At 30.5% G+C, this 57,671-nt stretch carries 56 protein-coding genes (2 of these 56 cut by a window edge); 55 read left to right on the top strand and 1 reads right to left on the bottom strand.

Annotated features, from left to right (window positions below):
• From Q9Q97_RS14185 to ctlX, 7 genes are all read left to right on the top strand, one after another.
• Nucleotides 1-490 carry the 3' end of a DNA-directed RNA polymerase subunit alpha gene (locus Q9Q97_RS14185; RefSeq protein WP_008464329.1) on the top strand. It extends 503 nt beyond the left edge of the window, so only the last 490 of its 993 coding nucleotides appear in the window; its start codon lies off the left edge, out of view; the stop codon is at nucleotides 488-490.
• A gap of 63 nt (nucleotides 491-553) precedes the next feature.
• Nucleotides 554-1,045, top strand: a complete 492-nt coding sequence (rplQ, locus tag Q9Q97_RS14180; RefSeq protein ID WP_306158148.1) for a 50S ribosomal protein L17 — start codon at nucleotides 554-556, stop codon at nucleotides 1,043-1,045.
• Between the two features lie 248 nt (nucleotides 1,046-1,293).
• Complete coding sequence (gene carA, locus Q9Q97_RS14175; protein WP_306158146.1) at nucleotides 1,294-2,403, top strand: glutamine-hydrolyzing carbamoyl-phosphate synthase small subunit; 1,110 nt, start codon at nucleotides 1,294-1,296, stop codon at nucleotides 2,401-2,403.
• Between the two features lie 111 nt (nucleotides 2,404-2,514).
• Nucleotides 2,515-3,807 carry a phosphopyruvate hydratase gene (eno, locus tag Q9Q97_RS14170; RefSeq protein WP_306158144.1) on the top strand — a complete coding sequence of 431 codons (1,293 nt, stop codon included), beginning with the start codon at nucleotides 2,515-2,517 and terminating at the stop codon, nucleotides 3,805-3,807.
• 153 nt (nucleotides 3,808-3,960) lie between these two features.
• Nucleotides 3,961-5,238: a citrate synthase gene (locus Q9Q97_RS14165; protein ID WP_306158142.1), complete on the top strand. Its 1,278-nt coding sequence runs from the start codon at nucleotides 3,961-3,963 to the stop codon at nucleotides 5,236-5,238.
• Between the two features lie 62 nt (nucleotides 5,239-5,300).
• Nucleotides 5,301-6,215 (top strand): dimethylarginine dimethylaminohydrolase family protein, encoded by a 915-nt coding sequence (locus Q9Q97_RS14160; protein WP_306158138.1) that lies wholly within the window; start codon nucleotides 5,301-5,303, stop codon nucleotides 6,213-6,215.
• A gap of 81 nt (nucleotides 6,216-6,296) precedes the next feature.
• A complete protein-coding gene (gene ctlX, locus Q9Q97_RS14155; RefSeq protein WP_306158136.1) occupies nucleotides 6,297-7,232 on the top strand; it encodes a citrulline utilization hydrolase CtlX in 936 nt (311 codons plus the stop codon).
• An 80-nt stretch (nucleotides 7,233-7,312) separates the two neighbouring features.
• Here ctlX and Q9Q97_RS14150 read toward each other — a convergent pair whose 3' ends face one another.
• Nucleotides 7,313-7,939, bottom strand: a complete 627-nt coding sequence (locus Q9Q97_RS14150; protein ID WP_095931487.1) for a MarC family NAAT transporter — start codon at nucleotides 7,937-7,939, stop codon at nucleotides 7,313-7,315.
• Nucleotides 7,940-8,091: 152 nt separating this feature from the next.
• Between Q9Q97_RS14150 and Q9Q97_RS14145 the strand changes: the two genes are divergently transcribed.
• The 48 genes from Q9Q97_RS14145 to Q9Q97_RS13910 form a co-directional block, all read left to right on the top strand.
• Entirely contained in the window at nucleotides 8,092-8,457 is a 366-nt protein-coding gene (locus tag Q9Q97_RS14145; RefSeq protein ID WP_306158133.1) for a CoA-binding protein, read from the top strand.
• Nucleotides 8,458-8,621: 164 nt separating this feature from the next.
• The gene (recR, locus tag Q9Q97_RS14140; RefSeq protein ID WP_306158131.1) at nucleotides 8,622-9,242 is read left to right on the top strand and encodes a recombination mediator RecR; all 621 of its coding nucleotides are present in this window, start codon (nucleotides 8,622-8,624) and stop codon (nucleotides 9,240-9,242) included.
• Between the two features lie 70 nt (nucleotides 9,243-9,312).
• Nucleotides 9,313-10,104, top strand: a complete 792-nt coding sequence (locus tag Q9Q97_RS14135) for a polysaccharide biosynthesis/export family protein (RefSeq protein ID WP_306158129.1) — start codon at nucleotides 9,313-9,315, stop codon at nucleotides 10,102-10,104.
• 15 nt (nucleotides 10,105-10,119) lie between these two features.
• Nucleotides 10,120-12,567 (top strand): polysaccharide biosynthesis tyrosine autokinase, encoded by a 2,448-nt coding sequence (locus tag Q9Q97_RS14130; RefSeq protein WP_306158127.1) that lies wholly within the window; start codon nucleotides 10,120-10,122, stop codon nucleotides 12,565-12,567.
• A gap of 10 nt (nucleotides 12,568-12,577) precedes the next feature.
• Entirely contained in the window at nucleotides 12,578-13,561 is a 984-nt protein-coding gene (locus tag Q9Q97_RS14125) for an SDR family oxidoreductase (protein ID WP_306158125.1), read from the top strand.
• A 27-nt stretch (nucleotides 13,562-13,588) separates the two neighbouring features.
• Nucleotides 13,589-14,980, top strand: coding sequence for a UDP-glucose 6-dehydrogenase (locus Q9Q97_RS14120; RefSeq protein WP_306158123.1), 1,392 nt, complete (start codon nucleotides 13,589-13,591; stop codon nucleotides 14,978-14,980).
• A 35-nt stretch (nucleotides 14,981-15,015) separates the two neighbouring features.
• The gene (locus Q9Q97_RS14115; protein WP_306158121.1) at nucleotides 15,016-15,480 is read left to right on the top strand and encodes a UpxY family transcription antiterminator; all 465 of its coding nucleotides are present in this window, start codon (nucleotides 15,016-15,018) and stop codon (nucleotides 15,478-15,480) included.
• A gap of 285 nt (nucleotides 15,481-15,765) precedes the next feature.
• The gene (locus tag Q9Q97_RS14110) at nucleotides 15,766-17,055 is read left to right on the top strand and encodes a nucleotide sugar dehydrogenase (RefSeq protein WP_306158119.1); all 1,290 of its coding nucleotides are present in this window, start codon (nucleotides 15,766-15,768) and stop codon (nucleotides 17,053-17,055) included.
• A 31-nt stretch (nucleotides 17,056-17,086) separates the two neighbouring features.
• Nucleotides 17,087-18,094, top strand: coding sequence for a mannose-1-phosphate guanylyltransferase (locus Q9Q97_RS14105; protein WP_306158118.1), 1,008 nt, complete (start codon nucleotides 17,087-17,089; stop codon nucleotides 18,092-18,094).
• A 13-nt stretch (nucleotides 18,095-18,107) separates the two neighbouring features.
• Nucleotides 18,108-19,154, top strand: a complete 1,047-nt coding sequence (gene rfbB / locus Q9Q97_RS14100) for a dTDP-glucose 4,6-dehydratase (RefSeq protein ID WP_306158117.1) — start codon at nucleotides 18,108-18,110, stop codon at nucleotides 19,152-19,154.
• Between the two features lie 4 nt (nucleotides 19,155-19,158).
• The gene (locus tag Q9Q97_RS14095; protein WP_306158115.1) at nucleotides 19,159-21,630 is read left to right on the top strand and encodes an SLBB domain-containing protein; all 2,472 of its coding nucleotides are present in this window, start codon (nucleotides 19,159-19,161) and stop codon (nucleotides 21,628-21,630) included.
• A gap of 12 nt (nucleotides 21,631-21,642) precedes the next feature.
• Entirely contained in the window at nucleotides 21,643-22,713 is a 1,071-nt protein-coding gene (locus Q9Q97_RS14090) for a Wzz/FepE/Etk N-terminal domain-containing protein (protein ID WP_306158113.1), read from the top strand.
• Nucleotides 22,714-22,849: 136 nt separating this feature from the next.
• On the top strand, nucleotides 22,850-23,989 hold the full coding sequence (gmd, locus tag Q9Q97_RS14085; protein WP_306158111.1) for a GDP-mannose 4,6-dehydratase: 1,140 nt from the start codon (nucleotides 22,850-22,852) through the stop codon (nucleotides 23,987-23,989).
• Between the two features lie 76 nt (nucleotides 23,990-24,065).
• A complete protein-coding gene (locus Q9Q97_RS14080; protein ID WP_306158109.1) occupies nucleotides 24,066-25,253 on the top strand; it encodes a UDP-N-acetylglucosamine 4,6-dehydratase in 1,188 nt (395 codons plus the stop codon).
• Nucleotides 25,254-25,255: 2 nt separating this feature from the next.
• Nucleotides 25,256-26,401: a LegC family aminotransferase gene (locus Q9Q97_RS14075; protein WP_306158107.1), complete on the top strand. Its 1,146-nt coding sequence runs from the start codon at nucleotides 25,256-25,258 to the stop codon at nucleotides 26,399-26,401.
• The gene (locus tag Q9Q97_RS14070; protein ID WP_306158105.1) at nucleotides 26,391-27,014 is read left to right on the top strand and encodes an acetyltransferase; all 624 of its coding nucleotides are present in this window, start codon (nucleotides 26,391-26,393) and stop codon (nucleotides 27,012-27,014) included. The genes Q9Q97_RS14075 and Q9Q97_RS14070 overlap by 11 nt, the downstream gene beginning before the upstream one ends.
• A gap of 7 nt (nucleotides 27,015-27,021) precedes the next feature.
• Complete coding sequence (gene neuB / locus Q9Q97_RS14065; RefSeq protein ID WP_306158103.1) at nucleotides 27,022-28,044, top strand: N-acetylneuraminate synthase; 1,023 nt, start codon at nucleotides 27,022-27,024, stop codon at nucleotides 28,042-28,044.
• Complete coding sequence (gene neuC, locus Q9Q97_RS14060) at nucleotides 28,041-29,195, top strand: UDP-N-acetylglucosamine 2-epimerase (protein ID WP_306158101.1); 1,155 nt, start codon at nucleotides 28,041-28,043, stop codon at nucleotides 29,193-29,195. Before neuB ends, neuC begins: the two co-directional genes overlap by 4 nt.
• Nucleotide 29,196: 1 nt before the next feature.
• A complete protein-coding gene (locus Q9Q97_RS14055) occupies nucleotides 29,197-30,087 on the top strand; it encodes a formyltransferase family protein (RefSeq protein WP_306158099.1) in 891 nt (296 codons plus the stop codon).
• Nucleotides 30,088-30,095: 8 nt separating this feature from the next.
• Nucleotides 30,096-30,767 carry a PIG-L deacetylase family protein gene (locus tag Q9Q97_RS14050; protein ID WP_306158097.1) on the top strand — a complete coding sequence of 224 codons (672 nt, stop codon included), beginning with the start codon at nucleotides 30,096-30,098 and terminating at the stop codon, nucleotides 30,765-30,767.
• A gap of 85 nt (nucleotides 30,768-30,852) precedes the next feature.
• A complete protein-coding gene (locus tag Q9Q97_RS14045) occupies nucleotides 30,853-31,842 on the top strand; it encodes a nucleotidyltransferase family protein (protein ID WP_371878219.1) in 990 nt (329 codons plus the stop codon).
• Nucleotides 31,843-32,532 carry a cytidylyltransferase domain-containing protein gene (locus Q9Q97_RS14040; RefSeq protein ID WP_306158093.1) on the top strand — a complete coding sequence of 230 codons (690 nt, stop codon included), beginning with the start codon at nucleotides 31,843-31,845 and terminating at the stop codon, nucleotides 32,530-32,532.
• 38 nt (nucleotides 32,533-32,570) lie between these two features.
• Nucleotides 32,571-33,983, top strand: a complete 1,413-nt coding sequence (locus Q9Q97_RS14035; RefSeq protein ID WP_306158091.1) for a lipopolysaccharide biosynthesis protein — start codon at nucleotides 32,571-32,573, stop codon at nucleotides 33,981-33,983.
• Entirely contained in the window at nucleotides 33,970-35,469 is a 1,500-nt protein-coding gene (locus tag Q9Q97_RS14030) for a hypothetical protein (protein WP_306158089.1), read from the top strand. The genes Q9Q97_RS14035 and Q9Q97_RS14030 overlap by 14 nt, the downstream gene beginning before the upstream one ends.
• Complete coding sequence (locus tag Q9Q97_RS14025; RefSeq protein WP_306158086.1) at nucleotides 35,456-36,145, top strand: DapH/DapD/GlmU-related protein; 690 nt, start codon at nucleotides 35,456-35,458, stop codon at nucleotides 36,143-36,145. The genes Q9Q97_RS14030 and Q9Q97_RS14025 overlap by 14 nt, the downstream gene beginning before the upstream one ends.
• Before the next feature lie 57 nt (nucleotides 36,146-36,202).
• A complete protein-coding gene (locus tag Q9Q97_RS14020) occupies nucleotides 36,203-37,117 on the top strand; it encodes an NAD(P)-dependent oxidoreductase (protein WP_306158084.1) in 915 nt (304 codons plus the stop codon).
• Nucleotides 37,110-38,288, top strand: coding sequence for a glycosyltransferase (locus Q9Q97_RS14015; RefSeq protein WP_306158082.1), 1,179 nt, complete (start codon nucleotides 37,110-37,112; stop codon nucleotides 38,286-38,288). Before Q9Q97_RS14020 ends, Q9Q97_RS14015 begins: the two co-directional genes overlap by 8 nt.
• Nucleotides 38,289-38,339: 51 nt before the next feature.
• Nucleotides 38,340-39,515 carry a hypothetical protein gene (locus Q9Q97_RS14010; RefSeq protein ID WP_306158080.1) on the top strand — a complete coding sequence of 392 codons (1,176 nt, stop codon included), beginning with the start codon at nucleotides 38,340-38,342 and terminating at the stop codon, nucleotides 39,513-39,515.
• A 10-nt stretch (nucleotides 39,516-39,525) separates the two neighbouring features.
• Complete coding sequence (locus tag Q9Q97_RS14005; RefSeq protein ID WP_306158078.1) at nucleotides 39,526-40,395, top strand: glycosyltransferase family 2 protein; 870 nt, start codon at nucleotides 39,526-39,528, stop codon at nucleotides 40,393-40,395.
• Between the two features lie 3 nt (nucleotides 40,396-40,398).
• Complete coding sequence (locus tag Q9Q97_RS14000; protein ID WP_306158076.1) at nucleotides 40,399-41,124, top strand: glycosyltransferase; 726 nt, start codon at nucleotides 40,399-40,401, stop codon at nucleotides 41,122-41,124.
• 5 nt (nucleotides 41,125-41,129) lie between these two features.
• Nucleotides 41,130-42,272, top strand: a complete 1,143-nt coding sequence (locus tag Q9Q97_RS13995) for an N-acetyl sugar amidotransferase (protein WP_306158075.1) — start codon at nucleotides 41,130-41,132, stop codon at nucleotides 42,270-42,272.
• A complete protein-coding gene (hisH, locus tag Q9Q97_RS13990) occupies nucleotides 42,272-42,886 on the top strand; it encodes an imidazole glycerol phosphate synthase subunit HisH (RefSeq protein WP_306158073.1) in 615 nt (204 codons plus the stop codon). Before Q9Q97_RS13995 ends, hisH begins: the two co-directional genes overlap by 1 nt.
• A gap of 2 nt (nucleotides 42,887-42,888) precedes the next feature.
• Nucleotides 42,889-43,659 carry an AglZ/HisF2 family acetamidino modification protein gene (locus Q9Q97_RS13985; protein ID WP_306158071.1) on the top strand — a complete coding sequence of 257 codons (771 nt, stop codon included), beginning with the start codon at nucleotides 42,889-42,891 and terminating at the stop codon, nucleotides 43,657-43,659.
• On the top strand, nucleotides 43,659-44,693 hold the full coding sequence (locus Q9Q97_RS13980; RefSeq protein ID WP_306158069.1) for a polysaccharide biosynthesis protein: 1,035 nt from the start codon (nucleotides 43,659-43,661) through the stop codon (nucleotides 44,691-44,693). The genes Q9Q97_RS13985 and Q9Q97_RS13980 overlap by 1 nt, the downstream gene beginning before the upstream one ends.
• A 7-nt stretch (nucleotides 44,694-44,700) precedes the next feature.
• Nucleotides 44,701-45,117 carry a WxcM-like domain-containing protein gene (locus Q9Q97_RS13975; protein ID WP_306158067.1) on the top strand — a complete coding sequence of 139 codons (417 nt, stop codon included), beginning with the start codon at nucleotides 44,701-44,703 and terminating at the stop codon, nucleotides 45,115-45,117.
• A 9-nt stretch (nucleotides 45,118-45,126) separates the two neighbouring features.
• Nucleotides 45,127-46,245, top strand: coding sequence for an NAD-dependent epimerase/dehydratase family protein (locus Q9Q97_RS13970; RefSeq protein WP_306158065.1), 1,119 nt, complete (start codon nucleotides 45,127-45,129; stop codon nucleotides 46,243-46,245).
• 45 nt (nucleotides 46,246-46,290) lie between these two features.
• Nucleotides 46,291-48,108, top strand: a complete 1,818-nt coding sequence (locus tag Q9Q97_RS13965; RefSeq protein WP_306158063.1) for an acyltransferase — start codon at nucleotides 46,291-46,293, stop codon at nucleotides 48,106-48,108.
• Nucleotides 48,109-48,150: 42 nt separating this feature from the next.
• Complete coding sequence (gene wecB, locus Q9Q97_RS13960) at nucleotides 48,151-49,287, top strand: non-hydrolyzing UDP-N-acetylglucosamine 2-epimerase (RefSeq protein WP_306158061.1); 1,137 nt, start codon at nucleotides 48,151-48,153, stop codon at nucleotides 49,285-49,287.
• Between the two features lies 1 nt (nucleotide 49,288).
• Nucleotides 49,289-50,494, top strand: a complete 1,206-nt coding sequence (locus tag Q9Q97_RS13955) for a glycosyltransferase family 4 protein (protein ID WP_306158059.1) — start codon at nucleotides 49,289-49,291, stop codon at nucleotides 50,492-50,494.
• A complete protein-coding gene (locus Q9Q97_RS13950) occupies nucleotides 50,487-51,107 on the top strand; it encodes a sugar transferase (protein ID WP_306158057.1) in 621 nt (206 codons plus the stop codon). The genes Q9Q97_RS13955 and Q9Q97_RS13950 overlap by 8 nt, the downstream gene beginning before the upstream one ends.
• A gap of 14 nt (nucleotides 51,108-51,121) precedes the next feature.
• Nucleotides 51,122-52,165, top strand: a complete 1,044-nt coding sequence (locus tag Q9Q97_RS13945) for an ATP-grasp domain-containing protein (RefSeq protein WP_306158056.1) — start codon at nucleotides 51,122-51,124, stop codon at nucleotides 52,163-52,165.
• 6 nt (nucleotides 52,166-52,171) lie between these two features.
• Nucleotides 52,172-53,056 (top strand): NAD(P)-dependent oxidoreductase, encoded by an 885-nt coding sequence (locus tag Q9Q97_RS13940; RefSeq protein ID WP_306158054.1) that lies wholly within the window; start codon nucleotides 52,172-52,174, stop codon nucleotides 53,054-53,056.
• Entirely contained in the window at nucleotides 53,053-53,709 is a 657-nt protein-coding gene (locus Q9Q97_RS13935; protein ID WP_306158053.1) for a metallophosphoesterase, read from the top strand. The genes Q9Q97_RS13940 and Q9Q97_RS13935 overlap by 4 nt, the downstream gene beginning before the upstream one ends.
• Nucleotides 53,710-53,729: 20 nt before the next feature.
• Nucleotides 53,730-54,869 carry a DegT/DnrJ/EryC1/StrS aminotransferase family protein gene (locus Q9Q97_RS13930; protein ID WP_306158051.1) on the top strand — a complete coding sequence of 380 codons (1,140 nt, stop codon included), beginning with the start codon at nucleotides 53,730-53,732 and terminating at the stop codon, nucleotides 54,867-54,869.
• 15 nt (nucleotides 54,870-54,884) lie between these two features.
• On the top strand, nucleotides 54,885-55,433 hold the full coding sequence (rfbC, locus tag Q9Q97_RS13925) for a dTDP-4-dehydrorhamnose 3,5-epimerase (protein WP_306158049.1): 549 nt from the start codon (nucleotides 54,885-54,887) through the stop codon (nucleotides 55,431-55,433).
• Entirely contained in the window at nucleotides 55,433-56,278 is an 846-nt protein-coding gene (gene rfbD, locus Q9Q97_RS13920) for a dTDP-4-dehydrorhamnose reductase (RefSeq protein ID WP_306158047.1), read from the top strand. The genes rfbC and rfbD overlap by 1 nt, the downstream gene beginning before the upstream one ends.
• Nucleotides 56,279-56,324: 46 nt before the next feature.
• Nucleotides 56,325-57,209 carry a glucose-1-phosphate thymidylyltransferase RfbA gene (rfbA, locus tag Q9Q97_RS13915; RefSeq protein ID WP_306158045.1) on the top strand — a complete coding sequence of 295 codons (885 nt, stop codon included), beginning with the start codon at nucleotides 56,325-56,327 and terminating at the stop codon, nucleotides 57,207-57,209.
• An 84-nt stretch (nucleotides 57,210-57,293) separates the two neighbouring features.
• A protein-coding gene (locus Q9Q97_RS13910; protein ID WP_306158043.1) for a nucleoside-diphosphate sugar epimerase/dehydratase crosses the window boundary here: on the top strand, nucleotides 57,294-57,671 show its beginning. The gene runs 1,590 nt beyond the window's last position; the window shows 378 of its 1,968 coding nt (coding positions 1-378); the start codon lies at nucleotides 57,294-57,296; its stop codon lies off the right edge, out of view.

Raw genomic sequence — 57,671 nt, 5'->3', positions numbered from 1 at the left:
TTTTACAGATTCTATTTTTACTCCGGTAAAAAATGTAAAATATGCAATCGAAAATTTCCGTGTAGAGCAAAAAACAGATTACGAAAAATTAGTTTTTGAAATCAAAACTGATGGATCTATTAATCCAAAAGATGCTCTTACTGAAGCTGCTAAAGTTTTAATTCACCATTTCATGTTGTTTTCTGATGAAAGAATTACACTTGAGGCTGACGAAATTGCACAAACAGAATCGTATGATGAAGAGTCATTGCATATGAGACAATTGCTTAAAACTAAGCTTGTTGATATGGATTTATCTGTGAGAGCATTAAATTGCTTGAAAGCGGCTGAAGTTGATACACTTGGTGATTTAGTATCGTTCAATAAAAATGACCTAATGAAATTCCGTAATTTCGGTAAAAAATCTTTAACTGAACTTGATGAACTTGTTGCAGTTAAGAATTTAACTTTCGGAATGGATTTAGCTAAATACAAATTAGATAAAGAATAAACCACTTCGTATTTTGCTCTCCAAAGAGGATAGTAGCAAGATGAAGGTTTTAAAAAACACGTCATGAGACACGGAAAAAAAATCAATCACTTAAGCAGACAGACTGGACATAGAAAAGCTATGTTGGCTAATATGGCTTGTTCTCTTATCGAGCACAAACGTATTAACACTACTGTTGCTAAAGCTAAAGCGCTTAAACAATTTGTTGAGCCTTTAATCACAAAGTCAAAAGAAGATACGACTCACAATCGTCGTATTGTTTTTGCTTACTTACGTAGCAAATATGCAGTAACTGATTTGTTCAGAGATGTAGCTGCTAAAGTTGGTGACCGTCCAGGAGGATACACTCGTATCATTAAAGTTGGAAATCGTTTGGGAGATAACGCTGATATGGCGATGATCGAACTTGTTGACTTCAATGAACTTTACAACGGAGGTAAAAAAGAAGTTAAAAAAGCTAAAAGCCGTCGTGGTGGTAAAGCTAAAAAAGCTGAAACTGCTGCTCCAGAAGCTCCTGCTGCTGAAACAGAAACGACTACTGAAGCTTCTGAATAATTATGAGAGTAATCATTCTATAATATTAAAGGATAAACTAATTTTTAGTTTATCCTTTTTTTTTGATTTTTTTAAAGCTGAAAAAATGTAACTTATTTAAAATGATCGGTTTTATTTTTACGATTGAAAGTTTTAAAAAATCTTGGAAGGGCTCTCTTAAAGAAGTAAATTTGCAAAATATCTAATTATACTTAAAACCGTTTATTTTGGTTTTATAACTTGATAAAAAAAACAATACAAATTAAATAATGAAATACACAACACGACAAAGCGCCATTTTATTACTTAGTGACGGAACAATCTTTCACGGAAAATCTATCGGAATTAGCGGTAAAACTTTTGGTGAAGTTTGTTTTAATACTGGAATGACTGGATATCAAGAGATTTTTACTGATCCTTCTTATTTTGGTCAAATTATGGTTACTACTAATCCGCATATTGGGAATTATGGTATAAATGATTTAGAAGTTGAATCAGACAGCGTGAAAATTGCTGGTTTAGTTTGTAAAAATTTTAGTTTTAATTATTCAAGAGTAGGGGCTTCTGGGAGTTTGGAGGATTATTTTGCAAAACAGAATTTGATTTGCATTTCTGATGTTGATACAAGAGCATTGGTAAGCTATATTCGTGATAATGGTGCAATGAATGCTGTAATTTGTACAGATGGTACTTCAATTGAAGATTTGAAAAAAGAATTAGCGAATGTTCCAAACATGGAAGGTTTAGAATTAGCTTCAAAAGTTTCTACAACTGAACCTTATTTTGTTGGAGATGAGAATGCGACTTATAAAATTTCTGCGCTTGATCTTGGGATTAAGAAAAATATACTAAGAAACTTTGCGAAGAGAGATTGTTACATCAAAGTTTTTCCATACAATACATCTTACGAGGAGCTGACTGCATTTAATCCTGATGGGTATTTCTTGTCAAATGGTCCTGGAGATCCAGATCCGTTGCATGGAGTAATTGATGTGGCTAAAAAAATTATAGCAGAAGATAAACCTTTATTTGGAATTTGCTTAGGGCATCAAATTATAGCTTTGGCTAATGGGGTTCAAACTTATAAAATGTTTGGAGGACACAGAGGAATCAATCATCCTGTAAAAAATCTTCTTACAGGTAAAGGTGAAATCACTTCTCAAAATCACGGGTTCGCTGTTAAAAGAGAAGCTTTAGAAGGTCATCCAGAATTAGAGCTTACACATATACATTTGAATGATGATACTGTTGCAGGTATGAGAATGAAAAATAAGAATTGTTTTTCAGTACAATACCATCCAGAGGCTAGTCCTGGACCACACGATTCTTCTTATTTGTTTGATCAATTTGTGGAGAATATTAAAACTAGTAAAGTCTAAAACGATGTAGTTAATAAATAAAGGTGCTTAATGACTAAAATGAGTTTTTAGTATTAAATATTTTTATACTTTCGAAAAAAAAATATAATTTATTAATAAAAAACAAAAATAATGAGTATTATAATTAAAGTTCACGCAAGACAAATTCTTGATTCTAGAGGTAATCCTACTATTGAAGTAGATGTAGTAACTGAAAATGGAGTTTTAGGTAGAGCTGCTGTTCCATCTGGAGCATCAACTGGAGAACACGAAGCTGTTGAATTACGTGATGGAGGTAAAGCTTATCTAGGTAAAGGTGTTTTGAACGCAGTGAATAATGTAAATACTGTTATTGCTGAAGAATTGGTTGGAACTTCTGTTTTCGAACAAAATACAATTGATCAATTAATGATTGATTTAGATGGAACTCCAAATAAATCTAAATTAGGAGCTAATGCTATTTTAGGTGTTTCTTTAGCTGCTGCAAAAGCTGCTGCTAACGAACTTGGTTTGCCATTATACAGATACGTAGGTGGTGTTTCTGCTAATACATTACCAGTTCCGATGATGAACATCATCAACGGTGGTTCTCACTCTGATGCGCCTATCGCATTCCAAGAATTCATGATTTTCCCTGTAAAAGCGACTTCTTTTACACATTCTATGCAAATGGGAACTGAAATCTTCCACAGTTTGAAAAAAGTATTACATGATAGAGGTTTAAGTACTGCTGTAGGTGACGAAGGAGGTTTTGCTCCAAACTTGGCTGGTGGAACTGAAGACGCTTTAGATACGATCAAATTAGCAGTTGAAAAAGCGGGTTATTCTTTCGGTGACGAAATTATGATTGCTCTTGACTGTGCAGCTTCTGAGTTTTATGTAAACGGTAAATACGATTATACTAAATTTGAAGGTGAAACTGGAAAAATCAGAACTTCTGAAGAGCAAGCGGATTATTTAGCTGAATTGGCTGCTAAATATCCAATTATTTCTATCGAAGATGGTATGTATGAAGATGACTGGAACGGATGGAAAGCTTTAACTGAGAAAATCGGAGATAAAGTACAATTAGTTGGTGACGATTTGTTTGTAACGAACGTTGAGCGTTTGTCTACTGGAATTCAAAAAGGAATTGCTAATTCAATTTTAGTAAAAGTAAACCAAATTGGTACTTTAACTGAAACTATTGCAGCTGTAAACATGGCTAAAAATGCTGGTTACACATCTGTAATGTCTCACCGTTCTGGAGAAACTGAAGATAATACAATTGCAGATTTAGCTGTAGCTTTAAACTGTGGTCAAATTAAAACTGGTTCTGCTTCTCGTTCAGATCGTATGGCTAAATACAACCAATTATTGAGAATTGAAGAAGAATTAGGAAGCACTGCTTATTTTCCTGGTTTAAATGCTTTTAAAATCAAATAATTGAACAAATTATATATTGGAAAAAACCATCCGCCGCGGCGGATGGTTTTTTTTTGGACTTTTAACAAATTCATAGCAGTATTCTTTTTTTAATTAGTCTTAAATTCATTAGATTTGATAAATTATTATTTAAAGAATTATTTCCAGTATATTATGTCAAAAATAGCTACATTAGAAATAGATGGTAAGAAGATTGAACTTCCAGTAATCACGGGGAGCGAAAACGAATCAGCTATCGATATCAACAAATTACGTGATTTAACAGGTTATATTACACTTGATCCAGGGTATAAAAATTCAGGATCTTGTACAAGTGAAATCACTTTCCTAGACGGAGAAGAAGGAATCTTACGTTACAGAGGATATTCAATCGAAGATCTTGCCGAAAAAGCTAGTTTCTTAGAAGTATCTTATCTTTTGATTTTTGGAGAACTTCCTTCGGCTAAACAATTAGAAGACTTTGAAAATGGTATTAAAAAACATTCTTTGGTAAACGAAGAAATGAAAAATATCATTGACGGTTTCCCAAAAACAGCTCACCCAATGGGAGTGCTATCTGCTTTAACAAGTGCTTTAACAGCATTTAATCCAAAAGCGGTAAATGTTGATAACGAAAAAGAAATGTATGAGGCTATTTGTAAAACAATGGCAAAATTTCTTGTAATTGCGACATGGACTTATAGAAAATCTATGGGGTATCCTTTAAATTATTATGATAATACAAAAGGTTATGTAGAAAGCTTTATGCAATTAATGTTTAAATTGCCTACAGGGCCTTATGCTGCAAATCCAGTAATTGTAAATGCTTTAGATAAATTATTTATCCTTCATGCAGATCACGAGCAAAACTGTTCTACTTCTACAGTTAGAATGGTAGGTTCTTCTCATGCTGGTTTATTTGCTTCAGTTTCTGCAGGTGTTTCTGCTCTTTGGGGACCGCTTCATGGTGGAGCGAACCAAGCTGTACTAGAAATGCTTGAAGAAATTAATAAAGATGGTGGAGATACTGATAAATTCTTAGCGAAAGCAAAAGATAAAAATGATCCATTCCGTTTAATGGGATTCGGGCATAGAGTTTATAAAAACTTCGATCCAAGAGCTAAAATCATCAAAAAAGCAGCAACAGAAGTATTAGAAACTTTAGGTGTTGAAGATCCAATTTTAGATATTGCAAGAAAATTAGAAAAAGCAGCTCTTGAAGATGAGTACTTCAAAGCAAGAAACTTATATCCAAATGTTGATTTCTACTCTGGAATTATCTACAGAGCATTAGGAATTCCAACAGATATGTTTACTGTTATGTTTGCAATTGGAAGATTGCCAGGCTGGATCGCACAATGGAAAGAAATGCGTGAAAATAAAGAACCAATTGGTAGACCAAGACAAATTTATACAGGACATCCTTTACGAGAGTTTAAGTCTAATAAATAAAAAACGAAAGCTTCACTTAACTGTGAAGCTTTTTTTATATTTGCTCAAAATATAATAAAGTTATGTTGCAATTAAATGTAAAGAACGAAACGTCTCGACTTCGTGCTGTAGTTCTGGGTTCTGCTGTTCATAATGGGCCAACTCCAACTATAGAAGAGGCTTATGACCCTAAATCATTGGAACATATTAAGGCAGGAACTTACCCTGTAGAAAAAGATATGGTTGCTGAAATGGATGCTTTTAACGCTGTTTTTAAAAAGTATGAAGTAACTGTTTATCGTCCGGAAATGATTGAAAACTATAATCAGATTTTTGCTCGCGATATTGGGTTTGTAATTGATGATATTTTTGTAAAATCGAATATTCTGCCAGATAGAGAGCGTGAGTTAGATGCTATACAATATGTAATTGATCAGATCGATCCCTTAAAAGTGGTTCGACCTCCAGAAGAAGTTCATATAGAAGGTGGTGATGTTATGCTTTGGAATGATCATATTTTTATTGGAACTTACAAAGGAAGCGACTATAAAGATTACATTACTGCGAGAACTAACATGCATGGTGTAAATTACATTAAATCTTTATTTCCAAATAAGATTGTAAAAGAATTCGATTTGGTGAAATCTAAATTGGAGGCACGTGATAATGCATTGCACTTAGATTGCTGTTTTCAGCCTGTTGGAAAAGATAAAGGAATTATTTACAAAAGAGGCTTCCGTGAAGAAGCAGATTATTTGTATTTAGTAAATCTTTTTGGGAAAGAAAATCTTTTTCATATTGAAAGAAATGAAATGTATAATATGTTTTCGAATGTATTTTCAATTGATGAAAATGTAGTCGTTTCTGAAAAGAATTTTACTCGTTTGAATAATTGGCTTCGTGAAAACGGTTTTACTGTTGAAGAAATTCCATATGCTGAAATCGCAAAACAAGAAGGTTTGTTGAGATGTTCAACTCTGCCATTAATTAGAGATTAAAAAAAAAATAATTGTTTCAAGTTTCAGGTTTCATGTTTTTCTAACGTGAAACCTGAAACTTGAAACCTGAAACAAAATAACATGAAGCAGACAACAAATTCAATCGTAATGATTCGCCCGGTTGCTTTCAGGATGAATGAGCAGACAGCAGTAAATAATTACTATCAAAAAGTATTAGACGGACTTTTGCCAAGTACGGTTAACGTCAAAGCACAACAAGAATTTGATGCTTTTGTTGAAAAACTAAGAGCCGTTGGTGTAGATGTCACTGTTGTAGATGATAATCTAGAAACCGATACTCCGGATAGTATTTTTCCAAACAATTGGATTTCATTTCATGAAAATGGAGATGTAGCGCTTTATCCTATGTTTGCTGAAAATCGTCGCCAAGAACGTCGTGAAGATATTTTGGATACGTTGGAAGAAAAAGGATTTGAAATTTCTAATATCATGGATTATACTTCTGCAGAAGAAGATGGGATTTTCTTAGAGGGCACAGGAAGCTTGTTGTTAGATAGAGCCAACGGAAAAGCATACTGTGCATTATCGCCAAGAGCTGACGAGGAATTGTTTATCGAATTCTGTGAAGATTTTGATTATGCTCCTGTAATTTTTGAAGCTTTTCAAACGGTTGATGGAGAACGCAAGTTAATTTATCATACCAATGTGATGATGTGCTTAGGCGAAACTTTTGCAGTTATTTGTGCCGATTGCATTGATGATAAGAAAGAACGCAAAATGGTTTTAGACAATCTAAAAGCAGATAATAAAGAAATTATTTTAATAACAGAAGCGCAGGTAAATAACTTTGCAGGAAATATGTTGGAAGTTCTTGGGAAAGATGATAAGAGATACGTTGTGATGAGCGCATCTGCACATCAGAGTTTGACTCCAAAACAAATTGCCCAATTAGAAAATCATGCAGAAATCTTAAGTTCAAGTTTAGATACAATCGAAGCTTGCGGAGGAGGAAGTGCGAGATGTATGATGGCAGAAGTTTTCTTGCCAAGAAGCTAAAAATAAATACATAAAAAGAAAGGGCTGATATTTTATTGAAAATAGCAGCCCTTTCTTTTTGGAGAATACTTTTATTTATATTAAAAATTTCCTTTGATAATATTTACAATGGCACTTACTATATACTGGATACCAATTGAGATAACAATAAATCCGACAATCCTAGAAATAGCAACAATTCCAGAAGCTCCTAGAATTCTAGCTAAATAATGAGCGCTTTTTAAAATGGCAAAAATAGCTACAGCTATAGCAAGAATAGCTAGCGACGAAATTATGATTTCGTTTATTTCATGATGTTCTTGATAAAAAGCAATTAAAAGAGACATAGATCCAGGGCCGGCAAGCATTGGTATTGCTAATGGAGTGAGTGCAATATCATTTCTGTGTTGCGCTTCATTTTCAATTTTTTTATTGATTCCTCGTTTTTTGTTGAATTTTCCAGAAAGTAAAGAAAAACCAGAATTTACGATTACAATTCCACCCGCAATTCTTAAGGCATCTATACTGATTCCGAAAAAAGTTAAAACATATTGGCCTATGAAGTAAGAAACCAGTAATATGATAAAAACATTGATTGCTGTCCAAAGTGAGATTCGAGATCTTTCCTTTTGAGAGTCATGTTGAGTTAATCCGACAAAGATTGGTACGGTTCCAATCGGGTTTAGTACCGAAAATAAAGCGGCAAATAAGTAAATAAATAATTCCATATTATATTGGTTAGTGAAGTAAATGTAGTTATTTTTTGATGCTTTTACATGAATTTATGTTATGATAATATTTTTATTTGTTATTGATTCTAAATCAAAGGCATAAAATTAAATCGTTCTTTTTGATTACTTTTGCAGTCTAAATAAAAACTATGAAAAGTAAAAAAACATTGGTTATAGGAGCATCTACAAATCCAGAACGTTATTCATATAGAGCCGTTAATATGTTGGTTGGAAAAGGACATTCTGTTTTGGCAATTGGTCAAAAAGCAGGAGAAGTTGCTGGAGTAAAAATTCAGACTAAAGCAATACCAGTAAAAAATATTGATACTATTACTTTGTATTTAAATCCAGCTCGTCAAAGAGATTATTATAATTATATAATTGAAGCGCAACCTAAAAGGGTAATTTTTAATCCAGGAACTGAAAACCCAGAATTATATCAATTGTTGGATTTAAACAATATTGAAAAAGAAGTGGCTTGTACATTGGTTTTATTAGCTACAAATCAATATTAAAGAATATTGCAAAGGTCTTAAAGAAAATACAATAAAGCGATAGGGATAAATTGTTTAAAGTGTTGAAAAAGGTTTTATTTCATAATAATCTTTCAATATTGTTAAGCCTTGAATTTAATGGCTTTAATGTAGGCTGAACCATTAAAAGTATTACTTTTGTCGTCATGGAATTTTCATCAAAATTAATTGAAAAAGCAGTAAACGAAATGTCACAATTACCTGGTATAGGTAAGCGTACGGCTCTTCGACTAGTTCTTCATCTGTTAAAACAGCCGAAAGAGCAAACTGGTTTTTTGTCTCAAGCATTGTTAAATATGCGTGAGGATATTAAGTTTTGTCAAAGTTGCCATAATATTTCTGATACTGAAATTTGTGAAATCTGTGCTAATCCAGTTAGGAATCATGAAACAATATGTATTGTAGAGGATATTCGTGATGTAATGGCTATAGAAAATACTGGGCAGTTTAAAGGGATATATCATGTGCTTGGAGGTAAAATTTCACCCATTGAAGGAGTTGGGCCAAATCAGCTAAATATTTCTAGTTTGGTTGCAAAAGTAAAATCGGGAGATGTGTCTGAGATTATTTTTGCATTGAGCTCAACAATGGAGGGAGATACAACAAATTTTTATATCTATAAGCAAATTGCAGATTCGGAGATTATGATTTCTACAATTGCGAGAGGCATATCTGTTGGAGATGAATTGGAATATGCAGACGAAATAACACTTGGCCGAAGTATTTTGCATAGAGTGCCTTTTGAAAAAACATTTAAAAATAATTAGATAACCCCCAAATAATATATAGTTTTTATCTGCACTAAAGGAAAACTATATTTGCGATAAAATTGAACGAATGACAAAAAAGAGCTTTTTTCTATTCTTATTAATTTCAGTGTTATTTACCTCATGTATACCAATTAAAGATTTGGTTTATCTACAGGATAAAAACGATTCGGGTGAGCAAACATCCATTGCAGCTGTGGAATCAAAGCCATATAGATTACAGGTAAATGATATTATAAGTGTTAATATAAAAGCAATTGATCCAAAATTGGTTTCTATTTTTAATACAACAGAGGGTGAGGGAGGTCAAACTTCAAAATCAGAAGCAGGGCTCTATTTTGACGGATTTACAGTTGATGATCATGGAAATATTAGAATGCCAATTTTAGGAGAAATCAATGTTATTGGGTACACTCTTGAAGAGGTTCGAGTAAAAATTGAAAAAAAATTACTTGAGGAATATTTTAAAAGTGAAGCAAATATTTTTGTTACAGTTAAGTTAGCTGGTTTTAGGTATACTATAAATGGGGAAGTTGGAAGTACTGGGACAAAAACATTATTTAAAGATAATGTAACCATTTTAGAAGCTGTTGCAAATGCGGGAGATATTACTACAGTTGGTAATAGAAAAGAAGTAACCGTAATTCGTCAATCGCCTACTGGGGTTCAAATGCATAATATTGATCTGACAGATGTAAACGTAATGAAATCACCATATTATTATTTACAGCCAAATGATTATATCTATGTAAAGCCATTGAAACAAAAAACTTGGGGAACAGGACAGACAGGGATACAATCTGTAGGGACAATAATTACATTGTTGTCTTTAGCAACAACAGTTTACCTAATTATAAAATAAAAATAGATTTTTAAAATGTTAGACATTAAAGATTTTTCCATTTTTGAAAATCATTCTCACTTTGATTTTAAAGGGTTTCTGTTAAAAATTGCGAGTTACTGGAAATGGTTTCTTGTCAGTTTGATTATTACTTTCACAATTGCTTATCAAATAAACATTCGTAAGGAAAAAATTTACGGAATGCAGACCATGATTTCTATAAAAGAAGAAAGCAATCCTTTTTTTACTTCAAATACAAGTTTGGTTTTTAATTGGGGAGGAATTTCAGATCAGGTAAATGGTATTTCTACAATTCTTCAGTCAAGATCTCATAATGAATTGGTGGTCGATAAGCTTCAGTTTTATATAGATTATTTAGAGCAAGGAAAATACAATTTGATTGATTCTTACGGAGCTGTTCCTTTTTATATCGATATTGATAAAACAAAAGGACAGCTTGCAAATACACTAATTAGCATAAAGTTTTTAAGTGAAAACAAATATCAAATTCAAATTCCATTTGAAAATAATTCGGTTTCGCTCATAACTTATAGTAACAATTCTTATAGTAATACATCAGTACAGCCTGTAACTTTTATTAAAAAATATAAAGTAGGAGAGCGTGTTAATTTACCATTTTTGAATTGGAAACTTCAAATAACAGATAATCCGGGTTTCTATAAAGGAAAAGAATATTTTGTTCGATTCAATGATTTTGATGGAACCGTATCTGGGTATAGAGGAATAAATGTAGATGCAGGAAAAAGCGGTGGATCGCTACTAACTTTGTCAATGCAGGGAACAAATAAAACCAGAATGGTTGATTATTTGAATTCTACTGTAAAAATGCTTATTAAAATACAGCTTGATGGCAAAAACCAATTTGCTACAAATACTATTAGATTTATTGATAGTACTCTTGTTGCAATGGAATCACAGCTCAAGCAAACGGGTAATGAATTAAAATCTTTTCAAAAGGATAAAAATATCTATGAAATTGAAGATGGAGGCTCTAAAGTTTCAGAAAAAATAATGGATTTTGATGTTCAAAAAGATCAATTAACTAGAAAAATAGCATATTATAATTCATTAAAATCATATTTAAATAGTAGCGTCGATTATTCAAGATTGCCAGCACCTTCTGTTGCAGGGATCGAGGATCCAAATATTGTTGCAAATGTTTCTAAGTTGATAGCACTTTCTACTCAGAGATCAGAAATGGCTTATGCCGTTAAGAGTGAAAAAATATTTAAAGATTTTGATAATCAAATGGCTGCGGTAAAAAATGTTCTTCAAGAGAATATAGTTACAGCAAAAGCATCTTTAATATATGATTTATCTCTGGTAAACGCAAAAATTGGCCAGGCTGAAAGCACTGTTAAAAGACTTCCTGCTGAACAGCAAGAATTATTGAAAATCAAAAGAAAATATGATTTAAATGATAATATTTATACAGAATTTCTTCAGAAAAGAAATGAAGCTGAAATAGTAAGAGCGTCTAACTTATCAGATATTCACTTTATTGATCCTGCAAAAGATATTGGCGGAGGATTAATAGGACCTAAGACTTCTGTAAATTATATAATGGCTCTATTCTTAGGGATTCTGGTTCCATTGCTTTTTGTTTTAGTGATTTTCTTCGTTAATAATTCAATTCAGAATAGTGAAGATATTAGTAAACTGACTCAAATTCCATTGCTTGGTGTAGTTGGTCTTAATAAAGATTCAGGTAGCATGGCGGTTTTTGAAAAACCAAAATCTGCTCTTTCTGAATCATTTAGAGGGATACGTTCTTCTCTTCAGTTTTTGTATAAAAAACAGCAAGTAAACGGATCCAAAACGTTAATGATAACTTCGTCAATTAGTGGAGAAGGTAAAACATTCTGTTCTATAAACATAGCTACAGTTTTTGCCTTAAGCGAAAAGAAAACAGTAATCGTTGGTTTGGATTTAAGAAAACCAAGACTAGCAGATGAATTTCAAATACAATCATCTTTGGGAGTTGTCAATTATTTAATAAGGCAAAATACCTTAGAAGAGATTACTAATTCGACACCAGTTCCAAATTTAGATGTAATACTTTCTGGACCAATTCCTCCAAATCCTTCAGAGCTAATTTTAAGCGATGCAATGAAAGAATTGATTGACGAATTGAAACAGAAATATGATTATATAGTTTTGGATACTCCACCAGTTGGTTTGGTAGCAGATTCTTTAGAGTTAGTTCAGTTTGCAGATGTAACTTTGTATATTGTGAGACAGAATTATACTAAGAAGGATATGATAACGTTGTTAAATACCAGACTTAAGCGCGGGGAATTGAATAATGTGAGTATTGTCTTGAATGGTTATGAAAATAAAGCCAAATATGGTAGTGGTTATGGCTACGGCTACGGTTACGGAGCTTATTCGAATGGTTATCATGAAGAAGAAGTTAAAAATGGATTTTGGAAAGCATTTTTAAATCGAATTAAAAAAAGCTAAATTTTGATAAATGGAAAGTAAAATAAAAAATACAATTTTAATTACAGGAGGAGCTGGATTTATAGGTTCAAATTTGACTGAGTATTTTTTAGGTTTAGGTTATAAAGTAGTTTGTCTGGATAATTTTTCTACAGGTCACCGTTATAATTTAAAAGATTTTTTAGACAATCCTGATTTTAAACTAATAGAAGGAGATATTCGAAATTTGGCCGATTGTAATTTAGCGGTTGAAGGTGTAGATTATGTTTTGCATCAAGCAGCTTTAGGTTCTGTTCCAAGATCCATAAAAGATCCGATTACTACAAATGACGTAAATGTTTCTGGTTTTTTAAATATGCTTACTGCAGCACGAGATGCTAAAGTAAAACGATTTGTATATGCAGCAAGCTCTTCAACTTACGGAGATTCTCAAGGATTGCCAAAAGTAGAAGAGGTTATTGGAAAACCATTGTCTCCGTATGCAATTACTAAATATGTGAATGAGCTCTATGCAGAAATTTTCAGCAAAACTTATGGATTAGAAACAATTGGACTTCGATATTTTAATGTTTTTGGAAGAAAGCAAGATCCAAATGGAGCTTACGCGGCTGTGATTCCAAAGTTTGTAAAGCAATTTATGAATCATGAAAGTCCAGTGATAAATGGCGATGGAAATTACTCTCGTGATTTTACATACATAGATAATGTAATTCAAATGAATGAGCTGGCAATGACTTGTCAAAATCCAGAAGCTGTTAATTCAGTTTATAATACTGCATTCGGAGATAGAAATACATTAAATGATTTAGTTAAGTATTTAAAAGAATATCTATCCGAGTTTGATCCAAAAATAAAAGATGTTCCAGTTATATACGGAGAGAATAGAGCGGGAGATATACCGCATTCATTAGCAAGTATCGAAAAAGCAAAAAAGAATCTGGGTTACAATCCAAAATATTCTTTGCAAGACGGATTAAGAGAAGCTGTTGAATGGTATTGGAAAAATTTAAAATAAAATTAAGATCAAGATAAAATAGATCAAATGAAAATTACAAAAATTTGCTGCATTGGTGCAGGATATGTCGGTGGGCCTACAATGGCGGTTATTGCTCAAAAATGCCCGCATATTCAAGTTACAGTTGTTGATTTAAATGAGCAAAGAATAGCAGATTGGAATGATCCAAATCCTGAAAATATTCCGATATATGAACCAGGTCTTTCTGAGATTGTGGCAGAAGCAAGAGGGCGAAATTTATTTTTTTCTACTAATGTAGACAAAGCAATAGACGAAGCTCAAATGATATTTATTTCCGTAAATACGCCAACGAAGACTTATGGAAAAGGTAAAGGAATGGCAGCTGATTTGAAATATATCGAATTATGCGCAAGACAAATTGCGCGAGTTGCGAAGCAAAACAAAATAGTTGTCGAAAAATCCACTTTGCCAGTTAGAACCGCAGAAGCTATTAAAAGTATATTAGACAATACAGGAAATGGTGTTCAGTTTCAAATCTTATCTAATCCAGAATTTTTGGCAGAAGGAACAGCAGTAACAGATTTGTTAAATCCAGATCGAATTTTAATTGGTGGCGACACAACTCCAGAAGGAGAAGAAGCTATTAATTCTTTGGTAGAAGTTTATTCGAATTGGGTAAATAAAGATCAAATTTTGACAACAAATGTTTGGTCATCAGAATTGTCTAAACTTACAGCAAATGCATTCTTGGCACAGCGTATTTCTTCAATTAATGCAATGTCTGAGCTTTGCGAAAAAACAGGAGCAGATGTAAATGAAGTAGCTAGAGCGATTGGTATGGATAGCAGAATTGGGCCAAAATTCTTAAAGGCTTCAGTAGGATTTGGTGGTTCTTGTTTTCAAAAAGATATTCTGAATCTAGTCTATATTGCTAAGTCATACGGATTGAACGAAGTCGCAGATTATTGGGAGCAGGTAATTATCATGAATGATCATCAAAAAAGAAGATTTTCTAATAAAATTGTTCAGACATTATACAATACAGTAGCCGATAAAAAAATTACTTTTTTAGGTTGGGCTTTCAAAAAAGATACAAACGATACTAGGGAATCTGCTGCAATTTATGTTGCTGATGACTTGATAAACGAACAGGCAAAAATCTCGGTTTTTGATCCGAAAGTTTCTAAAAATAAAATGCTAAACGATTTAGATTATTTAGAAACAAGAGCAAAAGAAGACAATATTAAAGCTATAAATGTTTTTGAAGATGCTTATGAAGCATGTAAAGATGCTCATGCAATTGCCATTTTAACAGAGTGGGATGAATTTACAACTTACGACTGGAAAAAGATCTACGATTCTATGCATAAACCAGCTTTTGTGTTTGATGGAAGAAATATTTTAGATGCTAAACAATTAGAGTCAATCGGATTCGTTTATAATGGTATCGGATCATAAATTGTTTTGTATTTTATAATGATAAATGAAAGAGAATGAATTGGTACGTAGTTTATACAAAACCGAAGTGGGAAAAAAAAGTTGCAGATAAGCTTAATCAGTTGGGAATAGAATGTTATTGCCCGATGATTACTCAGGTAAAACAGTGGTCAGACCGAAAAAAGAAAGTTGAGACTCCTCTTTTTAATTCCTATGTTTTTGTTCAATTACCCGATTCAGAACGTAATTTGGTTTTTCAAGTTGCTGGAGTTGTGAGATATTTATTCTGGTTAGGAAAACCAGCAGTCGTAAAAGATCAAGAGATCGAAGTTATTAAAACAAGTTTAAAAGCTCCGAATTTAAGTGAAGTTTCCGTATCTGGCATTCAGGTTGGAGATAAAATTAAATTAGAATCAGGGGCTTTTAGTAATCAAAATGCAATTGTACAGGAAGTATCTAATAATTACTATATTTTAGTATTGGAGGCTTTGGGGTGCGTATTGAAAATAAAGTATAAATAGTTGTGAAATTTCATGCAATATAACAGGAGGAAAAATCTTTATAGAATTTTTTTCTTCTGTTTTTTTTATAAAGTATTTATTTACGGTCTGATTAGTAGATGATTGTAAATGTTAATTTTTAGTGCAAATAAAGGTTTTCCGTGTAATACGGGAAACCGTATTGAATTACTAGACTTAATATACTATATTTGCGCGAAAATCATTAATTTAGGTATCTGAGTCAGAGTTATGTGACTGAGAACGGCGAAGCCGTGAGTTTTAGTGACCAGATTAAATTAAAAAAATATGAAGTTGGAAAATAATGTAAAAATTGCAGTTATTGGTCTAGGTTATGTGGGCCTTCCCTTAGCGCGATTATTTGCTACAAAATACCCAGTTATTGGTTTTGATATAAACGAATCTAGAGTTAATTCCTTAAAATCGGGAACAGATACAACTTTAGAAGTTGAAGATGATGTTTTGCAAAAAGTTTTGGTAGATAAGCCAAATGAAAACAAAGGACTTTATTGCACAACATCGTTAAATGATATTTCCGAATGTAATTATTACATAGTAACAGTTCCTACACCAGTTGATAAAAATAATAGACCAGATTTAACGCCTCTTTACAAGTCAAGTGAAACTGTCGGTAAAGTTTTAAAAAAAGGAGATATTGTTGTTTATGAATCAACAGTTTATCCTGGAGTGACAGAAGAGCAATGTGTACCAGTTCTCGAACAGGTTTCAAACTTGAAATTTAACGAAGACTTTTTTGCTGGATATTCTCCAGAAAGAATAAATCCAGGTGACAAGGAACATACGGTTGAAAAGATTTTAAAAGTAACTTCAGGATCAACTCCAGAAATTGGATTAAAAGTAGATGCTTTGTATAAATCTGTAATCACAGCAGGAACACATTTAGCACCAACAATAAAAGTTGCTGAAGCAGCAAAAGTTATTGAAAATTCACAGCGAGATATTAATATTGCTTTTGTTAATGAGTTGGCTAAGATTTTCAATTTAATGAATATTGATACACAAGAAGTCTTAACAGCCGCGGCAACAAAATGGAATTTTTTACCTTTTAAACCTGGTCTTGTTGGTGGACATTGCATAGGTGTAGATCCTTATTATTTAGCACAAAGAGCACAGGAGTTTGGCTATCATCCTGAAATAATTTTAGCAGGAAGACGTTTAAATGACAGCATGGGAGAATATGTAGCTTCACAAATAGTGAAGCTAATGATAAAAAAAGGTATTTCTGTTAATGGCGCTGAATTACTAATGCTTGGAATTACTTTCAAGGAAAATTGCCCAGATGTTAGAAATACCAAAATTGTTGATGTTGTAAGAGCTTTAAAGGAATATGGTATTGTGGTAACAATTTTTGATCCTCTTGCAAATGCACACGATGTAAGAAAAGAATATAATTTAGTAACATTAGACTCTATTCCAGATAATAAATTTGATGCAATAGTTCTAGGAGTCTCTCATGCAGAATTTTTAGAATTAGATTTTTCAGGCTTACAAAAAGAAAACAGTTTAATTTATGATGTAAAAGGAGTTTTAGGATCTTTAGCTGACAATAGACTTTAGATTTAGACTTCTTTTTTTATTAAAAAAATATATGAGTTCAGATAAAACTATAACACATGTAATTCTTACGGGAGGAGTTGGTAGTAGATTATGGCCACTTTCTCGTAAAAGTAGACCAAAACAATATCTTGAAATTTTTGAGGGAAAATCTTTATTTGAGATGACTGTTGAAAGAAACAGTCATTTAGCAAATAAAGTTATGGTTGTTGGAAATGTCGATAATCATCAGCTGAGCGGGAAGGTAATGGAAAAAACAAGTACTTCTTACATAAATATTATTGAAGCTACACCAAGAAATACTGCTGCTGCAATTGCTTTTGCAGCGTTTGCCTCTGAACCAGATGATATTTTAATTATTACTCCCTCTGATCATATTATTGATAAGATGGAGGATTATAACAATGCAATTCAAGAAGCAATTTCTAAAGCAAAAGATGGCTTTATAGTTACTTTCGGAATTATTCCAACAAAACCTGAAACAGGTTATGGTTATATTGAATCTAAAGGGGATAAAGTATTGTCATTTCGAGAGAAACCAAATGAAACAACAGCTAAAGAATTCATTGCAAGAGGAAATTTCTTATGGAATAGTGGGATGTTTTGTTTTAAAGCAAGTGTTCTTTTAGAAGAATTGAAACAATTTCAACCAGATGTTTTCGAAAAATCACAAATAGCATGGGAGGCAAGTAGAGATGGATTTTTAGATTTAGAATTGTCAATGGAAATCCCATCAATAAGTATTGATTATGCTGTGATGGAAAGAAGTAAAAAAATTAAAGTTGTTCCTGCATCATTTTCATGGTCCGATTTAGGATCTTTTGAATCAGTATATGACTATTTAAAATCTAAAGGTCATTCAACAGATGCAGATGGTAATATGGTAATCGGCTGTGATAAGCACACAACGTTTTTGGGTTTAAAAAATACTATTTTTGTTTATACTGAAACTGCTAATTTGATTTTACAAAAAGAGAATTCTCAAGATGTAAAAGATATTTATAGCCAATTAGAAAAACAAAATTCAGATTTATTAAATTAATCGAAATTTAGAAATGAAAAAAATACTTATAACTGGGGGAGCTGGTTTTATTGGGTCACATGTAGTTCGAAGATTTGTTAATAAATATCCAGAGTATCAAATCTTTAATTTAGATGCCTTAACTTATGCAGGAAATCTAGAAAATATAAAGGACATAGAAAATCAGTCCAATTATACCTTTGTAAAAGGTGATATCGTAGACGAGTTATTTATAAATGAACTTTTTTCAATCCATAATTTTGATGGGGTTTTGCATTTAGCAGCAGAATCACATGTAGATCGTTCAATCGAAGATCCGTTGGCATTTGTGAAAACAAATGTTATTGGAACAATGAATTTATTGAACGCAGCTAAAAATCAATGGAAAAACAATTTTAATGGAAAAAGATTCTATCATATTAGTACTGACGAAGTTTACGGTTCTTTAGGTAACGAGGGTCTGTTTACAGAAACTACTCCTTATGATCCAAATTCACCTTATTCTGCTTCAAAAGCAAGTTCGGATCATTTTGTAAGAGCTTATGGAGAAACTTATGGGTTGCCTTATGTCTTAACAAATTGCTCTAACAATTATGGTTCATTTCATTTTCCTGAAAAATTAATCCCGTTATTTATAAACAACATCATTAATAATAAACCCCTTCCGGTGTATGGAGATGGAAATTATACTCGCGATTGGCTTTTTGTAGAAGATCATGCTATTGCAATCGATTTAGTGTTTCATGAAGGGAAAAACCATGAGACCTATAATATTGGAGGCTTTAATGAGTGGAAGAACATCGACTTAGTAAAATTACTTTGCAAGATTATGGATGAAAAACTTGGGCGTGAGAATGGAGATTCTGAAAAGTTGATTACTTATGTAAAAGACAGACCGGGACATGATTTAAGATACGCTATTGATGCCTCTAAAATTAATAAAGAATTAGGATGGCAACCTTCTGTTACTTTTGAAGAAGGACTTGAGAAAACAATTAATTGGTATTTGAACAATACAGAATGGTTACAGAATGTAACTTCAGGCGTCTATAAAGAATACTACCAAAAACAATATTCATAAATATATGAAAAAAATAACATATGTTCTTCTTTTGCTTTTTTCACTTACTATGTCTTTAGGTGTTAATGCACAAGATATAATGAAGTCTAAAGACTTAAGTACCGTTAATGTAGATTATTTATCTGATGATGATTTAGCAAAAATCAGTGCACAGCTAAAAAGTAACAATGCAACAATTGATCAGGTTGAGCCAATGGCATTGTCAAAAGGAATGACTCAGGCTAATTTCAACAAATTGAAGTCTAAGTTGAATGAATACACAAAGAAAAATGCCAATCCAGCTGAGAATGTTGAAAGAGTAGAAAAAAAATATGATTCGGGCAGAAAACAAGATGCAATCAAAAATGTCAAAGTAAAAGATTCAACAAATGCTATTATTTTTGGATCTGAGCTATTTGATAATCCAACCCTTAATTTTGAACCGGATTTAAAAATGGCAACTCCTATGAATTATATTTTAGGGCCTGGAGATGAACTTCAAGTTACAGTGTATGGAGTACAAGAATATAACGGAACGCTACCTGTTAGTGTGGAAGGAAAAATCTCTATTGAATATGTGGGACAGATTACTGTTTCTGGAATGACAATAGAAGCTGCTACGCAAAAAATAAAAGCGTCAATAGCAAGAGTTTACAGCACAGTTAGATCGGGTCAGTCGCAGGTAAGTGTAAGCTTAGGTAAAATTAGAACAATAAAAATTACAGTAGTTGGAGGAAAACAGCCTGGCAATTACTCAATATCTTCTTTGGCTACGGTTTACAATGCATTGCATTTAGCAGGTGGTCCTGGCAAAAACGGCAGTTATAGAAACATAGAATTAATTCGAAACAACAAAGTTTACAAGAACATTGATGTCTATAGGTTTTTAGTTAAAGGAGATCAATCTGATAATATTGCTTTAAAGGAAAATGATGTGATCAGAATTCCAGCGTACAGTCAAAGAGTTACGGTAGAAGGAGAAGTAAAACGTCCTGGTGTCTTTGAAATGAAAAAAGGAGAATCATTTTCTGATTTGCTAAATTTTGCTTCAGGATTTAACGAGTTTGCTTATACAGCTTCGGTAAATGTGATTCAAAAAACAGGAAAAGAATTTAAAGTTCACGATATTAATGAAAGTGAATATAAATCTTATCAACCACAATCTGGAGACGTTTTTAGAATTACAAAAATTTTAAATCGATTTGAGAATAGAATAAAAATAGAAGGAGCCGTTTTTAGACCAGATTATTATTCATATACTGAAGGAATGAGAATTTCAGATCTTATAACAAGAGCTGAAGGGCTAAAAGAAGATGCATATAGTAAACGTGCTAGAATTATTCGTTTAAAAACAGATTTAACTACAGAAATTGTTAATGTAAATTTAGAGGGAGCATTGTCAGGAGATTTAAATGCAGATATTGAATTAAAAAGAGAGGATATAGTAACAGTTTATTCTATTTTGGATTTTAGAGAAGAATATAAAGTTACAATTGATGGGGAGGTTAAAAATCCAGGAGAATATGAATTTTTTGAAAATTTGACTTTAAATGATTTAGTTGTTCAAGTAGGAGGGTTAACTGGGTCAGCTTCAAAAAGAGTTGAGATAGCTAGAATGGTTAAGTCTGATGAAATTGATGATGCTGATCCTAGGCGAATTGAATTAGTTGAACTTGAAATTACAGCAGACAATAACGAACAGATAAAGAATTTTATATTAAAACCATTTGATGTGATTAATATTCGAAAGATGGCTGTTTATGAAAAACCTGAAATGGTTAAAGTGAGTGGAGCAGTAACTTATCCAGGAAAATATGTTTTAGCTAATAAAAAAGAAAAGGTATATAATGTTGTAATGAGAGCGGGAGGGTTAACTTCTATTGCAAATCTTGATGGTATGAAAATTAAGAGACCTATTAAGCAAGAACAAATTGAACAGTTAGAGAGTATCAATCTCAATTTAGAGAAAAAAGAGTCGAGTAGTGATAATGAAAAATCGGATGTAAATCTAAAACAAAAAGATACACTCAGAGATAGGTTGTCCAAAAAACTCAGAGATGAACTGAAATATGCAACGATTCCGGTAAATTGGGAAAAAATAGTAAAAGATAAAAGCCATTTTTCTAATGTTACTTTATTTCCTGGTGATGAAATCGAAGTAGCAGTATACAATGAAGGTGTAAAAGTAACTGGAAATGTATTGTTAACCTCCGAAATACCTTATAGAAGTGGTAAAGGATTTAAATATTATTTGAATGCTGTAGGAGGAGTTGATAATAAAGGCTGGAAGAGAAAAGCGTATATTATCTATCCAAATGGAAAAGCAGATGTAACAACTTCATTTTTATTTTTCAGATCTTATCCAAAAGTTGAACCTGACTCACAAATTGTTGTGCCAGAGAAACCAGAAAGAAAGAAAATGACTGCAGGAGAATGGGTAGGAATTGGCAGTGTAATTTCTAGTTTAGCGTTATTAATTGTCACAGCCTTTAAATAATTAAGACTAAAAATGAATAAAACATCTAGTGAAAACGAGGAAATGTCTGTTAAAGATTTGATCGATAGAGTAATTTTTTTTTATCAATATTTATTATCAAAATGGAAAGTAATAGTATTGTCGGGAATTATTGGTGCTAGTTTAGGATTAGTTTATTCTTTTACTAAAAAACCGATTTATACCGCTACTTTATCATTTGCTTTAGAAGATGAAAAATCTGGAGGAGGACTTGGTGGTGCTCTTGGATTAGCCAGTTCTTTTGGTTTAGATTTAGGAGGAAGTGGAGGAGGAGTTTTTACAGGTTCTAATCTTACTGAATTGTTTAAATCAAGGGCAATGGTAGAAAAAACATTACTTTCTCCTGTGTATGTAAATGAAAAAACAATTTCTTTAGCAGAAATGTATATTCAAGAAAATAAATGGCGAAAAAGTTGGAATAACGACCCTAAACTAAATTTGATTCAATTTTTACCGAATTTAGATCGAAAAAGTTTTACTCGTACACAAGATAGTATCATTGGACTTATTTATAACAATTTATCTAAGCAGGGATTGAAAGTAGGACAAAGAGATAAAAAAGTATCTATTATTAGCATAGATGTTTCTTCTACAAATGAGTTATTTGCGAAATACTTTTGTGAAGCGCTCTCTAGAGAAGTTGGTAAGTTTTATATTGAGACAAAAAGTAAAAAAGCTAGAATAAATATGGCAATCTTAGAGCGTCAAGTTGATTCTATACGTGGAGAATTAAATGGAGCTATTACTGGTGTTGCAATTGCAAATGATAATACTTTTAATTTAAACCCTGCTCTTAATGTACGAAGAACCCCATCTGCTCGTAGACAAGTAGATGTACAGGCAAATACAGCTATCTTGACCGAATTAGTAAAACAATCTGAAATGGCAAAGGTAACTTTGCGAAAAGAGACACCATTAATTCAGGTTATTGATACTCCTATTTTACCTCTGCCAAAAGAAAAATTTGGAAAATCAAAGGGAATTCTCTTAGGAGGTTTCTTGGCTGGGTTTTTAACTGTGATGTTCCTCTTAGTAAAAAAAGTATTTAAAAATTTTTTAAATTAATTTACTAAAAACAGATGTTAGATGTCATTGATTGACTTCTTTTTTCGAAAGAAGTTAAAATCTTTAATTTAGGCAATTAAAGTGTATACAAATAATTTAAAAATTCTTTACGATTATAAAAAAAACAAAAAAAGTAATGAAAGTAGCATTAATAACAGGTATAACAGGACAAGATGGAGCCTATTTGGCTGAACTTTTATTGGAAAAAGGCTATATGGTCCATGGAGTTAAAAGAAGAGCTTCTTCTTTTAATACTGGAAGAATTGATCATTTATACCAGGATCCTCATGAAAAAAATCTTAGGCTTAAATTGCATTATGGTGATTTAACAGATTCTATGAATCTGACTAGAATTATACAAGAGGTACAACCAGATGAAATTTATAATCTTGCAGCAATGAGTCATGTTCATGTTAGTTTCGAAACACCTGAATATACTGCAAATGCTGATGGAATTGGTACTTTAAGAATTCTGGAAGCAGTAAGATTGCTAAATCTTACCAAAAAGACAAGAGTGTATCAAGCATCAACTTCTGAGTTGTATGGTTTAGTGCAAGCTGTTCCACAATCTGAAACTACTCCTTTTTATCCGAGATCACCATATGCGGTAGCAAAAATGTATGCTTATTGGATAACTGTTAACTATAGAGAAGCTTATGGAATGTATGCTTGTAATGGAATTTTATTTAATCACGAATCTCCATTAAGAGGTGAAACATTTGTTACGAGAAAGATTACAAGAGGTGTAGCTAAAATTGCTTTAGGAATGCAAGACACAATCTTTATGGGTAATTTGGATGCTAAGAGAGATTGGGGGCATGCTAAAGATTACGTAGAAGCAATGTGGCGCATATTGCAACAAGCAACTCCTGAAGATTATGTAATAGCTACAGGAATAACAACTACAGTTCGAGATTTCATTCAAATGGCATTTGCTGAAGTTGGATTTAATTTACGTTTTGAAGGAGAAGGTGTTAATGAAATAGGAATTTTAGACAGTTTTAACGATGATATTATCAAATCTGTTTTAGGTGATTTTGATATTAAAATTGAAATTGGAAGTGTATTGGTTCGTGTTGACCCGATGTATTTTAGGCCAACAGAAGTTGATTTGTTAATTGGGGATGCTTCTAAAGCTTATACAAAATTAGGATGGCAACCTAAATATGACCTAATTTCTCTTTTAAAAGAAATGGTAGAATCAGATGTTAATCTATTTAAAAAAGATTTGCATTTAATGGACGCGGGACATACTATCTATTCACCAAAAGAATAAAATTATCTAACCTTATAAGATTTGATTTTTTAAATGTTTTGATACATTTAATTCTATAATAAAAAAAATCACAATAATGAATGTTCTTAAATTAATAGGTAGAAATTCGGAAATATTTGAAAAAGATATTGAAAAGCATAAAGAAAAATTAAAAAATATTATTGAAAAATCTTCTTTTTTAGTTATTGGTGGTGCAGGTTCAATCGGTCAAGCAGTAACAAAAGAAATATTTAAAAGAAATCCTGCCAAATTGCATATTGTTGACATTAGTGAAAACAATATGGTAGAACTTGTGAGGGATATTAGAAGTTCATATGGTTATATTGATGGAGATTTTCAAACTTTTGCATTAGATATAGGTTCAATTGAATATGATACTTTTATTAAATCTGATGGTCAATATGATTATGTTTTAAATCTATCTGCACTAAAACATGTTCGAAGTGAAAAAGACCCTTTTACTTTAATGCGAATGATAGATGTCAATGTTTTTAATACTGAAAAAACATTACAACAATCTATAGAAAATGGTACGAAAAAATATTTTTGTGTTTCTACAGACAAGGCAGCGAATCCAGTCAACATGATGGGAGCTTCAAAAAGAATAATGGAAATGTATTTGATGCGTAGAAGTGAACAAATTAAAATTTCAACCGCTCGTTTTGCTAATGTTGCTTTTTCTGATGGATCCCTTTTACACGGATTTAATCAAAGAATTATAAAAAAACAGCCAATTGTAGCTCCAAATGACATTAAAAGATACTTTGTTACACCAAAAGAGTCTGGTGAACTATGTTTAATGTCTTGTATTTTTGGTGACAATAGGGATGTTTTTTTTCCTAAATTAAGTGAAAATTTGCACCTAATTACATTTGCTGATATCGCTATAAAGTATTTATCTGAATTAGGATATGAAGCTTATTCTTGTACTTCTGAAGAAGAAGCTAGAGATAAGTCTGAAGAATTAATTAAAGAAAAAAAATGGCCATGTTTATTTACTGCAAGTGATACCACTGGTGAAAAATATTTTGAAGAATTTTTTACTGAAAACGAAATACTTGACATGCAACGTTTCGAAAACTTGGGTGTTATAAAAAATGATGCAGTTTTTGAGCAAAATAAATTAGAGAATTTTTCAGAAAAAATAACTGAAATGAAATCCAAAAAAGCATGGAATAAAGAACAAATCGTTGATTTATTCCATACAATGATTCCTAATTTTGGACATAAAGAAACAGGTAAGTATTTAGATTCAAAAATGTAATTATGAATAATGCAATAAATTCTACCATTTCTTTTATAAAAGAACAATACAAAACAGAAAGTTTCATACCTCTTCATGTTCCTTATTTTGGAGGTAATGAAAAGAAATATTTATTAGAGACAATAGATTCTACGTTTGTTTCTTCTGTTGGTGCTTATGTAGACCAATTTGAAGCTATGATGCAAAGTATTACAGATACTAAAAGAGCAGTTGCTGTTGTAAATGGTACAGCTGCGATTCAGGTAGCTTTACGTTTAATTGGTGTAAATGCTGGAGATGAGGTTTTAACTCAAGCTTTAACTTTTGTGGCTACTGCTAATTCGATTATGTATCAAAATGCAACTCCTGTTTTTTTAGATGTTGATTTAGATACGATGGGATTATCACCAAAATCTGTATCTCTTTTTTTAGAGGAGTTTGGAGATTTAAGAGAAGATGGTTGTTACAATAAAAGAACAGGAAAAAGAATAAGTGCTTGTTTGCCAATGCATACTTTTGGTTTCCCTATACACTTAGATGAGTTGATTGAAGTTTGTGATAGATGGAAAATTCCTGTAGTGGAAGATGCCGCAGAATCATTAGGTTCGGAATACAAAGGAAAATCCACAGGTAGTTTCGGAAAACTTGGAGCATTTTCATTCAATGGTAATAAAATAGTAACCTGTGGAGGAGGAGGTGCAATTGTTACAAATGATCCGAAATTAGGAGAAAAGGGTAAATATTTAACCACTACAGCAAAAATTCCACATCCTTACGAATATGTGCACGATGAAATGGGGTATAACTTTAGAATGCCAAATCTTAATGCAGCTCTAGCATGTGCTCAATTAGAACAATTGAATAGATTTCTTGAAAATAAAAGACAATTAGCAAAGGAATATGAGTCATTTTTTGCAACGAATGGAGTAAAATTTAGAACTGAAACTCCCAATACAAAAGCCAATTATTGGTTAATGTGCGTGGAACTAGAAAATAAGATTGAGCGTGATTTGTTTTTGAAAGAAACAAATGCTAAATCAGTTATGACTCGCCCAATTTGGCAGTTAATGTATCGTTTACCAATGTACAGCGATTGTCAAAGGGATAAGCAAGTTAACGCAGAATTTTTAGAAGAAAGAATTGTAAATATTCCAAGTAGTGTTAGATAAAGAAGTTATATTAATAGGATACTCAGGTCATGGCTATGTTGTTGCAGAAACTGCTTTAGAAAATAATTTTACTATAGTTGGCTATTCTGAAAAAAGTGAACAAATAAATAACCCTTTTAATATTAGATATTTAGGTTTTGAGGGGAGTGAGGATTTTTTAGGATGGAGTAAGTCTGATTGTTTTATTTTAGGTATTGGAGATAATTCTATAAGGCAAAATGTAGCTAGCTTAATTAAAAATAAAAAAAAAACTATGCTATCCTTAATTCATAGTTCTGCATTAATTTCTAAAAGTGCTAAGATAGGACAGGGAACATTTATAAATAAAAATGTTTCAGTAAATGCATGTGCCATTATAGGTGAAAACTCTATCTTAAACACTGGTTGCATTATTGAGCATGAATGTGTTTTACATGATGCTGTACATGTGGCACCAGGAGCAGTTTTGGCAGGTAATGTTCAAGTAGGCGAAAGAACTTTTATAGGGGCAAATGCCGTTGTAAGACAAGGAATAATAATTGGAAAAGATGTTATCATTGGTGCTGGATCTGTCGTACTGAAAGATGTTTTAGACAATGAAATTTGGATGGGTAATCCTGCGAAAAAAAAATAAATTTTTTATGGAAAAAGTTGTAATAATAGCCGAAGCAGGCGTAAATCATAACGGCAATTTTGAATTAGCAAAAAAATTGGTTGATGCAGCAGCTGATGCAAAAGCTGATTATGTTAAATTTCAAACTTTTAAAGCTAATAAAATTGTTAGTAAAGAAGCTAAAAAAGCAGATTATCAGATTAAAAATATAGATGATAATGATGATTCTCAATATGCAATGCTAAAAAAATTAGAAATGCCAGATGAGTGGCATTACCTATTGTTAGATTACGCAAATTCTAAAAATATAAAATTTTTATCAACTGGCTTTGATACGGATAGTATAGATTTTTTAGATGAACTCGGAATTGACGTCTTTAAAATTCCATCGGGAGAGTTAACTAATCGGCCTTATTTGGAACATATCGCTCGAAAAAATAAAGAAATAATTATTTCGACAGGAATGGCTACTATGCTAGAAATAAAAGAAGCGATAAATGTTTTAATAGAAGCGGGGGCAAAAGAAAACTTAATTTCTGTTTTACATTGTAACACAGAATATCCAACGCCAATGAAAGATGTTAATCTAAAAGCTATGAATGAAATAGCAAAAGAGTTCAATGTTAAAATTGGTTACTCTGATCATACGTTAGGTATTGAAGTACCAATTGCTGCAGTGGCAATGGGAGCTAAAATAATAGAGAAACATTTTACAATTGATAGAACACTTAGCGGTCCAGATCATCTAGCATCTTTAGAACCCGAAGAATTAAAACAGATGGTTTCTTCTATTAGAAACATTGAGATGGCGATTTCTGGAAGCGGTGTAAAAGAACCAAGTGAATCTGAAAAAAAGAATATTGAAATCGTTAGAAAAAGTTTGCACTTTAAACATGATTTAAATAGTGGACACATTTTACAAAATGAGGATATTTTAATTATTAGACCAGGAACAGGAATTAGTCCAATGCAAATTAATGATTACATTGGAAAGAAACTTAGTGTTTCTGTAAAAAGCAGCGAACAATTATCAAAAAAGCATTTTGAATGAGGAAAATCTGTGTAATAACTGGAACTCGAGCAGAATATGGTTTGTTATATTGGACAATGAAGGCTTTGCAAAATGATAGTGAGGTTCAATTGTCAATTTGTGTAACAGGTATGCATTTATCTCCTGAATTTGGTTTGACTTACAAGAAAATAATAGAAGATGGATTTCATATTGACGAAAAAGTTGAAACATTACTTTCTTCGGATACTTCTGTAGGAATCGCTAAAAGTATTGGTTTAGGAGTTATTAGTTTTTCTGAAGTTTTTGATAGGTTGTCACCTGATTTAATAGTCGTGTTGGGTGATCGTTTCGAAATTTTTGCTGCTTGCTCTGCTGCGATGATTTCGAAAATACCAATTGCACATTGTCATGGGGGTGAAGCTACAGAAGGGTTAATTGATGAGGCAATAAGACATTCAATTACCAAAATGTCACAAATTCATTTCACGAGTACAGAAGATTACCGATCACGTGTTATCCAACTCGGAGAACAGCCAGTCAATGTGTTTAATGTTGGAGCATTAGGTATTGAGAATGTAAATAAGCTAGACTTACTTAATAAAGATGAGTTTGAAAAATCAATTGGTTTTACTTTAAAAAAAGTGAATTTTTTGGTTACATTTCATCCTGTTACACTAGATCATTCATCTGCGGAAATGCAATTTAATGAACTTTTATTAGCATTGGATAAATTTGAAAATTCTAGTATAATTTTCACAAAACCTAATGCAGATACTGAGGGACGAATAATTATTCAAATGATTGATGATTATGTAAGCAAAAAACCTGATAAGTCAATTTCATTTACTTCAATGGGACAATTACGATATTTATCGGCTATACAATTTATGGATGTTGTAATAGGTAATTCATCAAGTGGATTAATTGAAGTTCCTTCATTCAAAAAACCGACTTTGAATATTGGAGACCGCCAACAAGGACGTGTTAAAGCAATTTCAGTTATAGATTGTAATGCAGATAAAATTGAAATTGAGGATGGAATACATCTAGCAATGTCTTCAGAATTTAAAGAAAAAATTAGGGATTCGGAAAATCCTTATGGTGAAAGAAATTCATCAGATGAAATTGTTAAGGTCTTGAAAACTATAAGTTTGGATAATATAATAAAGAAAAAATTTTACAATTTATAATATGAAGATAATTTATATAGGTTCTGTTATTTTTTCAGCAAAAGCATTAGACAAACTCATCACTATTGGAGCTGAAATTGTTGGAATAGTTTCTAAAAAAGAATCAAGTTTTAATAGTGATTTTTTTGACTTAAAACCAATTGCCGATAATAATAAAATTCCATTCCATTATACTCTAAATATTAATTCGGTTGAAACTATAGATTGGATAAAAAAATTGAATCCAGATGTGATTTTTTGTTTTGGATGGTCAAATCTTATAAAAAAAGATGTTTTGAATATAGCTCATTTGGGAGTAGTAGGATATCATCCAACTTTGCTTCCAAACAATAAGGGCCGACATCCTCTAATTTGGGCTAAAGTACTCGGGTTGCAAAAATCTGGTTCAACATTTTTTTTTATGGATGAAGGAGCTGATACAGGAGATATTTTATCTCAGAGCGAATTTAAAATAAACTTTGAAGATGATGCCGCAACTTTGTATACTAGATTAATTGATACAGCTTTATTGCAAATCGAAGACTTTCATTTCAAATTGAAGAATAATACTTTTCTAAGAATTCCGCAGAATAAATATGAAGGTAATAACTGGCGTAAGAGAAGTGGTAAAGATGGACTCATTGATTTTAGATTAAACACAACAACAATCTGTAATTTAGTCAGGGGGTTGACAAGACCTTATGTAGGCGCTCATGTCGAATATAGAAATGAAAATATCATAATTTGGGAAGTAGAAGTTGGTAATACTAAAAATGATTTTGACAATTTAGAGCCTGGTAAAGTATTAAATATAGATGGTAATAAAATTGAAATAAAGACTGGAGATTCTTCTATTTGGTTAGTAAAACATGAATTCAATGATCTTCCACAAATAGGATCATATATACTTTAATTAAAAAAATGAAAAATATTATAGTTGTTTCAGCACATCCAGATGATGAAACTTTAGGTGTCGGAGGTACAATATTAAAGCACATTAATAATGGAGATAAAGTATATTGGCTGATTGTAACGAATGTATTTGAAAGTCAAGGATTCTCTAAAGAAAGAGTTGAGAGCAGACAGGAAGAAATTAAAGAAGTTGAAAAATTATTAGGAATTACGAAAACTTTTTTTCTTAATTATCCTACGATGACTTTATCTTCAAGTAGTTTATTAAAAATGGTTCCTGAAATTTCTGAAATTTTCACAAAAGTTGAACCAGAGGTAATTTATACTTTAAATCGTTCAGACGCCCATTCAGATCATAGAGTAATTTTTGATGCAGTAATGGCCTGCACGAAATCTTTTAGATATCCTTTTATAAAGAAAATTTTAATGTATGAGTGCATATCTGAAACAGAATTTGCTCCTGCTTTGGCAGAGAAAATGTTTTTGCCAAATTATTTTGTTGATATTACCGATTACATAGAGCAGAAATTAGAAGTAATGAAAGTTTTTGATTCCGAAATTTCAGAACATCCTTTCCCAAGATCATTAGAAAATATAAAAGCTTTAGCTCATTTTCGAGGTGCGAGTGTTGGAGTTAAATATGCTGAGTCATTTCAATTATTGAAATATATCGATAAATAATTAAGAATAAATTCCTTAGATTAATATGATGAGAGTTTATAAAGATCATTTGATTTTGTCTGGCAGTACAATAAAAGAAGCTTTAATGCAACTAAATGTTTTGGCACAAGATGCTATTCTTTTCGTTGTTGACAAACAAGACAAATTAATTGGTGCACTTACTGATGGGGATGTACGCAGAGGATTGCTTAAAGATTTAACGATCGAAAATTTGGTTGATGAAATTATTCAGAAAGATCCGAAATATATTACTAAAGGCGAGAATAATTTAGATAAAATTATAGCATATCGAGAGGGTAATTTTAGAATTGTACCTGTATTAGATGAAAATCACAGAGTTGTGAATGTTATTAATTTCAGAGTTATAAAATCATATTTGCCAATTGATGCAGTTATTATGGCGGGCGGCAGAGGACAAAGGTTACAACCTTTGACAGACACTACTCCTAAGCCACTTTTAAAAATTGGAGATAAGCCTATAATGGAGCACAACTTAGATCGATTAACTCTCTTTGGAATTGACGATTTCTGGGTATCGGTTAAATATTTGGGAGAACAAATTGAAACTCATTTTGGTAAAGGAGAAAGCAAAAATATTAAAATCGAATATGTTTGGGAAAATGAACCTTTGGGAACTATTGGTGCAGTATCACAAATAAAGAATTTTGAACATGATTATATTCTAATAACAAATTCCGACTTGTTAACAAACATTGATTACGAGCAATTTTTTCTTGAATTTATTAAGCAAAACGCAGATTTAGCAATTTTGACTATTCCATACCAAGTTAATATTCCGTATGCAGTTTTAGAAACAGACAATGGTGAAGTAAAAAGCTTCAAAGAAAAGCCTATTTACACATATTATTCTAACGGAGGTATTTATTTAATAAAAAAACAAATGCTTAATTATATTCCCAAAGATACTTTTTTCAATGCAACTGATTTAATGGAGGAATTAATAAAGAATAAATTGAAGGTAATTTCATTTCCATTTTCAGGATATTGGTTAGATATTGGTAAACATGAAGATTTTGAAAAGGCTCATGTTGATATAAAAAACATCAAATTTTAAATGATGAAGCCATTAGTTATAATTCCTGCAAGAGGAGGTAGCAAGGGAGTGCCTAAAAAAAATATCAAGCTTTTGAATGGAAAGCCATTAATAAATTATACAATTGAAGCAGCTCGTAATGTTTTTGAAGATGCAGTTATTTGTATATCAACAGACAGTGTAGAAATAAAAGATGTTGTGGAAAGCACATTAGGATTGAAAGTTCCTTTTCTTCGTCCAGATGATTTAGCTACAGACAATGCTGGGACTTACGAAGTTTTACTGCATGCAATAAATTTTTATGAGCAGAATGGATACAAAGCAGATACTTTGATTTTATTGCAACCTACATCTCCTTTTAGAGCAAGTATGCATATAGAACAAGCACTTAAATTATTTTCTTCTGATATTGATATGGTCGTTTCAGTTAAAGAAACTAAGTCTAACCCATATTATGTTCTTTTCGAAGAAAATAAAGAAGGCTTTTTATCAAAATCAAAACCTTCGAATTTCACAAGAAGACAGGATTGTCCTAAAGTATGGGAGTTTAATGGAGCTCTTTATATCATAAATATAAAATCTCTTAAAGAAAAAACAATTGGGTCATTTGAAAAAATAGTAAAATATGTTATGACAGAAAAAGATAGCGTAGATATTGACACTATGTTTGATTGGAAATTATGCGAATTAATTATAAAAGAAGATTTTTGACATATAAAAATCATAATCATAAATAATTTTTTTTTAAATTGAATCTTAAATTAATAAAAAATATACTTCTATACGGTATTGGAGATTTTATAGTTACTGGAGTAACTGCATTTTTGTTTATACCGTTATATATTAAGTTTTTAAGTCCCGAAGATTACGGAATTTTTAATATTTTAAATAATAATTCAGCATTATTTACTTATTTTATTCAGTTTGGTATTGTGTCTGCTTTTGGGCGCATCTATTTTTTAAAAAAAGCGTTAAATAAAGAAACTGAATACACTTGGAATATTATTGTTTTACATTTTATTTCTTCAACATTTTTAATGCTTTTTTATTTTTTATTTAAGGACTTTCTCCTAGATCAGTTAGCTCCTTCTATTGCAAAATCGAATATAGTTTATTTTTCTCCAATAATTGCATTTTTATCATTTCTACCAGCGTTATATTATATCTATTTAAGACTAGAAAATAAAGTTACGAGATTTGTTTTTTTTCAAATTTTGACGGTTTTAGTAATATCAGCTATCCTTTTGTTGATATTTATCTTTTTTCAAATTGATTTAAATAGTATCTTATTTTCTTTTATAATTGGTAATTTGATAGTCTGGTTTGTTGTCATTTTTAATTTTAAAATTAAAATCAATTTTAATTTTAAAGACATGTCAGAAACAATTGTTTTTGGTTTTCCTATTTTTATAAGTTACATTGCTTATTTCTTTATATCAAAGTATAGTGTTATAATTCTTCAAAAATATGTCTCTTTAAGTGAAATAGGATTGTTTTCGCTTGCTCAACAAATAGCAACAGTTCCAACTCTTATTACAATAGCCATAAGTAAAGCGGTACAACCACTTTTGTTCTCCTCAGAATCAGATGAAGAATTACAATTAAAATCTCAGCGATTTGATTTCAATTTTAAATTAATTATGATATGGATAGTAGGAAGCATTATTTTCTTTATAGATTTTCTATTCCATTTTTTCCTGCCGGAAAAATACAGTCCAATTATGAATACAACAATATATTTATTGATTATAAATCTAATCTATAATTTTGCTATAGTTGAAAACACAATTTTGCTTTACAAAATGAAAAGTAAAATTATACTTTTAATAACCTTAACAGGCTCTATTATTAATGTAGTTTTAAGTAATTATTTAGTTCAAAGTTATGCCTTAAATGGAGTTTTGATCGCGACGGCAGTTGCATTCTTGGTTAATTTTTTACTTTCAGTTTATTTTTCTAGAAAACATTTAAAAATAGATTATTCCTTAAATACAATATTTTTGAGTTCTTTAATCATTGCTTTTTATATTTTAATTTCATCATCAGTCATTTTTAAGGCTTCTATAACTTATAAAAACATACTATCTATTGGTTGTTTTTTAGTACTTACAACTTTGGTTTTATTAATTCTTAAACAAAAACATGTCAGTGTCAAAAATTGATTCTTTTAAATCTCGATTAAAATTTGTTATAAATTTTTTTCAATTTGTTGCATTTCTAAAAAAATCAAGTTCATTTCAGAATTCGAAAAGTGATAATAATAATAAGTATGTGATTATTTTGTCATCATGGCTTTTTACTGCAACAGCTTGGTTTTCTATTGTAGTTGGTTTATTGCTTTTAAAAAAAGATAATATATTGTATCTTATAGATGATTTGAAATTTGAAAATAAAACAGACCATAAAATTCAAATTAAATTAATTGAATTAGCTTTAAAAAAGATAAAAAACAAAGGAATTAGATATGAAATGTTAAGTTCATATTATTCTAATAACAGCCTTAATGAACAAGAATTAGTAGAGATTAATAAAATTGCATTTGCTAATGCAGTTCATAAAAATAGAGGAGAAGATGATTCAGATAATTTTAGAGAATTAGTTCGTGTAAATGAAAAAAAATTTATAGCTAATTTTTCTACGATAAAATCATTTATAGATTCTCACTCAGATAAAACCTTTATTTTTTCAGGTGGTATTTATGCGAATTCAGGACTTTTTCAGCATCTCTTAAAAAAGGGGAATTTTTCATTTTTTACTTTTGATGCGGGTGTTGGGCTTTTGTTAACAACATATAAAGGTGTTGCTGCGCAGCTTGCAGATATTTCTACATCTTTTCAATTAATAATCCAAGATGAGGAACAAATGAAATTTTCAATTCTTTCGGCACAACAAGAGTTAGAAAGAAGGAAAAACGGAACGAATAAATTAAATAGCCAGTATCAATCTTTTGAAGAAAGTTTAAATTTTAATGAAGTTGGGGTTTTGATACCATTAAATTCTCCTTGGGATTCAGCTACACTAAATATTGGATCTGTATTTAGAAGTTATAATGATTGGTTATTTGAAACTGTAAGATTAGTGTTAGAAAATTCTAATTTGATGATAACTGTAAGGCAACATCCAGATGAAAGACATTGGTGGGGAAAATCAAGTACTGATTTTAAAACTTTGCTTGCAGAAAAGTTTAATAACAACCCGCGTATTCAGTTTGTAACCTGTCATGATAAAGTCAATACTTATGCTCTATTAGAAAAAGCCGATGCAGTTATTTGTTATTCCTCAACCTTTGGTATAGAATCTATTATTTATGACAAATTTGTTTGTATTTGCTCTAATGTTTATTATTCAAAACTAGGACTTGCATATGTTCCAAAAACTAAAGAAGATGTAGTATTTTTCCTTAATAATATAAAAACAAATAAAATTGAATTAAATATTGATAGGGCATATTTGGCTTATTATCTTGGGCAGCAATGCAATTGGTCGTTTACAAATTTTACTCCAACAATTCCTGATTTTAATGAGTGGGTTACAACTGATATTAATACCTTATCAAAAGAACCGAAAGTGATAAATTATATCAAATCATTAGAAAACCTTTTGCCTATTAGTTATATTAATCATAGAAAAAAGTATGAGGAAAATTAAATTTTTTGTTTCAAAGTCGATAGGGAAATATAAGTTGTTTAAATCTAAAAACATTTCCAAAAAAATATTTCTGGGACCAAATGTTCAATTTTTTGGCATAAAAAATATTATTATTAAGGATAATTGTACTATTGGAGAGTACTCTAATTTTGTAATAAATAATAGAACAAATAATGACATTCAATTAAGGATAGGGAAAAATGTATATTTAGGAAGAAACAATTTTATAACAGTTGGAAAATTAGTTCAAATTGGTGACTATTCTATTTTTGGTAATAATTGTTCACTTATTGGTGCGGGTAAAATTTTTGATGACCCAATGAAGCCTTATGCAATGTCTGGAATCTCTTTAGAAAAAAGTATTTTTATTGGTGTAAATTGCTGGCTGGGTAATGACTCTAGTGTGATAGGGAATGTTAGAATTGGCCATGGATCTATAATTGGGGCAAATACAGTAGTTACTAAAGATGTTCCGCCTTTTAGTATGGTAATTGGAAATCCTGGTAAAATAGTTAAAACATTTAACTTTACAACAAATAGTTGGGAAAGTGAGAATAATGAGTCAAATAATTCAAAATATTTTGATGAAAATGAATATTTGATTTATTTAAGATCAAATGCAGGAGATAGTTTTTTAGCTTATAGTTCTGCATCTTCTAGACTGGGACACTTATAATTTGTTAGGATTTTTTTTACTAAGTTACTCGATATTTAAATTATTATAAAAGCAATAATGAATGTATTAATTACTGGAGCATTTGGTTTTTTGGGAAGAAATGCAGCAAAAGAGTATAAAAAAAGAGGGTTTCATGTGGTCGGAATTGGTCATGGAAAATGGAATTATGAAGATTATGCTGTTTGGGGGATCGACCAATGGGTTGAAACTACTATTAAATTAGATGTTTTATTAGCATTAGATATATCTTTTGATATAATTATACATTGCGGAGGCAGTGGGTCTGTTGCTTTCTCTAACACAAATCCTTATGAAGATTTTCAGAGAAGTGTTCAAAGCACATTAGCACTTTTAGAGTTTATACGCTTAAAAAATAAAAATTGTAAATTTATTTACCCTTCCAGTCCTGCTGTACAAGGAAATCTGGGAAACATACCTATTAAAGAAGAAATGTCAGGAATACCTGCTTCTCCTTATGGATTTCATAAAAAGATTGCCGAAGAAATTTGTTTTTCATATCATAAAAATTTTAACATTCAAATAGGAATTATTCGTTATTTTTCTATTTATGGAGAGGGATTAAAGAAACAATTACTTTGGGACGCCTGTAAAAAGCTTAGTAGTGAAGGAGATTTGGAATTTTTTGGAACTGGTAAAGAAACTAGAGATTGGATTCACATTTCTGATGCAACTTCACTAATGGGAATGTTTTCTGATCAATTAAAAGATTACCAGGTTGTTAATGCAGGCGTAGGCAAAGTTGTTGAAATTTCGGATGTGATAAAGAAATTAAGCCATTGTTTTAAAAATTCAAGAAAGATTAATTTTAACGGACTTGTTAAAGAAGGGGATCCAATTCATTTTTTGGCTGATACAAAAAAAGCATTTGAATTAGGTTGGATACCTAAAATCAGTCTTGAAATGGGGTTAGAAAATTATGTAGAGTATTTTAAAAAACATATGAATGATTAAAGTTGGTTTCTTGTTGAATTTTCCTTTGGAATACAAAGGAGGAATTAATTATTTTAAGAATTTATTTTATGCAGTAGATAAATTTTGTAGTGATAAAGTTAAAGTCATTTTGTTTGTGCCAAAAGGAATAAGTAAAGAATATATTGAAATGTTCAGTCCTTATGCAAGAATTGTTGAAACGACTATTTTAAAAAGAAAATCTTTTCCATGGCTTTTAAGTAAGATTGGGAGTCGAGTATTTGGATATGATATTATCACTTATAGTTTGCTATCAAGAAATAAAATCAATGCTGTTTCACATTCTGATTTCGTTTTTCCCAGTAAAAAAATAAAAACTTTAAATTGGATTCCCGATTTTCAATATGTACATTATCCGAATTTGTGGACAAAAACACAGCTAAAAGCAACGATTAATTTGCATAAAATATTGATTAAGAAGAGTGATGCTATTGTTCTAAGCAGTTATGCCGCTTTTGAAGATTTTAAAATAAACAATTTAGAGAATCAAGAAAAGGTAAGTGTTTTAAATTTTGTTTCACAGCCTAATAATGACATCCAGTTTTCTATAACTGATTCAGAAATTACTGAAATTAAGGACCTTTATAATATTGAGAGACACTTTTTTTATATGCCAAATCAGTTTTGGTCGCACAAAAATCATTTGACTGTTTTTGAAGCGATTAAATTGCTTAAAGAGAAAGGACATAATCCATTAGTAGTTACCTCTGGATTAATGAGCGATTACAGAAATGGAATTGATCACGTGGCAAAATTGTTGAAATATGTTGAGGATAATGATTTGCAAAAAAATATTTTATTTCTAGGATTAATACCTTACCATCATGTTGGTAAGTTAATTTTAATGTGCAACTGTGTAATTAACCCGTCTTATTTTGAGGGATGGAGTTCAACAGTAGAAGAAGCTAAGACTGTTGGAAAAAAAATAATTTTGTCAAATATTCCTGTTCACTTAGAACAAAACCCAAAGTTTGGAATCTATTTCAACCCAGATAGCCCTAAAGAACTTGCTTTAAAGATGGAAGAAATAAATCAAAATCCAACTTTTTGTCCTGAAGATGAAGAAGAATTAAAGAGAAGCTTAAATAGCAGAACTAAAGATTTTGCAAATACTTATTTGAAAATTTTAAATGATCTTAAATGTCAAATTTAAATTCAAAACAATAATATAAATGAATATTTTATTAATGACTATTTTTTTATAATGAGTTCAATTTCAGTTAATAATAAGGTGAATATTCTTTTTTATCTTTATTTTATCTCTACTTTATTGTTTCCAACATTTTTCTTGAATAAACTAATTTTTGTTTTAATTATTGGGTTAGTAATTGTTAATTTTAGGTTGTATAGATTTAACACAATATCACCTTTTGTTGTTTTTTTTATTTTTTTATACGGCTTTATTTTTTCTTTTTTTAACTATACTGAGGCAAGCTATAGTACACAATTGATTTTATCCATTTTGGTTTTGTTCTTAATATATCCAATAATTCGATATAAAATAGATGTTGAGCGCGTAGCCAAAGTATCAGGACTTATAGCAGTAGCCTATACAGGACTTTCTTTCTTAATAGTGGTAGTTTTTATGGATTTACCTTTTTCAGCTGCTTATTATGATTTTTTTAGCAATTATAGTGCAGGGTCTAACGGTTTGAGGGAATTTGCAGATGAGGGAACACTTAGTTTTCATATTGGATGTGTTCCGTTTTTATATTTGCCATTTGTGCTCTATTTCATTTCATTTGTTGAGAAAAGAAAACTAAGTAGTTTTTTGGCATCATTGGTTATTTTTATAACTATTTTTGTGAGTGCATCGAGAGGGTCTATTTTGACCTCTATAATAGCCGCCATGTATATTGTTTTATCGAAATCTAGACTGAAAACTAAAATTATTGTTCTAACAATACTTATTATCTTAGGGATTGGAATATTTTCTTATCTTTTGAACAACACAAACGCTCTTGATCCAAAAGAAGAATCAAATGGTATCAAAATAGGCCATTATGAGTCTTTTATAGAAAATTTAAATTTCTTTAAGTTTTTTCTTGGTGAAGGATTGGCATCATATTATTATTCAAAAGGTTCTCAAAGAATAATATCAAAAACAGAAATAACACCTATAGATATGTTACGTTATTTTGGTTTTATTCTTGCGCCATTATTATATTTTGTTATTATTTTTCCAACAAAAAAAATAGCTTCATACTTGGGTAATAATAGTTTATATATGGTTTTGACTTTAATCTATGTTCTAAATTCAATGACAAATCCAACTATGTTTAATTCTTATGGATTGTTAATTATTTTATGGTATTGGTTCAAAATACTACCGCCAACAAAAAGCATTCCGAAATATGACTCAGAAATCCAAACAGTTTAATTCTTTATAAATGAAAATTTTTTGCGTAATTGTTTGCTATAACCCAGATGTAGATAATTTATCTAGAATCTGTCAATCATTATTATTAAGCAAAACAAATGTGATTTTAGTTGATAATACCGAAAACTGTTTTATAGAAGATTTATCGCAAGAATTGGGGGTAGAATTAATATGTTTTAATGAAAATCACGGTATAGCAAAGGCTCAGAACATTGGAATCAATTATGCAATTGAAAGGAATGCTGATATTTTGGTTTTTTTTGATCAAGATTCTCAAATTGACGATTATTTCATTTCTCATTTAACAAGTCCTTTTATCGCGAATAAACCAATGGTAGTATCACCTGTATTTTATGATAAAGATCAAGGATTTCGATTCCCAAATTATAGATTAAATTCTTTAGGACTTCTTAAAGAAATAAAAACTTTAAATGATAATGAAATTTATTCGGTAGATATGATAATATCTTCAGGTAGTGCTGTTAGTCGGGAAGTTTTTGATATAGTGGGATTAATGAACGAAGATTATTTTATTGATTATGTGGATACAGAGTGGATTTTAAGATGCCGTTCAAAAAACATTCCTGTTTTTGTTAATCCAAAAGCAAAAATGATTCACGCTATTGGAGAGAAATCAATAGATTTACGTTTTACGAGATTATTTGTTCATGGACCTTTAAGATCTTATTATAAGGTAAGAAATTCATTTTTATTTATGAAAAATAAAAATGTTCCTTTTTTTATGGGGATAAAAGAAGTTATTACTGCATTATTACATAATTTTTTGATCATCTTTTTTGTCAAAGAAAAATATAAGTTTATAAAGAATTATTTTCAAGCAGTTAAAGATGGGTTACTTAATAAAAAAGGAAAAAAGTAAAAAATGAATATAAGTGTTTGTATGGCTTCATATAATGGAGCAGAGTTCATTGAAGAGCAATTAAGATCAATTTTAAACCAATTAGATGATACTGATGAATTAATAATTGTTGATGATTGTTCAAAAGATGATACTATAGAAAAAATAAAAATAATTAATGATTCAAGAATTAGTGTTTTTAAAAATGAAACCAATAAAGGACATGTCTTTACTTTTGGGAGGGCAATTAGTCTGACAAATAATGATATAATTTTTATGTCTGACCAAGATGATATTTGGCTTGAAGATAGGGTTTATATTATGAAAAAAGAATTGACGGATAATGGTTCATTGCTGGTATCTTCAAACACCAATTTTATTAATTCGAGAGGCGAAGTTTTAGATTATAAAATGCAGGGGGTTAAATCTCAAAATTCAAAAAAAAATTTAAAAAACATTATTGATATATATTTAGGAAAGGAAAACTATTACGGTTGTGCAATGGCTTTTAAAAAAGAATTAAAACAGCTGATACTACCTATACCGTCATATGTCGAATCACATGATTTATGGATAGCTAAGGCTGCAAATCTAATAAATTCTAATACGCATTGTGATAAAATCACTTTAAGCAGAAGAGTTCATGGTAATAATGCGAGTATAATAAAAAGACCATTTTTAATAAAATTATGGGCAAGAATAATATTTACTAGATCAATATTTCAATTAATTTATAGAAGTTTTAAATAAACAAGATGGACAAGCAAAAATATCAAATTTGTACAAAAACAATAATGGATACTTCAGATCCAAATATTGTATTTAATGAAAAAGGTGAAAGTGATTATTATTTGAATTTTAAACAAAATATTGAACCGAGCTGGCATACTGATGAAAGAGGTTACAAGGAGCTTATGCGAATGGCTGAAAAAATAAAAAAAGAGGGTAAAGGGAAAGATTTTGATTGTATTATTGGATTGAGTGGAGGCTTAGATAGCTCTTATGTTGCATATGTTGCAAAAGAAATAATGGGGCTTAGACCATTACTTTTTCATGTAGATGCGGGATGGAATACAGATAAAGCAGTTGGAAATATTGAAAAATTATGTAACGGACTAGGTCTTGATTTATATACAGAGGTAATAAACTGGGAGGAAATGAAAGATTTGCAAGTGGCTTATTTTAAGTCGCAAATACCTAATATGGATGATCCTCAAGATATAGCTTTTTTTTCGTCACTTTATAAATTTGCCAGAAAGAATAGAGTAAAATACGTACTTACTGGAGGAAATTTTAGTACTGAATGTTGTAGAGAACCTGAAGACTGGGGAGCTTACCCGGGTATTGACAAGACTCTTACAACTGATATCCACAAAAGATTTGGAAAGAAGAAGTTAAAAACGTTCCCAATTATTGATATTTTCCAGTACAAAATTATTTATAAATACCTTTATGGAATGGAGATTTTTAAGCCATTAAACTTGTTGCCATACATAAAAACGGATGTTGAAAAGCTTCTTGAAGAGAAGTATGGTTGGGAAAAGTTTCAACATAAACATCATGAGTCTCGTTTCACTAGATTTTATGAAGACTTTTGGCTACCAAGAAAATTTGGGTTTGAAAAAAGACGAGCGCATTTTTCAAGTTTAATATTAACAGGTCAAATGACAAGAGATGAAGCGCTTGACAGAATTTCAAGGCCAGAGCTTGATGAGCAATTCTTATTGAAAGAATTTGAATATGTAGCAGAGAAATTGGACTTAACTGTTCAAGAATTTAGAACGCTTTTTGAAGGTGAAAATAAAACCTTTCATATTTATAAAAACAAAAGATTTCTTATTGGTTTAGGTGCGAAAATAATGATGAAATTAGGATTAGAAAAAAGATTGTTTAGATAATGGTAACACTAATTGATTACGGTGTAGGAAATATAAATGCTTTTGTAAATGTTTATAAGAGAGTTAACATAGCAGTAAAAATTGCTAGGACTTCAGAGGATTTAGAAAATGCTGAAAAATTAATTTTGCCCGGAGTTGGTCATTTTGATCATGCAATGATAGAGTTGAATAAGTCTGGAATGAGGGAAAAGTTAGATAAATTGGTGTTGGAGGAAAAAGTACCAGTTATAGGCATTTGCGTAGGAATGCAAATGATGGGTAATTTTAGTGATGAAGGAAAATTAGCAGGTCTCGGCTGGATTGATGCATCGATTAAAAAATTTGATGAGACTAAAATAAAGCAAGTTACTAGATTGCCTCATATGGGATGGAACGATGTCATCCCTATTGTTTCAAATCCCTTATTCAAAGGATTAGAAAAAGACGCCCTTTTTTATTTTCTGCATTCTTATTATTTTAAGTGTAATAATACTTTAGATATTTTAGCAACTTCCAATTATGGTAGTGAATTTACTTGTGCTGTCCATCACGAGAATGTGTATGGAATTCAATTTCATCCCGAAAAAAGTCATCATTATGGTGAAACCTTATTACATAATTTTGCAAAATTGTAAAAATGCTTAGACCTAGAATTATTCCAAGCCTATTGATTCATGATGATGGCTTAGTGAAAACTGTAAATTTTAAAAATCCCAAATATGTAGGAGATCCTATAAATGCAGTTAAGATTTTTAATGAAAAAGAAGTTGATGAGTTAAGTATATTTGATATAGATGCTACTGTATTAGGTAAAGAGCCAAATTATAGCCTAATAGGAAGATTAGCTAGCCAATCAATGATGCCACTATGTTATGGAGGAGGTGTAAAGACTGTGGAGCAAGCTCAACGAATATTTAGTCTTGGCATCGAAAAAATAGCATTAAGTTCAGCTGTTTTGCAAAATCCAAATTTAATTACTGAGATATCTGATCGTGTAGGGGCACAAAGTGTCATTGTTGTATTAGATGTTAAAAAGAAATTATTGGGAGGTTATGAGGTCTATACTCACAATGGAAAAAAAAGTACAGGCATCAATCCTTTTAAATTTGCAGAAGAAGCACAGAAATTGGGAGCAGGTGAAATCGTAATCAATTCGATTGATAAAGATGGACAAATGAAAGGATATGATTTAGAATTAATTGATAAAGTAAGAGAAAAGATAACACTTCCTATGACCGTTTTAGGTGGAGCGGGTTCTTTAAATGATATTGAAAAAATTATTGATAAGCATGGAGTAATTGGTGTAGCAGCAGGGAGCTTATTCGTTTTTAAAGGACCTTATAAAGCTGTTTTAATTAACTATCCAACTCAATTAGAAAAAAATAAGATTTTCAAAATAAATCAATAATGAAAATACAAGATAAAATTCTTCTTATAACAGGAGGAACAGGCTCTTTTGGGCATGCGGTATTAAATCGTTTTTTACATACAGATCATTTTAACGAAATCAGAATTTTTTCTCGTGATGAGAAGAAACAAGATGATATGCGTAATCAATTGAAAAATGATAAGTTAAAGTTTTATATTGGTGATGTTCGGGACTATAGCAGTGTAGAACGTGCTATGAGAGGTGTAGATTATGTATTTCACGCCGCTGCTTTAAAGCAAGTTCCTTCATGCGAATTTTTCCCATTAGAAGCTACAAAGACAAATGTTTTTGGAACACAAAATGTTATAGATGCCGCGGGTGTTAATAAAGTAAAAAAAGTAATTTGTTTAAGTACCGATAAAGCAGCATATCCTATTAATGCCATGGGAATTTCAAAAGCATTAATGGAAAAAGTAGCAATCGCTGCCTCAAGAAATTTGCCTGATACTACAGTATGCTTGACTAGATACGGAAATGTAATGGCCTCAAGAGGCTCAGTAATTCCTTTGTTTTTAAAACAAATAAAAGAGAATAGCCCAATCACTATTACAGATCCAAATATGACACGCTTTTTAATGTCACTAGATGAAGCAGTAGAATTAGTTTTGTTTGCTTTTGAAAATGGTAATCCAGGAGATTTATTCGTAAATAAAGCACCTGCAGGAACGATAGGAGATCTTGCACAAGCTCTGAAAGAACTTTGTAAGGCAGATACTGAAGTTAAGATTATTGGTACGCGTCATGGCGAAAAATTGTATGAAACTTTATGTACTCGCGAAGAGATGCTAAAGGCAGAAGATATGGGAGATTTTTATCGTATTCCGGCCGATAATCGCGATCTGAATTATGCTCAATATTTTTCTGAAGGAGAAGAAGATGTTTCTGTAATTGAAGATTATCATTCACATAATACAGAACAGCAAGGAGTTGAAGGAATGAAAAAACTTTTGTCAACATTGCCACTTATCAGAAAAGAAGTTTTTGGAGAGGATGTGGTTCAAATGCCAGGATAAATAAAGAATGGAACCACGATTAATAACCGGGAATTATCATTCGGATCAACGAGGAACTTTATTATATAATAATGATTTTGATGCTTCATTAATCAAACGAATTTATATTATAGAAAACGAGAGCTCTGAATTTATTAGAGGCTGGCAGGGACATCAGATAGAACAAAGATGGTTTTCTGTCGTTAATGGAAAATTTAAAATCCAGTTAGTTAAAATTGATAATTGGGAAGAACCATCTGTTAATTTAGAAAATCTCACCTTTTTTATTGATTCTGAAAAATTAAACGTCCTTCACGTTCCTAAAGGATATGTAAGCAGTATTCAATCTTTAGAATTAAATTCTAAATTACTTGTAATGACTGATTATTTCTTGGGTGAAATTAAAGATGAATATCGATATGATATTGATTATTTTAAAATCTAAAATCAAAAAATGTTAAAAGTAGGTATTACAGGTCAAGCAGGTTTTATTGGGAAACATTTATATAATACAATCGGACTTTTCCCAGAAGAGTTTACACGAATTGAGTTTGAAAAAGAATATTTTGAAGATGATAATAAATTAAACACATTTGTTACAGAATGTGATGTCATCGTGCATTTGGCCGCGATGAATCGCCATAATAATCCTCAGGTAATTTATGACACTAATTTAGGATTGGTTCAAAAGTTAGTTCAATCTCTAAAAGCTACAAATAGTAAATCTCATGTGCTTTTTTCTTCATCAACACAAGAAGAAAGAAACAATCTTTACGGGAAATCTAAAAAAGAAGGCAGAGAATTAATGATCAATTGGTCAGATAATTCAGAAGGACAATTTACGGGAATGATAATTCCAAATGTTTTTGGGCCTTTTGGTCATCCAAATTACAATTCTGTTATTGCTACTTTTTGCCATAAATTGTCGCATAACGAAAAACCAATTATTGATGTAGATAGTGATCTGAAATTGATTTATGTTGGCGAATTAGTAAATGCAATTATTTCTGAAATTAGAAGTAAAAAAGGGAAACATGAAATTGTTGTGCAGCGTACATCAGAATCTAAGGTTTCACAAATTTTAACTCTTCTAGAAAAATATAAATCAGAATATCAAGATAAAGGTGTCATACCAGCGATAAATAATGTATTTGAATTAAATCTGTTTAATACATTTCGGTGTTATATGGATATAAAAAATCACTTTCCTGTAAAATTTGTTGAACATATAGATCCAAGAGGCTCTTTTGTAGAAGTAATACGTTTGGGAGTTGGAGGACAAGTTTCATTTTCGACAACTCTACCAGGTATTACCAGAGGAAATCATTTTCATACAAGGAAAATTGAACGTTTTGCTGTAATTAAAGGACAAGCCTTAATTCAGTTACGTCAAATTGGTACTGATGAGGTGTTGGAATTTTATTTGGACGGAAATGAGCCAGCATATGTAGATATGCCAATTTGGTACACTCACAATATTAAAAATATTGGCAATGAAGTTCTTTATACTAATTTTTGGATTAACGAATTTTATGACCCGAAAGATCCTGATACTTATTTTATTGAAGTATAAATTTAAGTGAGTTTAAACTAAAATTTTTTAATTATATATAATAATATGCATAAAATATATCGTATTGATATTGATGGTATAAGGGGGTTAGCAGTTATATCAGTTATTTTATTTCACTTGGGCTATTTGCCAAATGGCTATTTAGGAGTTGATGTTTTTTTTGTGATTAGTGGCTACTTGATAACAGGTATAGTATTTAAAGAAGTGAAAGAAAATTCTTTTTCAATTTTAAAGTTTTACGAAAGAAGAATTAGACGTATAATACCACTGGTTCTATTTACTTCTTTGATTGCTTTTGTATTGGGGATTTGTTTTATGTTACCTGATGATTTAGAAAATTTAGCGCAGTCAATTTTTGCATCGAATTTCTCAGCAAATAATATATTAATGTATATTACTTCAAGTGACTATTGGGCTGTTAAAAATGACTATAAGCCTTTAATGCATACATGGAGTTTAGGAATAGAGGAACAGTTTTATTTTTTTTATCCCATTTTATTCTTCATTTTTAAAAATAATAAAAGAAAGTTTATTCTTCCTGTTTTAGTGTTTATGACAATTATTTCGTTGTTCCTTTTTTTTATTTCCAACAATTACGCTGCAAAGTTCTACTTACTTCAATATAGATTCTTCGAACTCTCTTTTGGAGGTATATGCGCAATATATTTTGAAAATCTGAAACATAAAACAAATAGGTTATTAGAAAAAAGTAAATTTCTTTTATATATAATGCTATTCGCTGTCGTGTTAATTTTATTACTTAGAAATACGGGTAATAATGACATTAAAATACTATTGGTCACAATTCTTTCAGCAGGGATTCTTGTTTTAGGAGAAAACCACTTTCAAAGTGATACCTTCTACAAAAATGTCTTGTGCAATAAATTTTTGCTGGGAGCTGGAAAAATTAGCTTTAGTTTGTATATGTGGCATCAAATTATTTTTGCTTTCGCTCGTTATACTTTTTTAGAAGAAATAAATATTCTATGGACTGTAATTTTGATTTTTATAGTTATTATTTTATCAATTTTAAGTTACTATCTGATCGAGCAACCATTCAGGAATAGAAAAAAAATTAAAACAAGCCAATTATTAATTATTATAGGCGTTTTCTTTGTTCTTACGAGTGTGTCAGCTTTATATATATATACAATAGGAGGAATAATCAAAGATGTTCCAGAATTGAATATAAAAAAATCTGCTCATCTTGATAAATTAAATTTTTTTGACAGTAACAATAATATTCACATAGAATATAATGAGCATATTAGAAACTTAGATAAGTCATTTGTTGAGATTAACAAAACTAAAATTCTTGTTTTGGGTAACAGTTTTGCGAGGGATTTTGCTAATATTCTTTTAGAATCTTCTTTTAAAAGTAAGATTGAGTTAAGTTATTATGATTGCAATAAAAAACTGAGTAAAGAGGAAATAGTTAATAGATTTCAAAAATGTGATTTTATATTCATTGCAAATGATTTTCTTTTTACAAAAGAATTGATGCAAAAATTAAAACTAGATTATAATATAAACATAGAAAAGGTTTGGATTGTTGGAATTAAAGATTTTGGTAATAGTAATGGTATTTTTTATAATAAAACAAATAGAATAGATGATTGTAAAAATTATAGAACAGTTATGAAGAAAAATATTTTGGCATATAATAAAACAATGAAAAAAGAATGGGGTTTAAGATATATTGATCTAATTAAACCTGTTTCCGATTCTCAGGATAGAGTTTTAGTATTTACTCCCGATTGTAAATTCATAAGCCAAGATACTTATCACTTAACAAAGTTTGGAGCATCATTTTATTCATCTTTATTGGAAGAAAGACTTTCAAGTATTTTACAATTAAAATAGTTGGAGTTAAGCATAAATTATTATTACGAATTGTAGAGAAATATGAAAAAATTAAAAGTGATGACTGTGGTTGGAACAAGACCAGAAATTATACGCCTTTCTAGGGTAATGACAGCTTTAGATAATTCCGATGCAATTGAACATATTATTGTACATACAGGACAAAATTATGATTATGAATTAAATCAGATTTTTTTTGATGATTTAAAAATCCGTAAGCCTGATTTTTTCTTAAATGCAGCTGGAGCAACGGCAACAGAAACTGTTGGACAAATTTTAATAAAAATTGATCCTTTATTAGAATCCGAAAAACCAGATGCATTTTTAGTTTTGGGAGATACTAATAGTTGTTTATGTGCAATACCGGCAAAAAAACGACACATTCCAATTTTTCATATGGAAGCAGGAAATCGTTGTTTTGATCAGCGGGTTCCCGAAGAAACCAATAGAAAAATTGTAGATCATACATCAGACGTTAATTTAACTTATAGTGATATTGCGAGAGAATATTTACTAAGAGAAGGTTTGCCAGCAGATAGAATCATCAAAACTGGTTCTCCTATGTTTGAGGTTTTAAATCACTATTTGCCATCTATTGAATCTTCTGATGTTTTAGAAAGATTAGGGTTGGAAGAAGGTAAGTTTTTTGTAGTATCATCACATAGAGAAGAAAATATTAATAGCGATACAAACTTCCATGGATTAATGGAAAGCTTAAATCTTATTGCTGAAAAATATGATTATCCAATTATTGTAAGTACACATCCTCGTACACGCAATATGATTGAGAAGAAAAATATTCAAATGCATAAAAATGTTCAATTCTTAAAACCACTTGGCTTTAATGATTACAATGCTCTGCAAATGAAATCTTTTGCTGTTTTGTCAGATTCTGGAACAATTTCAGAAGAGTCCTCAGTGCTGAACTTCAGGGCTCTTAATATTAGAGATGCACATGAGAGACCAGAAGCGATGGAAGAGACTTCTGTAATGATGGTTGGTCTAAATCCAGAGAGAATTCTGCAAGGGTTAGTGCAACTTCAATATCAAAAAACAGGAACGGAAAGAAACTTTAGACCAGTTGCTGATTATTCTATGCCAAATGTTTCAGAAAAAATGGTTCGTATAATTTTGAGTTATACAGATTATGTGAAACGTGTGGTTTGGAGAGAATTATAAAATGAAAGTGCTTTTTTTAACAATGGTAAAAATAAATTCCTTTACGGAAAGAGGAATTTATAACGATCTTCTTCGTCAGTTTTTCAACAAAGGCCATGAAGTTTTTGCTGTTTGTCCTATTGAAAGAAGAGAAAAAACAAAAACATTCCTTAAGATAGAAGAAGAGGGAAGAATTTTAAATGTTAAAACTTTTAATCTCCAAAAAACAAATATAATTGAGAAAGGAGTTGGGACTTTAGCAATTGAAAATCAGTTTCTTTCTGCTATTAAGAAGCATTTTTGTAATGTCAAATTTGATTTAATAATTTATTCAACTCCGCCAATTACTTTTTCTAAAGTTATTAGTTTTATAAAAACACGAGATAAAGCTTATTCGTATTTATTACTAAAAGACATTTTTCCTCAAAATGCGATAGATATGAAAATGCTAAAGAAAAATGGAATCTTACATCGAATGTTTCTAAGAAAAGAAAAAAGACTTTATAATTTGTCTGATACGATTGGATGTATGTCAGAGGCTAATATGAATTACATTTTAGAACATAATCCAAGTATTAATCAGAAAAAAGTAGAAGTAAATCCAAATTCAATTCAACCTATAGTCATCTTACAAAGTGAAGAAGATAAAATAATAATCAAAAAAAAGTATAATCTGCCTCTGGATAAAAAAATTTTTGTTTATGGTGGTAATCTCGGAAAACCACAAGGAATAGATTTTCTTTTAGAAACAATTAAATATAATTGTAATAAAAATGCCTTTTTTTTAATTGTGGGATCGGGTACAGAGTATAATAGGATAAATCAATGGTTTAAAAGAGAACAGCCAAATAATGCTCTTTTGTTAAATGGTCTGCCAAAAAACGAATATGATAACTTGTTGAATACTTGTGATGTGGGAATGATTTTTTTACATAAAGATTTTACAATACCTAATTTTCCTTCAAGATTATTATCTTATTTAGAAATGAAAATTCCGATTATTGCAGCAACAGATGCTAATACTGATATTGGAACTGTTATAGAAAAGAACGAATGCGGTTTTGCAGTAATTTCAGGAAATTTAAAAGATATGAATGATGCTGTAGATAAAATGATATTGAATAAGCATAAATATGATCTCATGAAAGAGAATGCTTGGAATTTATTGCAGAAAGAATATAAAGTTGAAAGGTCGTATGATATAATAATTAAAAAAATAAATGTATAATATAATTTTTAAAAGACTGATTGATTTTTTAATTTCATTATTGGTTTTAATATTGACCTTGCCTTTGTTTTTCATTTTATTAATACTTCTGGCTTTTGCAAATAATGGCAATCCTTTTTTTGTTCAAAGAAGACCTGGTAAAGATGAAAAGATATTTGAGATAATCAAATTTAAAACCATGAATGACAAAAAAGATTCCGAAGGACATTTTTTGGATGACGAAAAAAGATTAACTAAAATTGGTGCTATTGTACGTAAAACTTCATTGGATGAAATACCACAGTTGATAAATGTTTTGAAAGGTGATATGAGTCTAATTGGGCCAAGACCTTTGTTGCCTGATTACTTACCATATTATGATGATTTTCAAAAACAACGCCACAGAATAAAACCAGGAATTACTGGATGGGCGCAAGTCAATGGAAGAAATGCTATAAGCTGGGAAGAGAAATTTAAATATGATGTTTGGTATGTTAATAATATTAGCTTGTGGTTAGATTTAAAAATAATAATCAAAACAATAAGGAAGATATTTAAAATTAGTGAAGTCTCTGCAGAAAAACATGTAACTATGCCTAGATTTGATCAAAAAGATAAAATAAAAGATAAATAAAAGACAAAATAAATATGGCTAAAAATATTTTAGTGACTGGAGCAGGAGCTTTGTTAGGACAAGGAATACTAAGATTACTGCAAGTGTCAAACTTCGATAAAAAAATATATACAGCTGATCCAGATCCACGATCTACTGGACATTGGTTAGGGGATTATGCCATAACAATACCAAAAGTTTTTGAAGAAGACTATATAGAAAAGATTAAAGATGTTGTTAAAAAGCATCAAATAGATGCAATTTTAGTTGGCACAGATGTTGAATTACCAGTTTTTGCAAAAAACAAAGATTTGTTTTTGAACGAATTTAATTGTGTGGTAATAGTAAGTGATGAAAATGTTGTTAATATTGCTAATGATAAATTTTTGACTTCTGAATTTTTGGAGAAAAATAATTTTCCATTTCCATTTTCTGTAATGGCAAATGATAAACAAAACCTTCTAGACATAGAAAGAAAATTAGGCTATCCATTATTTGCTAAACCCTTTGACGGTGCTCGTTCATTAGGAATAAAAAAAATAGAAAATAATGATGAGCTAATGGAAATTTATAGCCCAAATAGTAACTTGGTTGTACAACAGTATCTTTCAGAAAATGAGGGGGAATATACTTCTGGCTGTGTTGTAATTAATGGTGAATGTAAAGCAATAGTAACATTAAGACGAGATTTGCGAGATGGAAATACTTACAGAGCTTACAGAGATGAAAGTACTTCTAAGTATGATGAAATGATTATGAAAATTGCTGAAAGATTGAATCCTTCTGGTCCAGTAAATTTTCAATTTCGTATATTTAATGATGAGCCTGTTATTTTTGAAATAAATGGAAGATTCAGCGGTACAACCCCATTGCGACATTTTTTTGGATTTAATGAGGTTGAGGCTGTTCTTAAACACTATCTTTTTAATGAAGAAATTGATAAGCCAACTTTAAAAAATGGAATTGTTTTAAGAACTTGGTCAGACATATATGTAGAACAAAATGAGTTAGATCAATTATATAATGATAAAGAACTAAAAAATCCTAGTTCTACATTTTACAATTTTAAACTATCTTAAGTAAAAATGAACGTACTCATATTTGGAAGTAATGGTTTTTTGGGAAAAGAATTAAACCAATTATTAAAGACTGCTAATCATAGTACTTATACAGTTTCACGCTCAAAGGATGATGCAGCTTTTAAAGTTGACATTAGTAATTCTAAAGATTTTGAGAATTTGCCTTTGAATTTTTTTGATGTTGTTATAAACTGTGCGACAGTTTTGCCAGGAGGAGATTATTTAGATAATGATTTTTTGGATAGAATATATAAGACAAATATTCTAGGAACGCAAAATATTTGTAAATGGATTGAAGGACAAAATACAATTAGAAAAATAATTAATTGTTCAACACTAGCAGTAGTTAAAAAACCTTGGCCAATTGAACTTAACGAAAACGTCAATACTTATCCAACAGGCAGGCACGTTTTGTATAGTTTTTCAAAATTAGGGCAAGAATTATTATTTGATACTTTCGCGAACTTTAATGATATTATTGTTTCTCATGTAAGATTTTCAGCATTATATGGGAAAAACATGATTTCTTCTGGTATAATTACGAATATAATTGATCAGATAAAAAAAACAAATAATATACAATTAACCAATGCTTCAAAAGTTAATGCTGATTTTTTATATGTTGAAGATGCCGCTAGAATTATTGCAGCATTAATTGAAAATAATTTTGATGGAGTTATTAATGGTGCTACTGGTACTGAAACGTCAATATTGCAATTAGCTGAAATTATAAAGAAAAATTTTAAAGATCAATCAATAAAGATTTTAAATACTGAAGACCAAAATTTTCTAGAAGATAGAGCAGTTATCTGTATTGAAAACTTAAAAAAAATTATTGATATAAATACTTTCTCTAGTCTGGAGGAGGGAATAAAAAAAATGATATCATGATTGTCACAATTTTTGGAGATGTTCATGGAAATCTTGTTGCATTAGAAAAATTTTTCAAAATTGAAAAGATGGAGACTGATTTGTTTATTTGCCATGGAGATGTTGTTAATTATGGGCCGTGGTCAAATGAATGTATAGAGTTATTACAGGATTTAAATTGTAAAGTTTTAAAAGGTAATCATGAGCAGTTTTATATTCAAGGCTCTTATGGTGGGACAAATGTGATTGCAAAAACATTTTTTCAAAAATGTTATGAGAATTTTGATTCAAAATGGATTCAAACTTTAAAAGGGTACGAAGAAGAAACTATAATTCAGAATTTTACTATTACTCATACAATTAATAATTCTTATATTTTTTCAGATACTAATATTGATGAGATTTCATTGGATTGTGATTATATAATTGGTCATTCACATCAACAGTTTAAAAGATCGATAGGGGATAATTTTGTATTTAATACAGGTAGTTTAGGACAAAACAGGCAATACATAAACCAATCTTGTTATATCAAAATAGACACAGTAAAGCAAAAAATTGAGTTAAAATCATTTTTGCATGATATCGATAAAGTAATAAATCAAATGAAAAAAGAAAATTATCCTGAAATTTGTTTAAATTATTATTTATCAAAACAGAAAGTTATTCTTTAGGATTTTAAAATATAATGATAATGAGTAATTCAAAAATATGGTTGTCATCTCCTCATATGGGAGGGGCAGAAAAAAAATATGTGCAAGAAGCATTTGACACAAATTGGGTTGCACCTTTAGGACCAAATGTTAATGGTTTTGAAAATGACTTAGAAAAATATTTAAACCAAGAAGTTTATGTTGGTGCTTTAAGTTCAGGTACAGCAGCAATACACTTGGGTTTAATAATGATTGGTATTGAGACGGGAGATGAGGTAATCTGTCAGAGTATGACATTTTCAGCATCTGCGAATCCTATAATGTATTTAGGCGCTTCTCCTATTTTTATTGATAGTGAACTTGATACATGGAATATGTGTCCAATCGCATTAGAAAAAGCTATTTTAGATCGAATTTCAAAAGGGAAAAAGCCTAAAGCTATAATTTCAGTACATCTTTATGGTATGCCATATAAGATAGAGGAAATTCATAGTATTGCTGAGAAATATGAAATTCCAATTCTCGAAGATAGTGCTGAAGCTTTGGGTAGTTCTTATAAGAATCAAAAATGTGGAACATTTGGTGAAATTGGTATACTTTCCTTTAATGGTAATAAAATCATTACAACTTCAGGAGGAGGAGCAATAGTAACCAAAAAGAAAGATTTAAAAGATAAAGCGGTTTTTCTTTCTACACAAGCAAGAGATAATGCACCACATTATCAGCATAGTCATGTAGGGTACAATTATAGAATGAGTAATATTTGCGCTGGGATTGGCCGAGGTCAAATGGAGGTTTTAGATGACCATGTGCAATTGAGAAGAAATATGCATAATTTTTATATTGAATTCTTTAAAAATATAGATGGTGTTAGTGTTTTGAACGAACCGAATAATGATTATTTCTCAAATCATTGGTTATCAGCAATTGTTATTGATCCTCAAAAAACAAATGGAAAAACAAGAGAGGATTTGCGTTTAGCACTTGAAAATGAAAATATTGAAAGTAGACCCCTTTGGAAGCCAATGCATTTACAACCTGTTTTTAAAGAATTCCCTTATTATGGGCATAAAGTATCAGAGTTACTCTTTGAGAATGGATTGTGCCTGCCATCAGGCTCAAATTTAAGTAATGAAGAGAAAATCAGAATTAAAGAAATCTTAACTAATTTCTTTAAATAAATATAAAATTAAAAAATGAAAGTCGAAAAAACATCTATAAAAGATTTAGTGATTGTTGAGCCAACAGTTTTTGGAGACGAAAGAGGTTATTTTTTTGAAGCATACAGCAAAACCAAATTTGAAGATTTAGGAATAAATATTGATTTTGTTCAGGATAATCAATCATTCTCTAAAAAAGGAACTTTAAGAGGATTGCATTATCAAAATCCGCCGTTTGCTCAAACCAAATTAGTGCGAGTTTTAGAAGGTGAAATCATTGATGTAGCTGTTGACTTAAGGAAAGATTCGCCAACTTTTGGAAAATCATTTAGTGTTTTATTATCTGCAGAAAACAAAAAACAATTATTAGTTCCTCAGGGGTTTGCGCATGGGTTTTCAGTTATTAGTGAAACAGCTTCGGTTATGTACAAATGTGACCAATTTTATAATAAAGCCTCGGAGGGAGGAATTAAATATGATGACCCGTCTTTAAATATTGATTGGGGAATGAACTTAGAAGATGCAATTGTTTCTGAAAAAGATCAAATTCTTCCTTTTATCGAAAATTGTAATAGTTTGTTTTAATGAAAAAAATTCTTGTAACTGGTGCAAATGGACAATTAGGGTCAGAATTGAATGTTCTTTCTGAAAATTATAAAAATTATAATTGGTTTTTTGCAGATCGTAAAAATGTAACATTAGATAATCTCGATTTGCTTAAAAATCAATTAAATGAGATTAAACCAGATGTGATTTTTAATTGTGGAGCTTATACAGCTGTGGATAAAGCCGAATCAGAAAAAGACTTGGCATTTAAAGTGAATCATTTAGCGGTAGAATTAATTGCACGTTACTCAGTAGAAAATAATGTGAAATTAATCCATATTTCAACAGATTATGTTTTTGATGGATCTTCATCAATTGCTTTAAGTGAAAAATCCCAGACAAATCCTATAAATGTTTATGGAAAAAGTAAGCTGGCTGGTGAAGTTGCATGTTTAAAAGAAAATCCTGAATCGATCATTATTAGAACTTCATGGGTTTACAGCAAATTTGGAAATAATTTTGTTAAAACCATGCAACGATTAATGCAGGAAAGAGATGAAATTAATGTTGTAAATGATCAGATTGGGTCACCAACATATGCCACTGATTTAGCACAAGCAATGATTGATATAATTGAATTTTCAGAATGGATTCCAGGAATTTTTAATTATTCCAACGAAGGTGAAATTAGTTGGTATGAATTTGCGTTAAGTATTAAAGAACTTGGGGGCTACAACTGTATAGTAGAGGGGATTCCATCGTCATCTTATCCAACACCTGCAAAAAGACCAAGTTTTTCATTATTAAATAAGGAAAAAATAAAAACGGTTTATGATTTAAAAATTCCGAATTACAAAGAAAGTTTAAAAAAGATATTTATATAAAATACATGTTTTAAAAGCCATTAGCTTTTAATTTAAAATTAGTTTTATGAAAGGAATTATTTTAGCTGGAGGTTCAGGTACAAGATTACACCCTTTAACATTAGCAGTAAGTAAACAACTAATGCCGGTTTACGATAAACCGATGATTTATTATCCGTTATCAACTTTGATGATGGCAGGGATAAATGAAATTTTAATAATATCGACTCCTCACGATTTACCGCATTTTAAAAAGCTTTTAGGAGATGGTAGCACAATTGGGTGTAAATTTAGTTATGCTGAGCAGCCAAACCCAAATGGCTTAGCACAGGCATTTGTTATTGGCGAAGAATTTATTGGAAGAGATAAAGTGGCTTTAGTACTTGGAGATAATATTTTCTTTGGAACAAATATGCAACAATTATTAAAGGATAATGCTGATCCAGAGGGAGGAGTTGTCTTTGCGTATCATGTTTCAGACCCAGAAAGATATGGAGTTGTCGAATTTGATGAAAATAAAAATGCTATTTCGATTGAAGAAAAACCTTTAGAACCAAAATCAAATTACGCTGTACCAGGCTTATATTTTTATGATAACTCAGTAGTAGAGATAGCAAAAAACATTAAACCAAGTGCGAGAGGCGAATATGAGATTACAGATGTTAACAAGGTTTATCTTGAAAAAGGAAAATTAAAAGTAGGTATATTGAGTAGAGGAACTGCTTGGTTAGACACAGGAACTTTTAATAGTTTAATGCAAGCTGGACAATTTGTACAAGTTTTAGAAGAAAGACAAGGACTAAAAGTAGGATGTATTGAAGAAATTGCTTGGAGACAAGGATTTATTGATGATGACAGACTTGAAGAATTGGCTCAACCATTACAGAAATCAGGTTATGGAACATATCTTTTAGAATTTTTAAAGCAAAAGAAAAAAGGTGTTAAAATTTAATTTGCACCACGAAGTAATTATTTAAAACCTTTAATTTGTATTTTTGTATAAAGTTCAAATTTTACTGACTTAAAAAATGCTAAATTGAATACAGAAAAACCAAATAATATAACATCGTTGTTGTATAAAACTTTTTCACCTAGAAATCTTCGTGCAAACATCAATAATTTGAGTTATCTGCCTAGGTGGATTATCATTGCTATTGATGTAATGGTTTTGTTTTTTTCATTTTCTTTTACCTACTTGCTTTTTGACGGCACAGCAATAGGATACATTATAACGTCACATGATTTTTATTTTGTAGCAAGTTTAATAACAGTTAATATATTTTTCTTTTGGCTCTTTAGAACTTATTCTGGAATTATTAGACACTCATCCTATATTGACGCCATAAAACTGCTTTTTTCTCAAATGTCAGTTTTAGTTTTCTTTCTATTTATAAATTTAATATTTGAATTGTAT

The organism is Flavobacterium sp. DG2-3, assembly GCF_030730925.1.
In the GTDB taxonomy this organism is placed as follows: domain Bacteria; phylum Bacteroidota; class Bacteroidia; order Flavobacteriales; family Flavobacteriaceae; genus Flavobacterium.
The sequence above is the reverse complement of the archived record's forward strand: the minus strand, read 5'-3'. Positions and strand labels throughout refer to the sequence as shown.

Bases quoted from the DNA above. Each gene is read 5' to 3' on its own strand.
- rplQ (WP_306158148.1), top strand. From the start codon at position 554: ATGAGACACGGAAAAAAAATCAATCACTTAAGCAGACAGACTGGACAT.
- carA (WP_306158146.1), top strand. From the start codon at position 1,294: ATGAAATACACAACACGACAAAGCGCCATTTTATTACTTAGTGACGGA.
- eno (WP_306158144.1), top strand. From the start codon at position 2,515: ATGAGTATTATAATTAAAGTTCACGCAAGACAAATTCTTGATTCTAGA.
- Q9Q97_RS14165 (WP_306158142.1), top strand. From the start codon at position 3,961: ATGTCAAAAATAGCTACATTAGAAATAGATGGTAAGAAGATTGAACTT.
- Q9Q97_RS14160 (WP_306158138.1), top strand. From the start codon at position 5,301: ATGTTGCAATTAAATGTAAAGAACGAAACGTCTCGACTTCGTGCTGTA.
- ctlX (WP_306158136.1), top strand. From the start codon at position 6,297: ATGAAGCAGACAACAAATTCAATCGTAATGATTCGCCCGGTTGCTTTC.
- Q9Q97_RS14150 (WP_095931487.1), bottom strand. From the start codon at position 7,939: ATGGAATTATTTATTTACTTATTTGCCGCTTTATTTTCGGTACTAAAC.
- Q9Q97_RS14145 (WP_306158133.1), top strand. From the start codon at position 8,092: ATGAAAAGTAAAAAAACATTGGTTATAGGAGCATCTACAAATCCAGAA.
- recR (WP_306158131.1), top strand. From the start codon at position 8,622: ATGGAATTTTCATCAAAATTAATTGAAAAAGCAGTAAACGAAATGTCA.
- Q9Q97_RS14135 (WP_306158129.1), top strand. From the start codon at position 9,313: ATGACAAAAAAGAGCTTTTTTCTATTCTTATTAATTTCAGTGTTATTT.
- Q9Q97_RS14130 (WP_306158127.1), top strand. From the start codon at position 10,120: ATGTTAGACATTAAAGATTTTTCCATTTTTGAAAATCATTCTCACTTT.
- Q9Q97_RS14125 (WP_306158125.1), top strand. From the start codon at position 12,578: ATGGAAAGTAAAATAAAAAATACAATTTTAATTACAGGAGGAGCTGGA.
- Q9Q97_RS14120 (WP_306158123.1), top strand. From the start codon at position 13,589: ATGAAAATTACAAAAATTTGCTGCATTGGTGCAGGATATGTCGGTGGG.
- Q9Q97_RS14115 (WP_306158121.1), top strand. From the start codon at position 15,016: ATGAATTGGTACGTAGTTTATACAAAACCGAAGTGGGAAAAAAAAGTT.
- Q9Q97_RS14110 (WP_306158119.1), top strand. From the start codon at position 15,766: ATGAAGTTGGAAAATAATGTAAAAATTGCAGTTATTGGTCTAGGTTAT.
- Q9Q97_RS14105 (WP_306158118.1), top strand. From the start codon at position 17,087: ATGAGTTCAGATAAAACTATAACACATGTAATTCTTACGGGAGGAGTT.
- rfbB (WP_306158117.1), top strand. From the start codon at position 18,108: ATGAAAAAAATACTTATAACTGGGGGAGCTGGTTTTATTGGGTCACAT.
- Q9Q97_RS14095 (WP_306158115.1), top strand. From the start codon at position 19,159: ATGAAAAAAATAACATATGTTCTTCTTTTGCTTTTTTCACTTACTATG.
- Q9Q97_RS14090 (WP_306158113.1), top strand. From the start codon at position 21,643: ATGAATAAAACATCTAGTGAAAACGAGGAAATGTCTGTTAAAGATTTG.
- gmd (WP_306158111.1), top strand. From the start codon at position 22,850: ATGAAAGTAGCATTAATAACAGGTATAACAGGACAAGATGGAGCCTAT.
- Q9Q97_RS14080 (WP_306158109.1), top strand. From the start codon at position 24,066: ATGAATGTTCTTAAATTAATAGGTAGAAATTCGGAAATATTTGAAAAA.
- Q9Q97_RS14075 (WP_306158107.1), top strand. From the start codon at position 25,256: ATGAATAATGCAATAAATTCTACCATTTCTTTTATAAAAGAACAATAC.
- neuB (WP_306158103.1), top strand. From the start codon at position 27,022: ATGGAAAAAGTTGTAATAATAGCCGAAGCAGGCGTAAATCATAACGGC.
- neuC (WP_306158101.1), top strand. From the start codon at position 28,041: ATGAGGAAAATCTGTGTAATAACTGGAACTCGAGCAGAATATGGTTTG.
- Q9Q97_RS14055 (WP_306158099.1), top strand. From the start codon at position 29,197: ATGAAGATAATTTATATAGGTTCTGTTATTTTTTCAGCAAAAGCATTA.
- Q9Q97_RS14050 (WP_306158097.1), top strand. From the start codon at position 30,096: ATGAAAAATATTATAGTTGTTTCAGCACATCCAGATGATGAAACTTTA.
- Q9Q97_RS14045 (WP_371878219.1), top strand. From the start codon at position 30,853: ATGCAACTAAATGTTTTGGCACAAGATGCTATTCTTTTCGTTGTTGAC.
- Q9Q97_RS14040 (WP_306158093.1), top strand. From the start codon at position 31,843: ATGATGAAGCCATTAGTTATAATTCCTGCAAGAGGAGGTAGCAAGGGA.
- Q9Q97_RS14025 (WP_306158086.1), top strand. From the start codon at position 35,456: ATGAGGAAAATTAAATTTTTTGTTTCAAAGTCGATAGGGAAATATAAG.
- Q9Q97_RS14020 (WP_306158084.1), top strand. From the start codon at position 36,203: ATGAATGTATTAATTACTGGAGCATTTGGTTTTTTGGGAAGAAATGCA.
- Q9Q97_RS14015 (WP_306158082.1), top strand. From the start codon at position 37,110: ATGATTAAAGTTGGTTTCTTGTTGAATTTTCCTTTGGAATACAAAGGA.
- Q9Q97_RS14010 (WP_306158080.1), top strand. From the start codon at position 38,340: ATGAGTTCAATTTCAGTTAATAATAAGGTGAATATTCTTTTTTATCTT.
- Q9Q97_RS14005 (WP_306158078.1), top strand. From the start codon at position 39,526: ATGAAAATTTTTTGCGTAATTGTTTGCTATAACCCAGATGTAGATAAT.
- Q9Q97_RS14000 (WP_306158076.1), top strand. From the start codon at position 40,399: ATGAATATAAGTGTTTGTATGGCTTCATATAATGGAGCAGAGTTCATT.
- Q9Q97_RS13995 (WP_306158075.1), top strand. From the start codon at position 41,130: ATGGACAAGCAAAAATATCAAATTTGTACAAAAACAATAATGGATACT.
- hisH (WP_306158073.1), top strand. From the start codon at position 42,272: ATGGTAACACTAATTGATTACGGTGTAGGAAATATAAATGCTTTTGTA.
- Q9Q97_RS13985 (WP_306158071.1), top strand. From the start codon at position 42,889: ATGCTTAGACCTAGAATTATTCCAAGCCTATTGATTCATGATGATGGC.
- Q9Q97_RS13980 (WP_306158069.1), top strand. From the start codon at position 43,659: ATGAAAATACAAGATAAAATTCTTCTTATAACAGGAGGAACAGGCTCT.
- Q9Q97_RS13975 (WP_306158067.1), top strand. From the start codon at position 44,701: ATGGAACCACGATTAATAACCGGGAATTATCATTCGGATCAACGAGGA.
- Q9Q97_RS13970 (WP_306158065.1), top strand. From the start codon at position 45,127: ATGTTAAAAGTAGGTATTACAGGTCAAGCAGGTTTTATTGGGAAACAT.
- Q9Q97_RS13965 (WP_306158063.1), top strand. From the start codon at position 46,291: ATGCATAAAATATATCGTATTGATATTGATGGTATAAGGGGGTTAGCA.
- wecB (WP_306158061.1), top strand. From the start codon at position 48,151: ATGAAAAAATTAAAAGTGATGACTGTGGTTGGAACAAGACCAGAAATT.
- Q9Q97_RS13955 (WP_306158059.1), top strand. From the start codon at position 49,289: ATGAAAGTGCTTTTTTTAACAATGGTAAAAATAAATTCCTTTACGGAA.
- Q9Q97_RS13950 (WP_306158057.1), top strand. From the start codon at position 50,487: ATGTATAATATAATTTTTAAAAGACTGATTGATTTTTTAATTTCATTA.
- Q9Q97_RS13945 (WP_306158056.1), top strand. From the start codon at position 51,122: ATGGCTAAAAATATTTTAGTGACTGGAGCAGGAGCTTTGTTAGGACAA.
- Q9Q97_RS13940 (WP_306158054.1), top strand. From the start codon at position 52,172: ATGAACGTACTCATATTTGGAAGTAATGGTTTTTTGGGAAAAGAATTA.
- Q9Q97_RS13935 (WP_306158053.1), top strand. From the start codon at position 53,053: ATGATTGTCACAATTTTTGGAGATGTTCATGGAAATCTTGTTGCATTA.
- Q9Q97_RS13930 (WP_306158051.1), top strand. From the start codon at position 53,730: ATGAGTAATTCAAAAATATGGTTGTCATCTCCTCATATGGGAGGGGCA.
- rfbC (WP_306158049.1), top strand. From the start codon at position 54,885: ATGAAAGTCGAAAAAACATCTATAAAAGATTTAGTGATTGTTGAGCCA.
- rfbD (WP_306158047.1), top strand. From the start codon at position 55,433: ATGAAAAAAATTCTTGTAACTGGTGCAAATGGACAATTAGGGTCAGAA.
- rfbA (WP_306158045.1), top strand. From the start codon at position 56,325: ATGAAAGGAATTATTTTAGCTGGAGGTTCAGGTACAAGATTACACCCT.